We start from the raw sequence: 55,883 nt of genomic DNA on the forward strand, positions 1-55,883 counted from the left end.
TACTGGCGACCAGGGTCCGCAACGCCGTGATGCTGGTGCGGGGCCGCGCCGGGGACACCTTCCCGTCCGAGGCCCGCGAACTGGCGGCGGTGGGCCGCTACCTCGGTTACGCCGAAGGCACGGTCGGCGAGCTGCTCGACGACTACCGCCGCATCACGCGCCGCGCCCGCGCGGTGGTCGAGGAACTGTTCTACGGAGGCTGACCGGCCCCGGCCCCCGGCCCCCGGCGCTGGGGTGCCGGGAGCCGGGGGCCGGGGTGGGGCGGCGGGTGTCAGCGGGCCGTGCCGAAGTTCTGGGTCCAGTAGTGGTTCGGCTGGGCGAGGCCGATGCCGATCTCCTTGAAGGAGCAGTTCAGGATGTTCTCGCGGTGGCCGGGGCTGTTCATCCAGCCCTCCATGACCTTCTCGGGCGTGCTGTAGCCGTAGGCGACGTTCTCGCCGTACGTGCTCCACGCGTAGCCGGCGCGGGTGATGCGCGCGCCCGGGTCGGAGCCGTCGGAGCCCGTGTGGGACATGTTGCTGTGGGCGGCCATGTCCGCGCTGTGGTCCTGCGCGGCCTTGGTGAGCTTCGCGTTCAGGGTGACGGCCTGGCATCCGGCGGCGGCGCGCTCCTGGTTGACCAGGGCGAGGACGGCGGCGACGGAGCCGGAGGCGGCGGTCGGAGCCGGTGCGGGCGCGGTCTGCGGAGGCTGGGGCGCCTGCGGCTTCCTGGTGACCGGCGGCTTCGCGGGCTGCGGCTTGGCCTGCGGCGGCTGCGCCTGCGAGGGCTGGGCGGCGGGCTGGGAGGCTTCCGGGGCCGGCTGCTCGGGCGCCGGGGTGCTGCTCGGCGTCGTCGGGACCTCCACCGGGACCGCCGTGTTCGGATCGGCCGTGGGGACGTACTGCCACGGGCGCTGCGCCTGGTGGCTCACGGTGCGGGTCCGGCCGGAGTCGTCGCCGCCCGTGTCGAAGCAGGCCATGGCGGCCGTGGGAACGCCCACGATTCCCAGCGTGCTGAGGCCGATGATTATCTTCCGGTGCTGCTTCTTCTTCCGATGCTTCTGCATGCGTAACCTCATTCGGTGATCGCGAAGCTTCCGGCGCCGGAACTGCGGGACGCCGGAATGGTCGACATTCTTAGAAGCCCGCCATTGGCCTGGCAAGTTTCCGTTTCGCGCTCACACAGGGGATTCGGCACGCGGCTTGAAACGGGCCGGTGATCGTGCATGGTCACGATCTGGTCACCGGCACAACCATGTGATGTGTCTTCAGGAGCGGCCGTGACCAGGGAAGTAGGGGGAAGGTAAGGCGGTAGCTGCGATTCCGTTCCCGTAGGAGAGGGGAATGTCGAATCCAAAACGGACAAATATCGAAATGTCGATGGGGTGGCACGCCCGGGAGGCCCTCCGGCGCCGAGGTTCCCGCCGTGACGCATGTCACGCAACCGGGTCCCGGATCGCGGCGTCGAGACTCGCGCCGCGACGGATGTGGCCGCTGGTGCGGCGATAGGGCACGGAGCGAGGGCCGGCGAGAACCTGCCCGCATTCTCGGCGGCCCATTCGGAGGAATTGCCGAGGGAGGAAAGAGATCGGGACGGCGGGCGGTCGTGATCGTCCGCGCAATTCCTTCCTGGCAGCCCCGATGCGTTCGTGTTCGTGCCTACAGGTGGTTGCAGGTGCCGGGCCGTTCCGGCCGCGGTACGGGTACCGCGTGACGGAGACGGATAAGAAGGACAAGGCCGGCGACGACGGTGCGGGCGGGCGTCCGAGGCGGGGGAGCGCCGCGACCGCCGCGCTCGTGGGAGCGCTGATCGGCGCCCTGGCCGGTCTGACGGGAAGCACGCTCGCCTACTTCGAGGCGAAGGACACCCGCCGGGGGGAAGCCCATGCCCGCCGTTCGGACATCCGCCGGGCCGCCTACGTGATACTCGCGGGGGCCGTCAACAAGTACGTGCAGCAGTCCACCCGGCTGCTGAGCGTCAGCCTCGATCTTCGAGGCGTCCTCGGCGAAGGTGGTGTCACGGACGAAGTGGAGCCGGTTATCGATGGTCCACTGTGACCTGGCGAGTTGGCCGAGCTGCTGGGGCGAGGCCTGTTGCGAGGTCAGGTCCGTGATCGCGTACACGGTCTGGCGGCTGACGTTGCCGGTCTTGAGGTCCGTGCGGTGGCGCAGGATGCGTACGGCCTGGGCGGCGTGGGGGAAGTCGAGGCCGAGACCGGTGACGGTGAGGGCTCTGGTCGCGCGGGTCTCCCGGCGGCCGTGGCCGATCTCGCGGTCGTAGCGGCGGCGGTGACGTCCTGCCACGGCAGTGACCGCAGTCGGCGGTGCAGTTCGGGCTGGTTGGCTTTGACCACCAGCAGGTAGCCTCGCCGTTTCACTTGGGTACGGCTGACTGTGGAGTCGGAAACGCGAAAGTGCCTTCCTGACCTGGGACGATGAACCTTGCTGAGGGGTCGGTCCAGGCGGAAGGCACTTTCTACGTGCAGGGTATCGGGTTGCGTCCCAGGGTCCATGTCAGTCCCGATGGTTCGGGGGTGGTCGGTCATTCCGGGGCACGGTTGCTGGCGGATCTCGCCGATGCCACCGGACTGACCGCCGCGCTCAGGCCGCTCCGGCCTCGCGGGACCGGCCATGATCCGGGCCGGGTCGCCACCGACCTGGCGGTGATGCTCGCCGATGGCGGCGAGGCGATCGCGGATCTGGCCGTGCTGCGGGACCAGGCAGGGGTGTTCGGCCCGGTCGCCTCCACGCCCACGGCTTGGCGGCTGCTCGCCGACATCGACGAGGCTGCACTCGCTTCGCTGCGAGCGGCCCGCGCTTCAGTCCGGGAAGTCGCCTGGATGCAGGCCGCCGAGACCGGCGAGGGCATACCTGCTGCTCGGGCTGGCGGACGAGAACTTCCGGCCTGGTTCTGGACCTCGACGCCACGCTGGTGGCCTGCCACTCCGAGAAAGAGCAGGCCGCACCCACCTATAAGAGGCCATCTCATTTGGGTGGTTGGGTAGGCTGTCGGTCGTGGCGGGGATTGTTGAGCGGCTTGTGCCGGATGAGTTGTGGGCGCTGTTCCAGCGGGTGGTGCCGGAGGCGCCGTCGCGGCCGCAGGGCGGTGGCCGACGCCGGCACGGCGACCGGGAGGTACTGGCGGCGATCGTGTTCGTCGCGACCTCGGGTTGTACCTGGCAGCAGCTGCCCGCGGCCTCGTTCGGACCGTCGGGAGCGACAGCTCACCGACGGTTTACCGAGTGGAGCAAGGCTCGAGTGTGGGCCAAGCTCCACCGCCTGGTCCTCGATGAGCTCGGCGCCCGCGGCGAGCTGGACTGGTCCCGCTGCGCTATCGACTCCGTCAACATGAGGGCCCTGAAAAGGGGGACCTGACAGGTCCGAATCCTGTCGACAGGGGCAAGTACGGGTCGAAGATCCACTTGATCACGGAGCGGACCGGTCTACCCCTGTCCGTCGGAATCTCAGGGGCGAACCTGCACGACAGTCAGGCCCTCGAGCCCCTCGTCCGCGGCATACCGCCCATCCGTTCACGCCGCGGACGCCGACGGCGCAAGCCCGGCAAGCTCCACGCCGACAAGGGATACGACTACACCCACCTGCGAAAATGGTTACGTCAGCGCGGCATCAAGCACCGCATAGCCCGCAGAGGCATCGAGTCCTCGCAGCGACTGGGACGTCACCGCTGGACCATCGAACGCACCATGGCCTGGCTTGCCGGCTGCCGCCGACTCCACCGCCGCTACGAACGCAAAGCCGAACACTTCCTCGCCTTCACCAGCATCGCCTGCACCCTCATCTGGTACCGAAGACTCACCAAATGAGATGACGTCTAAGGGCGGCTTCGGCTTCCACCCGCTTGCTGTGTTTCCTCGCGAACACCGGCGAGGCCGTGTCGGGACGGCTGCGGCCCGGGAACTCCGGAGCCAACACTGCCGCCGATCACATCACGGTGCTCGACCAGGCGCTCGCGCAGATCCCCGACGCCCACCGGCACGGCACCGATATCCTGGTCCGCGCCGACAGCGCCGGATCCGCGAAAGCCTTCCTCGTCCACATCCGGGACGTGCGGAAACGAGGAATCCGTACCTTCTTCTCCGTCGGATACGCGGTCACCGAGCCTGTCCGCCACGCGATCCGAGCCATGCCCGACCGCCTCTGGCATCCCGCCTTGGACCAGGACGGATCGCTCCGTGCCGGCGCCGAGGTCGCCGAGCTGACCGGGATGGTCGAGCTGACCGGCTATCCGGCCGGCACGCGCATCATCGTGCGCCGCGAGCGACCACACCCCGGCGCCCAACTCTCCCTGTTCGACCAGGACGAGGGCCTGCGGCACCAGGTGTTCCTCACCGACAGTCCCTACTCCAATGGTTGTTCCGCCCAGTTCCTGGAGGTCCGCCACCGCGGGCACGCCACCGTCGAGGACCACATCCGGTGCGGCAAGACCACCGGCTTCGGCCGCTTCCCCTCCCGCCACTTCGACATCAACGCCGTCTGGTTCGAACTCAGCCTCACGGCGATCGATCTGCTGGCCTGGACGCGCGTCCTGCTGCTGGACGGGGAGCTGGCCGCTGCCGAGCCGAAGAAGCTCCGATACCGGCTGCTGCACGTCGCCGCCCGGCTCACCAGGGGCGGTCGACGACTGCGCTTGCGGATATCGCAGACCTGGCCCTGGAGAAACGAACTGGCCACGGCCTTCCACCGCCTCGCCGCACTGCCCCGGCCCGCCAGCTGACCAGCAAACCCCTGACCGCCCACGACCCGAAGGACCCTGGAGAACCCGACCACCGCGCCGGAACTCCGCCATGCCCAGGCAACAAAGTCACCTCGCCCACCTGGCAGCAGACGATCAGCGACGTCTCATCACCCCAACCGAAACGGCGAGGGTAGTGCGCCTTCTTCTCCTCCACCAGGAAGCGCACGTGGGCGCGCTGGGTGTGCAGGGCGTCGGCCGTGACCGTGACCCCCATCAGGTCGAAGGGCGCCAGCAGCGCGGCGAAGCAGGTGATCTCATTGGTCTTGTCGGGGACCCGCAGCTGGGTGACGGTTCGGCCGTCGCCGGTCATCGCGGCCAGCAGGTGGGCGGCGGGCGTCTGGCCGTGCCGGGAGCCGCGGGCGGCCTTGCCATCGATTGCCCCCGAGTCCGAGCCGGCAGGATCAGCGCTCAGATCGGCCAGGCCGCCGGGGCAGGCCAGGCCGACGATGCGCCGAATCGTGGCGGCACTCGGTGCGACCCGCACGCTCAACGCCCCCACCACCCGGGCACCCAGCCGGGCCAGGGCGTGCTGCGGTGCGCTGGCGGACCACTGGCCCATGGCCGCATACGAGCGTGCGCCGGCCACCACCGCCGAGGCGGCAACCAGCAGCACCGCCACGAACGGGTGACGCACCCCTCGACGCCGACGCGGATCGGGGAACAGCCGCAACCGCTCCACCAGCGACAATTCCGCCACGCCGTCCAGAGCAGGCGACTTGACCAGGCAGACGGTGGCAGACTGACGACACATCGAAGCTCCGGTGGAACGAGGCGACTTGGGAAGGTCACCCGTTCAACTGGAGCTTCGTTGCGTTCGTGACGGCCCGGCCCGGCCCTGACTCTGCATCGCCGCGACCTGCGGACTCACGTGATCACCGGGACTCTGAAACGCCCCTGACCGCACACCAGCCGAGTTCGAACAACAACTGATCACGTCACGTACGCTGTCACTCGTCGCACGAAACCCGATGTCCACTCCCAGGGATCAACCTCAGTCGCCCACGGCGCTGTTCGGGCCGTCGGGTGCGACAGCCCACCGTCGGTCCGAGTGGAGGAAGGCCCGGGTGTGGGCCAAGCTCCACCGCTTGGCCGCCCTCGACGAACTCCGCGCCCGAGGCGAGCTGGACTGGTCCCGCTGCGCGTCGACTCGGTGAACATGCGGGGCCCGGAAGAGGTGATCTGACGGGTCCGAATCCTGTCCACAAGGGAAAATTCGGGTCGAATGAAGACGAACGTCAAACCGTCTCCACGGCTACTGCAGAATGGCTCAAGTGAGCGAATCGACTGAGCAGGTGCGGACCACGGATCGTCTCTGGCAGGAATTCTGCCAAGAGCCATTCCCGGACAGCCTGCGACGTGCCACCTTCGGGGGCACAGACGTGTGGCTCATCGACCTGGACATCGCTGGCTGTGTTCTTCGCTGGCTCGACAACAACGGCACTCTCGACCCGAAGAACAGCATCCTCCTGCAGAGCCGCATCGCGGACCTGGACCGAGTCATCTCCGAGATCAAAGACGTTGCAGCAGTCCAGTACTGCCAGCGGTTGCACCAGTTCGCTCTGCTCGTGTCAAGGAACCTACCCGGCACCAAATGAGATGAGCGCTCAGCCCGCGCCGCGGGCCGAGCGGCTCAGGCGGCGGCGGTGGCCGTCGCTGGTGGGGCGCAGGTGCGGCAGAGGCCGGGGGCGGGGGAGCGGAAGGCGAGATCGCAGCCGTCGCAGGTGCGGAGGGGGTGGACGGTGCGGTCCGGGCCTGCCGGCGGGGGTGCCTGCGCGTCCGGCAGGCGGGGCGGCAGGAGTTCCCGCAGGCGGTGGGCGAGCAGCGCGGCGGGCGAGTGGATCGGCACCGAGGGAAGCGAGCGCGTAAGGGCCGCTACGACGGCGCTCGGGGTCAGCCCGCGCCCCAGCCACTCGGCCGCGGCGGGCGCCAGCCGTACGGTGTCGCGCTCGGACAGCAGCAGCCGCGGATCGCGCAGCCGCAGCCGGGCCAGGAGTTCTCGCGCCTCCAACTCGACGCCCGGCACGACCGGTTCGGTCTCGGGCGCGGACCCCGCTCCGGGGCCGGTCTCCGTTTCGGCCTCCGGGCGGGCCGCCGCTCCGGCTTCCGGGTCGGGCGCGGATTCCAGGGATGGATCCGGTTCCGGATGCGGCTCGGGCTCCGGTTCCGGGCCCGGTTCCGGTTCGCGCTCCGGGGCCCGGTCCGGGACCGGCCGAGGGTCGGGTTGCGGCTCGGACCGCCGGGGCGTGAGCAGCCGCGCCCGGGTCGCGTCGGCCATCGCGGCCGGGTTGTTGTACGAGATCGTGCTGGTCACGACGTGCCCCGACGGGAGGCGCTCCCGGACGCGGGCCAGGTAGCCGTGCCGCTCCAGTTCGCGCAGGGCGGCGGCGATCCGGACCTCGCCCTCGGGGAAGCGTCCGGCAAGGGCCTTGATGGTCACCTTGGCGCCGGTCGGGAGAGACTGGATGTGCGTGGCCAGGCCGATCGCCGCCATGCTCAGCTCGCGGTGCTGCGCGAGGTGATTGCCGATCTTCACGTAGCCGTGGCGGTGGTCGTGGTTGACGTGTCGGATTCCCGACGGGACGCGCGCAAGCGCGCTAAGCTGCTGGTCAGCCATGGGGAAGGTACTGCTTCCGCTGTGGTCAGGCCCTCGCCCGGGATTGCCGTCCCGGCCGGGGGCCGAATGCGTTATGGGGTTGTCGGGAGTCAGAATGCCCGGCGAATTGCCTTGCACGCCAGCCCGGTTGAGGTGATTCACCCGACCGGGTGAGAGGGGAGGGGGAGGTTTGGAAGGTCATATCCTCCGGTTCTCTAGTCTTTATGCTTCGTGCTCCACCGAATATTGATCCACCGGGTCGTGGAAACCTCGATCCGGTGAAATCGGACCCGCCACATCAATTTCCGCCCACACCGTCTTCAGCGGCGCAGGCCCGTGATCCGTCCCCCACCGCGCGGCGAGCGCGGACACCAGCACCAGCCCCCGCCCCGACTCCGCCTCGGTGTCCGGCGCCCCGGGGATCGTGGGCGGGGTGAACTCCCGCCGTGTGTCCGACACTTCGACACGGAGCGTAGGCCCGGGAGCGAGTCGCAGCGCGAGCCGGAAGTCCCGCCCGCGCACCCGGCCGTGGGTCACGGCATTGGCGGCGAGCTCGGCGACGACCTGCGCCGCGTCCTCGAACGGAAGCTTTCGCTGCATGAGTTGGGCCACCGTGAGCGCGCGTGCGGCGCGGGCGCCGCGCGGGGTGGAGGGGAGTGTGGCGACGAGGGAGATTTCCTGATTCACGTGACTCAGCGTGGCCATCCGTGCGTACGCTGAACAGAGTTGAGGATGCTGTGTACGACGGCTGTCCAGAGCTGTCCCGTGGTGTCCTCGCGGTCCAAGGGGAGGCGGATGTGAACACGGACGGCGCCGACGAGTCGAGCTGGGAACTCGACCCGGAGGACGAATCCGGGGCGGTCATCGCCACGGTGGGACGCCAGTTGAAGATGTGGCGGGAGGCGGCAGGCCTTGACCGGGCCAAGTTCGGTGAGCGGATGGGCTACGGGGCGAACCTGATCTACAAGATCGAACGCGGAGCCCGTATTCCGCGCCCGGAGTTCCTGGACAAGGCGGACGAGGTCCTTGGGGCGGGCGGGAAAATCGCCGCCATGAAGGCGGACATCGAAAGGGCCCGCTATCCCAAGAAGGTTCGAGATCTGGCCAAGTTGGAGTCCCAGGCGGTGGAGATCGGAGCGTACGCCAACATCGTCGCGCATGGGCTCCTACAGACGGAGGAGTATGCCTGTGCCCTGTACGGGCTGCGGCGTCCCGCCTTTCCGGAGGAGGAGGTGGCACGCCTCGTCGCCGCTCGTATGCACCGGCAGAAGGTTCTCGGTCAAAGCTCAGGCCCTCTGCTGACCGTTGTGCAGGAAGAGGCAGTGCTTCGACGGCCCATCGGGGGCAGGATGGTGTTGCGCCGCCAACTGGAGCACCTGCTTGAGGTGGGCAGACTGCGGCACGTCGAGATCCAAGTGATGCCCACGGCCGTCGAGGAGCACGCCGGTCTCGCCGGATCGCTCCAGTTGATGCGTCTGAGGGATGGAACGACGCTCGGGCACAACGAAGTTCAGTTGGTCAGTCGGCTGATCACTGACCCCAAAGAGGTCCAGATCCTGGACATGCGCTATGGCATGATCCGAGCACAGGCTCTGACGCCTCGCGAATCGCTGACGTTCATCGAGAAGGTTCTGGGGGAGACATGAGCATCAAGCCGTCGGGCGAGGGCCCCTCCGCGCTGACGTGGGTGAAGAGCAGCTACAGCACCAATGATGGGCCGGAGTGCGTCGAGGTCGCCTGGACCAAGAGCAGCTACAGCACCAACGACGGGCCCGACTGCATCGAGGTCGCCCACACCCCGGGCACCGTCCTGATCCGGGATTCCAGGCGTCCCGCGGGCGCCCGCCTCGTCGTCACCCCGGACGCCTGGACCGGTTTCGTCGCTCACGCCGTCGCGTGATCCGACTCGGATTCGCCACCAGGGCCGTCTTCCGCTACCGGCGGCCCGAGCTGTGGTGCTGGGCCGTCGTGGGCAAGGCCGCCTGCGACGGCACGCACACCAGCTGGACATCGACCACGCGGTCTTGCAGGCCGGGGGAGCCGTCGCCCCGCACACCGACCTGATCGCCGAAGCCCTCGGCCGGACCTCCCCTCATGCCTCGAAGGGACGGCTGGTGCTGTGACCGCGTAGGTTCACCGGGCCGATCGGTCGGGCTGGGCGGTACTCGGAGCGTTCACGCTTGATCATTTCAGGACACTGGCCCGCCCGGGTGTCCATCTCGAACCACTCTGCGACACTGCGCCCGGCGGCGCGCCGCTACATTGCCGCGATGGACGTGAACGAATTCTTGGCCCGCCCCCTTGTCGCCCGTGTGGCAACCGGGTGCCCCTCCGTCCGCCCGGTGTGGTTCATCTGGGAGGAGGGGGCATTCTGGTGGCTTACGGGCGCATACTCCAGGCTGGAGCGGGTCATCGCCGAAGATCCGCGCATGGCACTGGTCGTGGATACATGTGAGCCGACCACGGGGGAGGTGTTCTCCGTGACGTGCCGGGGGAGCGCCGAAACAGTGGCGCTTGACCGGGCACGGGCGGTAAGGAAGTTGGGTAAGTACCTCGGGCCGGTGGATCTCTGGCCGGCACGATTCTCCGAGCCGTTGGAGGATCCGGCTACGAAGATGGTGCGGTTTGTGCCCGACCGTCCTCCTAGGCTGCAGGATCGGTCTTGGTAGGTTCGGATACCGATTTCGAAGCTCACGAGTGCGCGCCAGCCCCAGCGGATGCCTTCTTGTTGCGCCAGCGCAGGTAGGCGTGCAGGGACCGGGTCTGAACCGTGTGGTCGGGATGGTTCGAGTTGGCCAGGGTGAACTCCGTCGCCGGGAGCGTGGACACGCGGCCTACGCCGCGTACGCGACTGGCGGATCACCGGCGACCCGGAGCATGCCTACCGGTGCTGCTTGCCGAGATGGACGCGGCCTGGGCGGGCCGGCCGGGCCTGTCGGTGCAGGAGGCGGTCCGCCGCCGCGGGGAGGTCGGCGCCCCGTCCCGCTCGGCGGCGCCGCTGGTGCGCCGGATCCTGGCGCAGCGGGAACGGCTCAGCCGCCCGTCGCCGGGGTACGGATCCTCACGGACCAGGCTTACGTCCGTAAGCTCACCGAGGCCCTGGAACGGATCAACAGGCGGTGGAAATGACGTTCACGGTTCGTCGCGCAGGCCCCTACGACGGGGACGTCCTCGGCGAGATCCATGCCGCCGCCTGGGAGGCGGCGTACGCGCCCTTCTTCGATCCCGGGTTCGCCGCGGACGGGATCGCCGGCAGGCGTACTCGCTGGCACGCACGGCTCGCGGAGCAGGACTCCACGATCCTGCTGGTCGAAAGGGAGGGCGGCCGGCCGGTGGCCCTGTCCGTCCACCGCCCGTCCTCGACCCGGCCGGGCTTCGCCGAGATCCTCTCCTTCTACAGCCACCCCGACAGCTGGGGCAGCGGCGCCGCCGCCGTGCTCATGACGGGAACGCTGGAGGACCTGCGCGGCGCCGGGTTCGCCCGTGCTCACCTGTGGACGCTGCGCGACACCCCCCAGTCACGGCGCTTCTACACCAAGGCCGGTTTCACCGAGAGCGGCGCCACCCGCACCTACGACTTCGGCGACGGGCAGCCGCTGGCCCAGGTCGAGTACGGGCGCACGAGCCCCGTGCCGTCCTAGCGGGTGCGGAAGCGGTTCAGTATCTGCGACGCCGGGTGCGGGCCCGTGTGCTCGGGGTGGCGGGGCAGGCGGTGCGGCATCGCGCCGTACCAGGTGCGCGAGACGGTGTAGCCGAAGGCCAGGCAGATCATGCCGCCGACGGCGTCGAGCCAGAAGTGGTTGGCGGTGGCCACGATGACGACGAGGGTCGCCGTCGGGTAGAGCAGGCCCAGGATCCGGGCCCAGGGGGCCGAGGCGACCGCGAAGATCGTCAGCCCGCACCACAGCGACCACCCTATGTGCATGGACGGCATCGCAGCGTACTGGTTCGACATGTGCTTGAGGTTCCCCGAGGCCATGGAGCCCCAGGTCTGGTGGACCAGCACGGTGTCGATGAAGTTCTGCCCGTTCATCAGCCGGGGCGGCGCGAGCGGATAGAAGTAGTAGCCGACCAGGGCGACGCCGGTGGTCGCGAAGAGGACCAGGCGCGTGGCGGCGTAACGGCCCGGATGGAAGCGGTAGATCCACACCAGCACGCCGATGGTCACGACGAAGTGGAGCGTGGCGTAGTAGTAGTTCATGCCCACGATCAGCCACGTCACGGAATTGACGGCGTGGTTGACCGACTGCTCGACGGCGATGCCGAGGGTCCGCTCGACACTCCAGATCCAGTCGGCGTTCGCGAGGGCGATCGACTTCTGCTCGGGCACCGCGTTGCGGATCAGCGAGTAGGTCCAGTAGCTGACCGCGATCAGCAGGATCTCGAACCAGATCCGCGGCCGGCGCGGGGCGCGCAGCCGCGAGATCAGGGCGCGGTCCGACTCCGGGCGGGTCTCGGTCTCGACCGCTGCGGGTGAGGAGACGTCCGTCCGGGTTTCCAGTGTCTTCACGCTCGATTCACCCATGGGGAGAGAGTCTGCCAGATGAGCCCTCCCCTCCGATCATCCCTCGGGACGGTCTTCGGCGCAGCCGGTCCCTCTCAGGTAGCAGACGGAGCGCGCCGCTGCCCGGGGCCCGAGGCCGTGGAGCCGCGCACCACCAGTTCCGGCAGGAACACGAACTCACTGTGCGGGGCCGGCGTACCGCCGATCTCCTCCAGCAGGGTCCGCACCGCCGCCTGCCCCATCGCCTGCACGGGCTGCCGGATGGTGGTCAGCGGCGGGTCGGTGAACGCTATGAGAGGGGAGTCGTCGAAACCGACGACGGAGACGTCCTGGGGCACCCGCAGTCCCCGCTGGCGGGCCGCGCGGATCGCGCCGAGCGCCATCATGTCGCTGGCGCACACCACCGCCGTGCAGCCGCGCGCGATCAGCGCGGACGCGGCGGCCTGGCCGCCTTCGAGAGAGTAGAGGCTGTGCTGGATCAGTTCCTCGGTCTCGGCCTCGTCGAGTCCGAGGCGCTCCTTCATCCCGGCACGGAAGCCCTCGATCTTGCGCAGGACCGGTACGAACCGCTTCGGTCCGACCGCGAGGCCGATCCGGGTGTGGCCGAGCGCGGCGAGGTGGGTGACGGCGAGGTGCATCGCGGCACGGTCGTCGGGGGAGACGAAGGGAGCCTGCACCTTGTCGGAGAAGCCGTTGATCAGGACGTACGGGACACCTTGCCCGCGAAGTTGGTCATAGCGGCCCATATCGGCCGTGGTGTCGGCGTGCAGGCCGGAGACGAAGATGATCCCGGAGACCCCGCGGTCGACGAGCATCTCGGTCAGCTCGTCCTCGGTGGACCCGCCGGGCGTCTGCGTGGCCAGCACGGGGGTGTACCCCTGGCGCGTCAGCGCCTGGCCGATGACCTGGGCGAGCGCCGGGAAGATGGGGTTGTCCAGCTCGGGCGTGATCAGTCCGACGAGGCCGGCGCTGCGCTGGCGCAGCCGTACGGGGCGTTCGTAGCCGAGGACGTCGAGCGCGGCCAGCACGGACTCGCGGGTGCCCGCGGCCACACCGGGCTTGCCGTTGAGCACGCGGCTGACTGTGGCTTCGCTGACCCCCGCCTGGGCTGCGATGTCGGCTAGCCGTGCGGTCACGGGATTGGACTGTACCGGCCGCCACGTCAAAATGCCCACCACGTGCACGAATCCGGGGGAAGACGGACGGTGCGGCCGTCGGTGTCGACGGGGGCGCTGGAGAGTACGGGGCGACCGGGCGCGGGGAGTTCGACGGGCTCGGGGCGGGTGTTGAGGGTGCAGGCGAAGCCGGGGCGGGTGAAGAGGAGGACTCCGTCGGGGGAGGGGAGCCAGCGCACTCCGCGGGGTTCGGGGGACGGGCCGGCCTCGGCGGCGCCCAGTCCGGGCATGGCCCGGCGCAGTTCCAGGGCGGCGCGGTAGAGCTCCAGCGTGGAGTGGGGGTCGCCGGTCTGGGCGGCGACGCTGAGGCCGGCCCACTCGGGGGGTTGCGGCAGCCAGCTGCCGGCGGGCCCGAACCCGTACGGGGGCTCGGCCCCCGCCCACGGGATGGGCACGCGACAGCCGTCACGCAACCCGTCCTGTCCCTCCGCCTCCGCCTCTGCCTCTGCCTCCGGTGCGGTCTGCGGATCGGGCGCGGGCCCGCAGCCGGTCGCGGGCTGCGGCCCGGAGCACGCGTGGGCCTGCGGCCCGGTGCGGGTTTCGGCCTGCGGCCGTGCGGGGCCGTTCCCCTGCGGGTCGGGCGCGGGCTCGGTGCCGGTCGCGGGCTGCGGCCCGGAGCGCGCGTGGGCTTGCGGCCCGGTGCGGGTTTCGGCCTGCGGCCGTGCGGGGCCGTTCCCCTGCGGGTCGGGCGCGGGCCCGGTGTCGGTTTCGGCCTGCGGCCGAGTGCGGTCGTTCGCCTCCGGGGTGATGTGCAGTGCGGCTTGCGGTCGGCTGCTTGCCGCGGCCTTCGGCCAGGTCCGCCCGTTCGCGGCGCCCGTCCCGGTCTCCGGCCGCCCCCCGCCCTGCTCGGCCGGTTCCCGAGTGGTGGGTTCGCCGGGGCGGGGGGCGATGATCCCGGGGGCCGTGGGCCCCGATCCGGGGGCGGGTTCGCCCGCGGGGACGGGGATCTGCGGGCGGCGTCCGCGGCGGAAGGCCGGGTCCTGGCGGGATTCCGGGGGGAGGGCGGTGACCTCCGGGAGGCCCAGTTCCTCGCCCTGGTAGAGGTAGGCCGAGCCGGGGAGGGCCAGCATCAGCATGGCCGCCGCGCGGGCGCGGGCCAGGCCCTGCGCCCCGCCGCCGTAGCGGGTGACATGGCGGACGACGTCGTGATTGGACAGCACCCACGTGGTCGGGGCGCCGACCGAGGTGGTGGCGGCCAGGGACTCGTCGATCACGGTCCGCATCGCCGCCGGGTCCCACGGGCAGTTCAGGAAGCGGAAGTTGAAGGCCTGGTGGAGCTCGTCCGGTCGCACGTACAGGGCGAGCCGCTCCGAGGACGGGGCCCACGCCTCGGCGACCCCGATGCGCGATCCCTCGTAGGAGTCGAGCAGCCGCCGCCACGAGCGGTGGATCTCGTGGACCCCGTCCTGGTCGAAGAACGGCAGCGGCTCGGTGCCGATCAGCGTGGCCTGGGCGCCGCGCCCGATGTCCGGCAGCCCGTCGGCCTTGACCATGCCGTGGGCGACGTCGATGCGGAAGCCGTCGACGCCCAGGTCGAGCCAGAAGCGGAGGACCGAGTCGAATTCCGCCGTGACCTCGGGGTGGGTCCAGTCGAGGTCCGGCTGCTCCGGGGCGAAGAGGTGCAGGTACCACTCGCCGTCCGCGACGCGGGTCCAGGCCGGGCCGCCGAAGACCGACTCCCAGTCGTTCGGCGGGAGGCTCCCGTCCGCGCCCCGCCCGGGGCGGAAGAGGTAGCGCTCCCGGGCCCCCGGCTCCCCGGCGAGCGCGGCCCGGAACCACGGGTGCTGCTCGGAGGTGTGGTTCGGCACCACGTCCACGATGACCCGCAGCCCCAGCTCATGGGCGGCGCGGACGAGCTCGTCGGCGTCGGCGAGGTCGCCGAAGAGCGGGTCGACGGCCCGGTAGTCGGCGACGTCGTAGCCGCCGTCCGCCTGCGGCGAGACGTAGAACGGGGTGAGCCACACGGCGTCGACCCCGAGGCGGGCGAGGTGGGGCAGGCGGGAGCGGACGCCGCGCAGGTCGCCGATCCCGTCGCCGTCGCTGTCGGCGAAGGAGCGTACGTACACCTGGTAAATGACGGCATCGCGCCACCAGTCACCGCTCGCAGTCGTCGCGTTGCTGTAAGCGCTTGCAAGGCCGACGGCCGTCGACTCGTGGGTCATATCGGTGTCAACGCGGCGACATGCCCCCTGGTTGCGGGCCCGGGCAGTCGAAGACGACTCGAACTAACAGCAAGCTGCGGCAACCGTACGGACACACGGGTGTAACGATCGCCTCCGCTTGCAGAAAGTTTGCGCAAGCCCTTTCGGTCCTCTTTCAGTCTTGTTACGTTCCTGGCAACTCGGGACCGCGAGGGCGCGGCCGGGATCATCGAAGGAGTTCATATGCGGCGTGGCATAGCGGCCACCGCGCTGGTCGCGGCCCTGGCGCTCGCGGCGACGGCTTGCGGCGGTGAAGACAAGGGCGACGGCGGGACCGACGCCGGCGGCGAGCTTTCCGGCACGGTCACGTGGTGGGACACCGCGAACGACGCCGAGAAGGCGAGCTTCCAGAAGATCGCCGAGGCGTTCACGGCGAAGCACCCGAAGGTGACCGTCAAGTACGTCAACGTCCCGTACGGCGACGCGCAGAACAAGGTCAAGAACGCCTTCAGCAGCGGCTCCGACGCGCCTGACGTGATCCGCGCCGATGTCGGCTGGGTCGCGGACTTCGCCTCCCTCGGCTACCTCGACGAGGTCCCGGCGGACATGGCGAAGAAGGTAGACAGCGAGTTCCTGCCGCAGGCCGCGGCCAGCGGCAAGTACGAGGGCAAGACCTACGCCGTGCCGCAGGTCATCGACACCCTCGGCCTCTTCTACAACAAGAAGATGCTCGCCGACGCCGGCGTCGAGCCCCCCAAGACGCTGGCGGAGCTGAAGACGGCCGCCGAGGCCATCAAGGCGAAGACCGGCAAGGCCGCTCTCTACCTGCGCGGCGACGACTCCTACTGGTTCCTCCCGCTGATCTACGGCGAGGGCGGCGACCTCGTCGACGCGAAGAACAAGACCGTCACCGTCGACAACGAGGCGGGCGTCAAGGCCTTCAAGACGGCCCGCGACCTGGTCACCTCGGGTGCGGCGGTCACCAACGCCACCGACGGCTACGCCAACATGCAGACGGCCTTCAAGACGGGCGAGGCCGCCATGATGATCAACGGTCCGTGGGCCGTCGCCGACACCTACGCCGGTGACCAGTTCAAGGACAAGGCCAACCTCGGCATCGCCGCCGTCCCGGCCGGCTCGGCCAAGGCCGGCGCCCCCCAGGGCGGCCACGACCTCGGCGTCTACGCCGGCTCGAAGAACCGCGCCGCCGCCCACGCCTTCGTCGAGTACATGACCTCCCAGGAGGTCCAGGTCCAGTCCGCCAAGGAACTGAGCCTGCTGCCGACCCGTACGGCCGCCTACGAGCAGCCGGACGTCAAGAGCAGCGAGATGGTCCAGTTCTTCAAGCCGGCCGTGGACAAGGCCGTCGAGCGCGCCTGGATCCCGGAGAACGGCTCCCTCTTCGAGCCGCTGAAGGTCGAATACACCAAGGCGATCACCGGGGCGTCGAGCCCGGAGGACGCGGCCAAGGCGGCCGGCATCGAGTTCCGCAAGATCCTCAAGGGCTGGAAGTAACGAAACGATGGCTGCTGACACCAGCCAGTCGGTGGTGAAGGCCGCGGACGGCGGAGTCGGGAACGACTCCGCCGGCCGCGGCCGGAGCCGCTGGACTGACAGCGGGAACACAGGGAACACCCGTAACACCGGTGGCCTGAGGCGCGCCCTCGCCACCCACTGGTACGCCTGGGCCATGGTCGCCCCGGTCGTGCTCGTCCTCGGCGTGATCATCGGCTGGCCGCTCGTCCGCGGCGTCTACCTGTCGCTGACCGACGCCAACGAGCGCAACGTCGCCCGTGACATCGGCGCCCGCCACATCGACGCCACGTACGAGTTCATCGGACTCGACAACTACACGGCGGTGCTCGGCGACCCGGTGTTCCTGCAGCGGCTGGTGTGGACGGTGGTCTGGACCGTCGCGTGCGTGTCCATCACGTTCGTGCTCGGACTGACCCTCGCCAACATGCTGAACCGGCAGTTCCGGGGCCGCGCCGCCTACCGCATGGCGCTCATCCTGCCCTGGGCCGTGCCCGGCTTCGTCTCCGTCTTCGCCTGGCGGTTCCTCTTCAACCGCGACAACGGCATCCTCAACAAGGTCCTCGACGGCGGCGGCATCGCCGCCGTGCCGTGGCTCGACGACCCGACCTGGGCCAAGTTCTCGGTCATCGCCGTCAACGTCTGGCTGGGCATCCCCTTCATGATGGTCGCCCTCCTCGGCGGCCTGCAGTCGATACCCGGCGAGCTGTACGAGGCCGCCGAGATGGACGGCGCCACCGCCTGGCAGCGCTTCCGGCACATCACCCTGCCCGGACTGCGCACGGTGAGCATGACCGTCATCCTGCTCTCCACCATCTGGACCTTCAACATGTTCCCGGTGATCTTCCTGCTCACCCGGGGCGGACCGGGAGACTCCACCGAGATCCTGGTGACCCAGGCCTTCCGGGAGGCCTTCATCACGAGCCCGCGCGACTTCGCCGTCTCCGCGACGTGGGGCGTACTGATCCTCCTGCTGCTCATGATCTTCGCGCTGGTCTACCGGCGCTCGCTGCGCAAGCAGGGAGAGGTGTGGTGACCATGACCAGCACGCGTACCCGGGGCAGCCGCTCCCCGCTCGCCTCCGTCGGCCTGCACGCGACACTCGTCGTCGCGTCCGTCATCGCCGTCTTCCCGGTCCTGTGGATCCTGCTGACCTCGCTCAAGCCCGCGCAGCACGCGATCACCACGGACTTCGTCAAGGAACCCACGCTCAGCAACTACACGTACCTGCTGGAGTCGAGCCACTTCCTCGACTGGTTCCTCAACTCCGTCCTGGTCGCCGGCGTCACCACCGTCCTCGGTGTCTTCATCGCCGCCACCACCGGATACGCGGTCAGCCGCTTCAAGTTCCCCGGCATGAGGCCGCTCATGTGGACCCTGCTCATCACGCAGATGTTCCCCATGGCCATCCTGATCGTCCCGCTCTACAACCTGATGGGACAGCTCGGGCTGCTCAACCAGCCCGTCGGCCTGATCATCACCTACCTCACCATCGCCGTGCCGTTCTGCGCATGGATGATGAAGGGCTTCTTCGACACCATCCCCGTCGAGATCGACGAATCCGGCCGCGTCGACGGACTCAACCCCTTCGGCACCTTCTGGCGGCTGATCCTCCCGCTCGCCAAGCCCGGCCTCGCCGTCACCGGCTTCTACGCCTTCATCACCGCCTGGGGCGAGGTCGCGTACGCCTCCGCCTTCATGGTCGGCGAGGAGAACCTCACCCTGGCCGGCGGCCTGCAGACCTTCGTCACCCAGTACACCTCCAACTGGGGTGCCATGAGCGCCGCCTCGGTCCTCATCGCCATCCCCGCGGCGATCTTCTTCGTATTCGCCCAGCGTCACCTCGTCGCCGGGATGACGGCAGGCGCCACCAAGGGCTGACCACCCGAGCCTGCCCGTTCCACCTCCCGGCCCGATCTCTCCAAGGACGACATGACCCAGCACCTCGCCGACGCACTTCCCACCACCACCGGCACCACGCCCGGCTGGTGGAGAGACGCGGTGATCTACCAGGTCTATCCGCGCAGCTTCGCCGACTCCAACGGGGACGGCATGGGGGACCTCGAAGGCATCCGCAGCCGCCTGCCCTACCTCAAGGAGCTGGGCGTCGACGCCGTCTGGCTCAGCCCCTTCTACGCCTCCCCGCAGGCCGACGCCGGCTACGACGTCGCCGACTACCGGGCCATCGACCCCATGTTCGGCACCCTGCACGACGCCGACGCCGTGATCCGCGAGGCCCATGGCCTGGGCCTGCGCATCATCGTCGACCTCGTCCCGAACCACTGCTCCGACCAGCACGAATGGTTCAAGCAGGCACTGCGCGAAGGTTCCGGTTCCCGGCTGCGGGAGCGCTTCCACTTCCGTCCCGGCAAGGGCGAGGACGGCGAACTGCCGCCCAACGACTGGGAGTCGATCTTCGGCGGGCCCGCGTGGACCCGGGTCGCGGACGGCGAGTGGTACCTGCACCTCTTCGCACCCGAGCAGCCCGACTTCAACTGGGAGCACCCGGCCGTCAGGGACGAGTTCCGCTCCATCCTGCGCTTCTGGCTCGACCTCGGCGCCGACGGCTTCCGCGTCGACGTCGCCCACGGCCTGGTCAAGGCGCCCGGCCTGCCCGACCTCGGCGCCAGGGACCAGCTCAAGCTGCTCGGCAACGACGTCATGCCCTTCTTCGACCAGGACGGCGTCCACGAGATATACCGCTCCTGGCGCCGCATCCTCGACGAGTACGAGGGCGACCGCGTCCTGGTCGCCGAGGCCTGGACCCCGACCGTCGAGCGCACCGCCCGCTACGTGCGCCCCGACGAGATGCACCAGGCCTTCAACTTCCAGTACCTGACGGCCGACTGGGACGCGGACGCACTGCGCGAGGTCATCGACGGCTCACTGGCCGCGATGCGCCCGGTCGGCGCCCCCACCACCTGGGTGCTGTCCAACCACGACGTCACCCGCCACGCCACCCGCTACGCCAATCCCGCCGGCCTCGGCACCCAGCTGCGCGAGCCCGGCGACCGCGAGCTCGGTCTGCGGCGGGCCCGCGCGGCGACCCTGCTGATGCTGGCGCTGCCCGGTTCGGCGTACGTCTACCAGGGCGAGGAGCTCGGCCTGCCCGACGTCACCGACCTGCCGGACGAGGTGCGCCAGGACCCGTCGTTCTTCCGCGCGGCGGGACAGGACGGCTTCCGCGACGGCTGCCGGGTGCCCATCCCGTGGTCGGGTACCGAGGCCCCGTACGGCTTCGGTACCGGCGGCAGCTGGCTCCCGCAGCCCGACTCCTGGGCGGAGCTGAGCGTGGAGGCGCAGACCGGCGACCCCTCCTCCACCCTGGAGCTGTACCGGACGGCCCTGCGGCTGCGCCGCGAGCACCCGGAACTGGGCGCGGGCGACTCGGTGGACTGGCAGGAGGCTCCCGAAGGCGTCCTGGTCTTCCGCCGCGGGGACTTCCTGTGCACCGCCAACACCACCGGCACGGCGGTACGGTTCCCCGTCGCCGGCGAGGCCCTGCTGTCCAGCGGCGCGACGGTCGAGGGCGGCGTGCTGCCGGCCGACACCACGGTGTGGTGGCAGGTGACGTCGGGGTGACCTCCCCTCTCCGGCTGACGGACATCGCCGCGCAGGCCCAGGTCAGCGAGGCGACGGTCAGCCGTGTGCTCAACGGCAAGGCGGGCGTCGCGGCCGGCACCCGGCACAAGGTGCTGGCCGCGATGGACCTGCTCGGCTACGAGCGGCCCGTCCGGCTCAAGCGCCGCAGCAACGGCCTGGTCGGACTGCTCATCCCCGAGCTGACCAACCCGATCTTCCCGGCGTTCGCCCAGGTCATCGAACAGGCCCTGGCCGGGCACGGCTACACGCCGGTGCTGTGCACCCAGACACCGGGCGGGGCCACCGAGGACGAACTGGTGGAGCAGCTGGAGGAGCGGGGTGTCACCGGCATCGTCTTCCTGTCGGGGCTGCACGCGGACACCCACGCCGACCCGGCCCGCTACCAGCGCCTCGCCTCCCGGGGGCTGCCGTTCGTGATGATCAACGGCTTCAACGAGCACGTGACCGCCCCCTTCATCTCCCCGGACGACCGCGCGGCCGCCGAGATGGCCGTACGGCACCTGCAGGACCTCGGGCACGAACGGATCGGACTGGCCATCGGGCCGACCCGCTACGTGCCCTCGGCCCGCAAGGAGCAGGGCTTCCGGTCCGTCGTACCGGACGCGGAGGACAAGGGGCGGATCCAGCGCACCCTCTTCACGGTCGAGGGCGGGCACGCCGCAGGCGGCGCCCTCCTCGACCGCGGTTGCACGGGCATCGTGTGCGGCAGCGACCCGATGGCGCTCGGGGTGATAAGAGCCGTGCGCGAGCGGGGCCTGCGGGTGCCGCAGGACGTGTCGGTGGTCGGCTTCGACGACTCGCCGCTGATCGCCTTCACCGACCCGCCGCTCACGACGGTCCGCCAGCCGGTACGGGCGATGGCGACGGCCGCGGTGGGCGCCCTCCTGGAGGCGGTCTCCGGGACCCCGGTCCAGCGCACGGAGTACGTCTTCCAGCCGGAACTGGTGGTGCGAGGCTCGACGGGCCAGGTGCCGGGTTAGGGGCGGGGCGGTCGGGGGCTTCGGGAGCGGGTCCGCGCTGGGCGGGATCAGGGATGGTCTGGGGGTTTCCCGTCTGTCCCATCGGATGTCCGTGTCGGGCCGGTCCCTCAAGGGCGCTCGTTCCTCGCGTCGCTTCGCGATGTCGCTGCGCTCCACCCTTGACCGACCGTTCCGCCCCGGACATCCGAAAGACTGCCGGGAAGCCCCCAGAGGAACGGGCCGGGCTGTCACGAGACCGAGACGGGGCGGCCAGCGATGCGCGGGCGGAGCCCGGGGACGCGTCACATCGCTACGCGCTCCTGCCGGACGGCGTCCGCGAACCCCTGTGGCTGGGCATCGCTACGCGCTCCTCGACGACCGCGTCTGCAAGCCTGTTGGGTTGGGCATAGGCCGCCCCAGATCGCTACGCGCTTCTCGATGACCGCGTCTGCGATCCGTCGGTGGCTGGCCATCAGTCGCAGAAAGCTTTCCGCGTTCCTCGCGGACGGGGTCCGGCCTTCACGTGGGGAGGAAAAGCGCTAGACGACGGCTGAAGCGATGCCAATCCATGTCTGCGCGGGTGCGCGCCCCGAAGAGCCTGAAATTCGACCTAATTGCCCCAGTCTGTACCGGTGAGTGGGATCTCGCCGTGGTCTTGATGGGGGTTGGCATCGGCTGAGCCGATGGATCGCCCTCCCGCCTCTCGATGGCGCCTCTCCCAGCCCCGAACAAGGGTCGGACGCGGTCGTCGGGGAGCGCGTAGCGATGAGTGGCGGCCTATGTCCAGTCACAGAGGCCCGCGGGCGCGTGATGGAGAAGCGCGTAGCGATCTGAGGCGGCTTATGCCCAGCCCAAGGGGCTCGCAGGCGCCGTCCGGCAGGAGCGCGTAGCGATGTGAGGCGCCCTGGGCTCCGCCCGCGCAGCGCTGGCCGCCCCGTCCCTGAAAAGGAGCACCTGGCCCGTTCTTCTGGGGGCTTCCCGGCAGTCTTTCGGATGTCCGTGGCGGGACGGTCGGTCAAGGGTGGAGCGCAGCGACATCGCGAAGCGACGCGAGGAACGAGCGCCCTTGAGGGACCGGCCCGACACGGACAGACGATGGGACAGACGGGAAACCCCCAGGACGTCTCTGATACCGCCCAGCACGGACACCGCTCCCGAAGCCACCCCGCGCCCCCGTCCACCCCCCCGTCCGCCCCCACCAGCTACCGCCGTGTGCGGCCGCGCCGCGCCTGGGGGCGGGTGGGCGGCCGCCGACCAGGAGCGGGGGAGCTGTGGGGGTGGAGGAGCTGTAGCTGTATCCAACTATCGGCGAAGGGCCGGCCCGGTCGTTCGCTGAGCGGTGAACTCGCCCTTCAGGGGCCCCAGTCGAGGCGACTGCCCGGCGGGACACGCCTCGGAAACAATTCTGCAATCTCTTGCGCAAACTCTTGCAGGCCTCCTACCTGGCACCTACGGTCGCTCCAATCCCCACCTCTCCCGCCAGGAGGACCCCGCATGCCTGTCAGAGCTGCCAGAGCTGCAACTCTTTTCACCGCCACCGCACTTGCCGCCGCCACCCTCACCGCCGTCGCCCCACAGGCCGCCGCCGCGCCCCCCGGCGAGAAGGACGTGACCGCCGTCCTTTTCGAGTGGCGCTTCGACTCCGTCGCCAAGGCCTGCACCGATTCCCTCGGACCCGCCGGGTACGGGTACGTGCAGGTCTCGCCCCCGCAGGAGCACGTCCAGGGCAGTCAGTGGTGGACCTCGTACCAGCCCGTCAGCTACAAGATCGCAGGGCGGCTGGGCGACCGTACGGCCTTCAAGGCCATGGTCGACACCTGTCACGCCGCGGGCGTCAAGGTCGTCGTCGACTCCGTCGTCAACCACATGGCGGGCCCGGCGGACCCGGGCGCCACCCTCACCGGGACGGGCGGCAGTTCGTACACGAAGTACAACTACCCGGGGATCTACTCGGGCGCCGACATGGACGACTGCCGGGCGACGATCTCCACCTACCAGGACCGCGGCAACGTCCAGAACTGCGAGCTCGTGCAGCTCGCGGACCTGGACACGGGCGAGGACTACGTGCGGGGCCGGATCGCCGGCTACCTCAACGACCTGCTCTCGCTGGGCGTCGACGGCTTCCGCATCGACGCCGCCAAGCACATGCCCGCCGCCGACCTCGCCAACATCAAGTCCCGGCTGACGAACCCCTCGGTCTACTGGAAGCAGGAGGCCATCTTCGGAGCCGGGGAAGCCGTCCTGCCGAGCGAGTACCTCGGCAACGGCGACGTGCAGGAGTTCCGGTACGCCCGGGACCTCAAGCGCGTCTTCCACAGCGAGAACCTCGCCTACCTGAAGAACTTCGGCGAGGCGTGGGGGTACATGCCCTCCGCCCAGAGCGGCGTCTTCGTCGACAACCACGACACCGAGCGCGTCGGCGACACGCTCACCTACAAGGACGGCTCCGCCTACACCCTCGCCAGCGTGTTCGCCCTGGCCTGGCCGTACGGATCCCCGGACGTGCACTCCGGCTACGAGTGGACCGACAAGGACGCCGGCCCGCCGAACGGCGGCACGGTCAACGCCTGCTACTCCGACGGGTGGAAGTGCCAGCACGCCTGGCGGGAGATCTCCTCCATGGTCGGCTTCCGCAACGCGGCCCGCGGACAGGCCGTCGGCAACTGGTGGGACAACGGCGGCGACCAGATCGCCTTCGGACGCGGCTCCAAGGCCTACGTCGCGATCAACCACGAGGGCTCGGCCCTGACCCGGACCTTCCAGACCTCGCTCCCCGCCGGCGACTACTGCGACGTGCAGAGCGGGCGCACCGTCACCGTCGGCTCCGGCGGCCAGTTCACCGCCACGCTCGGCGCCGGGACCGCCCTCGCCCTGCACGTCGACGCCCGTACCTGCACGGGCACCCCCGCCGGCCCCGGCGGCGCCGCCTTCGCCGTCAACGCCACCACCGTGCCGGGCCAGAACATCTACGTCACCGGCGACCGCGCCGAACTCGGCGGCTGGAACACCGGCGCCGCGCTCAAGCTGGACCCGGCCGCCTACCCCGTGTGGAAGCTCGACGTCACGCTCCCGGCCGGCACGTCCTTCGCGTACAAGTACATCCGCAAGGACGCCTCCGGGAACGTCACCTGGGAGAGCGGCGCCAACCGTACGGCCACCGTTCCCGCGAGCGGCAAGGTCACTCTGACCGACACCTGGCGCAACTGAGCCGCCCGCCCCACAGACCAGGGCCGCCCGGCACCACCTGCCCCATCCACCGGACTCCGTCCGGGGGGACCCCCAGGCCGGGCGGCCCTCAACCCTGCGACACGTACACAAGGAGACCCGCCTTGATACGCCCTGCCGCAGGAGTGCTCGCCGCCGCCCTGGCCGTGACACTCCTGCCCGCCCTCCCCGCCGCGGCCGCCGAGGCCAAGGCGCCCGCCCCGCCCTCGGACGCGAAACTCGCCGCCGCACCGGCCCGCCACGACCTGACCCGCGAGCAGTTCTACTTCGTGCTCCCGGACCGGTTCGCGAACGGTGACCCGCGCAACGACCGTGGCGGACTGACCGGCTCCCGTCTGGAGACCGGCCTGGACCCCACCGACAAGGGCTTCTACCAGGGCGGCGACCTCAAGGGGCTCACCGACCGGCTCGACTACATCAAGGGGCTCGGCACCACGGCCATCTGGATGGCGCCGATCTTCAAGAACCAGCCGGTGCAGGGCAAGGGGGACGACGTCTCCGCCGGCTACCACGGCTACTGGATCACCGACTTCACGCAGGTCGACCCGCACTTCGGCACCAACGCGGACCTGGAGCGGCTGATCGACAAGGCGCACGCCAAGGGGATGAAGGTCTTCTTCGACGTCATCACCAACCACACCGCCGACGTCGTGGACTACCGGCAGGCCTCCTACTCGTACCTGTCGAAGGGGGCGTTCCCCTACCTGACGAAGGACGGCGTGCCGTTCGACGACAAGGACTATGCCGACGGGAAGAAGAAGTTCCCGAAGGTCGACGGGGAGTCCTTCCCGAGGACTCCGTTCGTGCCGGACGCGAAGAAGAACCTCAAGGTGCCGGGCTGGCTCAACGACCCGACGATGTACCACAACCGGGGTGACTCCACCTTCGCCGGCGAGTCCTCCGAGCAGGGCGACTTCTTCGGCCTCGACGACCTGTGGACCGAGCGCCCCGAGGTCGTCAGCGGAATGGAGAAGATCTACCAGAAGTGGGTCAAGGACTTCGACATCGACGGCTTCCGCATCGACACGGTCAAGCACGTCAACACGGAGTTCTGGACCCAGTGGGCGACCGCCCTCGACGAGTACGCGGCCAGGCGCGGACGCGACGACTTCTTCATGTTCGGTGAGGTCTACTCCGCCGACACCGCCGTCACCTCCCCGTACGTGACGCGCGGCCGCCTGGACGCCACCTTGGACTTCCCGCTCCAGGACGCGATCCGCGCGTACGCCTCCCAGGGCGCGGCGGCCTCCCGGCTGGGCTCCGTCCTCGCCGACGACTACCGCTACACCTCGGGCAAGGCCAACGCCTACGAGCAGGTGACCTTCCTCGGCAACCACGACATGGGCCGCTTCGGCTCCTTCCTGAAGCAGGACCGGCCGGGCGCCGCCGAGCAGGAGCTGCTGGGCCGCTACCGGCTCGCCAACGAGCTGATGTTCTTCTCCCGGGGCAACCCGGTGATCTACTCCGGTGACGAGCAGGGCTACACCGGCGCGGGCGGCGACAAGGACTCGCGCCAGCCGCTGTTCGCCTCGCGGGTCGCCGACTACCTGGACGACGACCAGCTCGGAACGGCGCGCACACACGCGAGCGACGCCTACGATCCGGAGCACCCTCTCTACAAGGAGATCAGTGCTCTCTCGAAGCTGACCAAAGCCCACCCGGCCCTGCGCGACGGCATCCAGAGCGAGCGCCTCGCCGACGGCAGCGTGTACGCCTTCGCCCGCACCGACGCCCGCACCCGTACCGAGTACCTGGTCGCCGCCAACAACGGCGCCGAGTCCCGCACCGTCGAGATCGACGCCCCGGCCGGCTCCCAGTACCGCACCCTGTACGGCGGTACCGCGCTGATCCGCGCCTCGGCCGCGGGCAAGCTCACCGTCGTCGTCCCCGCCCTCGGCTCGGTGGTCCTCCATGCCGTCGCCCCCCTCGCCGCCCCCGCTGCCAAGCCCGCCCTGACCCTCAAGGTCCCGGCCCCCGGCGCCTCCGGCACCGTCGAGCTGTCCGCCGACGTCAGCGGCGGCGGCCTGAACCGGGTCGTCTTCGCCGCGCAGACCGGCAACGACAAGTGGCAGGTCCTCGGCTCCGCCGACCACGCCCCCTACAAGGTCACCCAGCACGTCACCGCGCCCGCCGGGACCCCGCTGCGCTACAAGGCCGTCGTCGTCGACTCCGTCGGCCGCACCGCGAGCGCCCTCGCCCAGTCCGTCGCAGGCCAGGCCCCGCCCGTGGAAGCGCCCACCGCAACCCAGCGCGACTACGCGGTCGTCCACTACAACCGGCCTGACGGCGACTACACCGACTGGCGGCTGTACGCCTGGGGCGACATCGCGGACGGCGAGTCCACACCGTGGCCGGCCGGCCACGCCTTCACCGGCCGCGACGCCTACGGCGCCTTCGCGCACGTCAAGCTCAAGCCCGGCGCCTCCTCGGTCGGCTACCTCGTCATCGACAAGGACGGCAACAAGGACGTCGCCGCCGACCGCACCATCGACGTGACGAAGACCGGCGAGATCTGGCTGGAGCAGGGCAAGGAGCCCGCCCGCACCGACCGCCCGGCCTACCCGCCGCAGGACCAGGGCAAGGCCGTACTGCACTACCAGCGCCCCGACGGCGCCTACGACGGCTGGGGCCTGCACGTGTGGACCGGGGCGGCGACCCCGACCGACTGGTCCAAGCCGCTGCTCCCCACCCGTACCGACTCCTACGGCGCGGTCTACGAGGTCCCCCTCGCCGCCGGCGCCACCAGCCTCAGCTACATCCTGCACAAGGGCGACGAGAAGGACCTGCCCACCGACCAGTCCCTGGACCTGAAGGCCACCGGCCACGAGGTGTGGATGCTGGGCGGCCAGGAGAAGTACCTCCTGCCGCAGCCCGCCGGCTCCTCCGCCGCCCTCGACCTCACCAAGTCCCAGGCGGTGTGGATCGACCGCGACACCGTCGCCTGGAACGCCCCCGCGGCCGCCGCCTCCGTCCAGCTCCTCGCCTCCCGCGACGGCGCCGTCAAGGCGGAGAACAGCGCGCTGACCGGCCTGGCCCAGTGGCTGCGGCTGAACCGGACCGAGCTCACCGCCGCCCAGAAGCAGAAGTTCCCGCACCTGGCCGCGTACGCCGCGTTCAGCGTGGACCCGCGTGACCGCGACCGTGTACGGACGGCCCTGCGCGGGCAGCTCGTCGCCTCCGCCCGCGCCGCGAACGGCGCCGTCCTCGCCGCCACCGGCGTCCAGCTCGCCGGCGTCCTCGACGACCTGTACGCGACGACCGCCGCGCTCGGCCCGGTCTTCAAGGACGGCCGCCCCACCCTCTCCGTCTGGGCGCCCACCGCCCAGCAGGTGTCCCTCGAACTCGACGGGCGCAGCGTCGCGATGCGCCGCGACGACGCCACCGGCGTCTGGTCGGTGCGCGGCGAGCGCTCCTGGACCGGGAAGCCCTACCGCTACGCGGTGACCGTGTGGGCCCCCAGCACCCGCCAGGTGGTCCGCAACCTCGTCACCGACCCCTACTCCACCGCCCTGACCGCCGACTCCACCCACAGCCTGGCCGTCGACCTCGCCGACCCCAAGCTGGCGCCGCACGGCTGGAAGACCCTGCGCAAGCCCGCGGCCGTGCCCTTCACCTCCGCGCAGATCCAGGAGCTGCACATCCGCGACTTCTCCGTCGCGGACCGCACCAGCGGCCACCCCGGCCAGTACCTGGCCTTCACCGACACCTCCTCGGCGGGCATGCGCCACCTGCGCGGCCTCGCCACCGCCGGCACCTCCTACGTCCACCTCCTGCCCGCCTTCGACATCGGCACCATCCCGGAGAAGGCCGCGGACCGCACCGAGCCGGCATGCGACCTCACGGTGTACGCGCCGGACTCGCAGGAGCAGCAGGCGTGCGTGGCGGCAGCCGCCGCGAAGGACTCCTACAACTGGGGCTACGACCCGCTGCACTACACCGTTCCCGAGGGCAGCTACGCCAGCGACCCGAACGGCACCGCCCGCACCGTCGAGTTCCGCAGGATGGTCCAGTCCCTGAACGGCGCCGGGCTGCGCACGGTGATGGACGTCGTCTACAACCACACCGTCGCCGCAGGGCAGTCGGACAAGTCGGTCCTCGACCGCATCGTCCCCGGCTACTACCAGCGCCTGCTGGCCGACGGCAGCGTCGCCACCTCCACCTGCTGCGCCAACACCGCCCCCGAGAACGCCATGATGGGCCGGCTCGTCGTGGACTCCGTCGTCACCTGGGCGAAGGAGTACAAGGTCGACGGCTTCCGCTTCGACCTGATGGGCCACCACCCGAAGGCCAACATCCTGGCGGTCCGCGCCGCCCTGGACGCCCTGACACCCGCCAAGGACGGCGTCGACGGGAAGAAGATCGTCCTTTACGGGGAGGGCTGGAACTTCGGCGAGATCGCCGACGACGCCCGCTTCGTGCAGGCCACGCAGAAGAACATGGCCGGGACCGGCATCGCCACCTTCTCCGACCGGGCGCGCGACGCGGTCCGCGGCGGCGGCCCCTTCGACGAGGACCCGCGCGTCCAGGGCTTCGCGTCGGGCCTGTTCACCGAGCCCAACGGCTCGCCCGCCAACGGCACCCCGGCCGAGCAGAAGGCCCGCCTCCTGCACGCCCAGGACCTGATCAAGGTCGGCCTCTCCGGCAACCTCTCCTCCTACGCCTTCACCGACACCTCCGGGCGCCGCGTCAAGGGCTCCGACGTGGACTACAACGGCGCCCCGGCCGGATACGCCGCCGCCCCCGGCGACGCCCTCGCCTACGCGGACGCCCACGACAACGAGACCCTCGCCGACGCCCTGACCTACAAGCTCCCGCCCGCCACCGGCAACGCCGACAAGGCCCGCATGCAGGTCCTGGCCATGGCGACGGCCACCCTCTCCCAGGGGCCGGCCCTCTCCCAGGCCGGCACGGACCTGCTGCGCTCCAAGTCCCTGGACCGCAACTCCTACGACAGCGGCGACTGGTTCAACGCCATCCAGTGGGACTGCCGCGCCGGCAACGGCTTCGGCCGCGGCCTGCCCCCGGCCGCCGACAACGCCCCGAAGTGGCCCTACGCGAAGCCGCTCCTGACGGGACCGGCGCCCACCTGCACCGACATCGACGCCACCGCGGCGGCCCACCGCGACCTGCTGAAGATCCGCACCACCGAGCCGGACTTCGCCCTCGCCACGGCCCAGGCCGTCCAGTCGCGGCTGGCCTTCCCGCTCTCGGGCCGGGAGGAGACCCCGGGCGTGATCACCATGACCCTGGGCGACCTGGTGGTCGTCTTCAACGCCACCCCCACCGCCCAGCCCCAGCGCGTCACCGCCCTCGCGGGCACCGCCTACCGCCTGCACCCGGTGCAGGCGGTCGGATCCGACGCCACCGTCAAGCAGTCCGCCTACGACGTGACGACAGGAGAGTTCACCGTCCCGGCACGCACCGTCTCCGTCTTCACACGACGGTGAGCCGGTCGAGCCGCTTCTCCAGCAGGATCACCCCGTAGGTCCTGCCGTCCATCCCCCGCTTGTCGGGGAGCTCCCCGACCACCCGGTAGCCCGCACCCACGTAGTACGCGAGCAGCCGGGGGTTGGTGGAGACGCAGTCCAGTCGCGCCCGCTCCCGCCCGGTCCTGGCCGTCCGCCGCTCGGCATGTTCGAGCAGCCGGCGCCCCGCTCCGGCGGGAGCGGTCTCGCGCGACACCATCAGCCGGTGCACGTAGCCCGCGACGGGCGGCTGGATCCCCCAGGCCTCCTCGTCGGACCACCACAACTCGTAGGCCCCGCACACCCGCCCGTCGGCGTCGCCGGCGAGCCACACCTCTCCGTCGTGCATCTTCGACCGGAAGTGCGCGGCGTCCTTGTCGCCGGGCTTCCACTGCTCGATCCCGTGCTTCACCATCCAGCGGGCGGCCTCGTCGTACAGCCGCACCAGGGTGCCGGCGTCCTTCTCCACGGCCGGCCGGAACAAGATCCCGTCGTCAATGATCACGCGGGCATTATCGGTGATCACCATGGGTCGTGATCAAGAGAGGGCGCGGTATGCGCGCCCTTTCACACAGCCGGGACCGCTCCACCCGGAACAAGCCCCACCAGGCGCCCCACCAGCTCCCCGAAGGGCCCGTCGGCGGGCTCGCCGGCCAGGATCCGTACGAGGATCCCCGCCATCTCCGCGTCGTACGCGGCACTCACCGCGGCCAGCGCCGCGAAGTCGTGCACCAGCTGGAGCTCCAGCTCGCCGCGCGGGATCCGGCGGCCGTCCAGCCAGATCAGCGCCGTGGACTCGGCGAGCGACACCCAGGAGCGCACCACGAGTTCGAGCCGGGCCGGCACCTCGTCGAGTCCGAGCCCCAGGTGCGTGAGGATCTGCTCGTACGCCGCCTGCCGGACCTCGTCGATCATCGCGTTGGCGCGGCTGCTGCCGACCGCGGGGCCGCCCCGCATCAGGGCGGAGAAGCCCGGCCCGTGGTCCTCGACGAAAGCGAAGAACCGCCCCATCACCCGCAGCAGGCGCGCCCCGAGCGGCCCCTCGCGCGGCTCCACGAACCGCTGCGCCAGCTCGTCGGCGGCCCGCCGCAGTGCCGCCTCGTACAGGCTGAGCTTGCCGGGGAAGTAGTGGTAGACCAGCGGCCGGGATATCCCCGCGGCCGCCGCGATCTCGTCGATCGACACATCGTCGGGCGACCGGTGGCTGAACAGCTCCAGGGCAACCCCGATCAGCTGTTGCCGCCGCTCCTCGACACCCATCCTGCGCCGCACTCCGGTCGTCATGCGGACACCCTACTGGGGAGCGTTCACAGGTCCAGGGTGAGGCGGTCCCCCTTCGCGCGTGAGACGCACAGCAGCATCGACTCCCCGCGCTCCTGGTCGGTGAGCAGGTCGTCTCGGTGGTCCACCTCGCCCGCGAGGACCCGGTGTTGGCAGGTCCCGCAGAACCCCTGCTCGCACGAGTACGGGGTGTCCGGCAGCTCCCTGCGCACCGCGGCGAGCGTGCTCTCCCCGGCGCCGACCTCGACGACCCGTCCCGAGCGGCGCAGTTCGACCGTGAACGCGCGCGCCGCAGGAGGCGTGGCCGACGGCGCGAAGCGCTCCAGGTGCACGGCCGCCGGGTCCCGGACCGCCGCCGTGACGGCCCGCATCAGGGGTTCCGGGCCGCAGCAGTAGACCAGGGTGCCGGGCGCGGTCTGCGCGAGCGGGGTCAGGTCGGGCAGGCCCGCCTCGTCCTCGGGGTGGACCGTGACCCGGTCGCCGTAGGCAGCGAGGTCGTCCAGGAAGGGCATCGAGTCGAGGGAGCGGCCCCCGTACAGCAGGGTCCAGTCGGCGCCCGCCGCGGTGGCCGCGCGGAGCATCGGCAGGATCGGTGTGATGCCGATGCCGCCCGCGACGAACGCGTACGACGGCGCCGGATGCAGCTCGAAGCGGTTGCGCGGGGGGCGCAGTTCCAGCTCTGCGCCCTCGACGAGCCGGGCGTGCGCCTCGCGGGAGCCGCCGCGGCCGTCCTCGACCAGCCGGATCGCGATCCGGTAGCGGCCCGCGTCCGCCGGGTCGCCGCACAGCGAGTACTGGCGGACCCGTCCCGAGGGCAGGGTGACGTCCACATGCGCGCCGGGCGTCCACGCGGGCAGCTCCGGGGATTCCAGGGTCAGTTCCAGCACGTCCTGCGCCGGCTGGACACGGGAGACGACCAGCGCGCGCAGCGCGCGGCGCGGGGAGTGGCCCGAGACCGGTACCTCCAGGGCCGGCAGCGGCCACAACGGGGAGTTCCCGATACGGCGGTTCAGGGCCCGCCTCGCCGCCCAGGCCGCACCGGCGACCGCTGTGGCCGTCGTGACCGCGAGGGCGCGCCTCATGCCCGCACCCCGCCGTTCGCGCCGGGGGAGGAGGCCAAGTAGGCCACCGCCCGGGCCGTCGAGCCCTCCTGCGAGGGGTGGTACGTACGGGAGAGGTACTTCGGGACGGACTTCAGCATGGAGCCGGTCGACGGGAGCACGCCCTGCTGCCCGGCCAGGAAGAACTGCCTGAAGGAGGCCTTGCCGTCGACGAGGTGGGGATCGTTCTCCATGAAGAAGCGGACCCCGCGCTGCCACAGGAAGACCAGGGAGGCGAAGGCCGTCGCCCAGGTCCGGGCCCGGCGGCGGTAGCCCCCGTCGAGGTGCATGAAGAGGTCGAAGGCCACCGAGCGGTGCTCGACCTCCTCCGCCCCGTGCCAGCGCAGCAGGTCCAGCATGGTGGGGTCGGCGCCCCGCCGGTCGAGTTCCTCGGCGCCCAGCACCCAGTCGCCGAGGAACGCCGTGTAGTGCTCGATCGCCGCGATCATCGCGACCCGCTCCATCAGCCACCAGTGCCGGGCCCGGCCCGGCGGGAGGGTCCGGTCGCCGAGCAGTTTCTCGAACAGCCAGTCCACCTGGGCGGTGTAGGGGGTCGGGTCGAGACCCAGCCGCTTCAGGTGCGGGAGGACGTCGTCGTGGGCGGCGGCGTGCATGGCCTCCTGGCCGATGAAGCCGACGACGTCCTCCCGCAGCCGCTCGTCCTCGATGTACGGGAGCGCCTGCTTGTAGACGTGCACGAACCACCGCTCGCCGGCGGGCAGCAGCAGGTGCAGCACGTTGATCATGTGCCCGGCGAAGGGTTCGCCGGGCAGCCAGTGCAGCGGGGTGTTCTCCCAGCCGAAGGACACGTTGCGGGGCCTGAGGTCCACGTGTTCCGACGCCACGGGGGCGGGCGCGAGCGGCGTATTAGACATGGCGTCAATGTACTGATGGGTACAGGGGGTGAGAAGACCCCTGCGCCGACTTGTCCGCCCGCCGGCCTCCGGCGGGCGGACAAGTCCGGCTACCGCCCGGTGCCGCCGCTCGCCAGCGCCCACTCGCGGTTCAGCGAGCCCAGCGGGATCCGGCGCTCGAAGGCGGGCGTGCCGAACAGGGAGAGCTGCAGCTGGAGCTGCCCGCTCAGGTCGAAGCCGCCGTACAGCGCCCAGGCTCCGCTGACGGAGGCCTTGCCGTCGCTGGACGCGGTCGCCTTGACGTCGGCCTCGCCGCGCAGGTACGGGGCGAAGTCGCCGGTGACGCCGACGGCGCCGTAGAGGCCGACGGACGCCTCGGCGCCGAGCGCGCCCTTGACCCGCCCGGCGGCGGTGACGGTCGCCTGGACCGGCGTGCTCTTCACGTTCGAGGAGCTGACCGGGGTCCAGCCCTTGCCGAAGGCGTAGCTGCCGCCGACCTTGAAGTCGCCCTTGACGTCCTGCTGGACGTCGAGGGTCACCTTGCCGTCGGCCTCCACCTGGATGTAGCAGGTCAGGCCGAGGTTGACGACGACCGGCACCGGGCCGACCTGGATGACCGGCGAGGTGTGCAGCTTGGCGAAGGGGATTCGCTTGGGCGCACCGGTGCTCGCGGCGGCGCGGCCCTGGAGCTTCCACTGCGAGGACCAGTCGCCGCTCATCCCGAGGAAGGCGCCGCGCGGGCCGGAGCCGCCGCCCTGGCTGCCGTCGTAGGAGAACTCGACCTGCGGGGCGAGCTGGACGAAGCCGGAGACCGAGGCGCCGGCCGAGGCGGGGGCTTCCGGGGCGGTGTCGACGGAGGCGTTCACGTCGAGCCGCAGGTTCCCGAGGGGCAGCTTGGCGCCCTCGGGGCCGAACTTCAGGCCCTCGCTCTTGGCCCAGGAGAAGGTGACTCCCTTCATCAGGGGCTCGACGACGACCGCCGACGGGTCGACGGGGACCTTGCCGTCGGCCTTGTCGTCGTTGAGGACGGCGGCCAGTGTCGTCGAGGCGGTCTTGACCTCGGTGCCGCGGTCGGTCTTGCCGACGACCTCGGTGACCTTGGCGAGCAGGCCGTTCGGGGCGCCGGGCGCCGGGGCGCTGGCGATGACATCGCCCGCGGCGACGGGCTTGTCGGCCTCGGGCGACTTCTCCGTCGACGGTGCCTGGGAGGGCCCCTTCGGCGGGGCCTTGGCTATGACGGCCCGACCGGTCGCGGCGTCGTACGAGGCGACCTTGAGCGTGGACTTCTCGGTCCGGCCCTTCGAGCCGCTGCGGGCGACGGCCGCGGGCGTGGGCTCGCCCTGGGGGGCGGCGGCCACGTCCAGCTGCTGCGACGTGCCGTCGGCGGACGGGGTGAGGGGGGCGGGCGCGGCCGGTTCGGCGCCGGTGTGGGAGGTCGATGCGCAGCCGGTGGCGGTGAGCGCGAGGGCGGTCAGACCGGGGAGGAGGAGGCTGCGGGCAAGCGTGCGCACGTGGTGAACCTTCAAAAGGGGCAGGGGTGTGGGGGATTACCGATCGGTAACCGGAATCCGATCATGCCACGTGTGCGCAGCGACCGTCATGTCCGGATCCCGCCAACTCCCTTCAGCCGCCTGGTCGTTGAATCTTCACACGACCTCGCGGCTGTCCCGGGTCCGCTGCCTGCCCCGCCTCGGCCGTCAGCGCAGCACGCCCGCCTTCGTGCCGTCCGTGAGCTTCCCGGACAGGTCGACCTGCGCGCCGGCGGGCGCCTGGACCGCCAGCCGGTTGCCGTTCGCCGAACCGTTCACGCCGCCGCCCGACACCGACAGCGACGCGAACTGTGCGCTGCCCGCCGCCAGGACGTACCACTGGCCCGCCCGCGACTTCCACAGCACGCCCGCCAGCACCCTCGGCTCCCGGGGCCCGCACGCCGCGGCGCCTTCCGCGGCCGCCGCCTGCGCCGCCGCGGCCGAGCCCGGCGCCAGGAACTGGGCCTGCACGCGGTCCGCCGCGCCCTGCCAGGTCTCGGCCCGCGTACAGAGCCAGGTCGCCGTCCCGTCGCCCTCCGGCAGCGGCTGCTTCGCGTACGTCCAGGCGTTGACCGTACGGACCCCGTGCGAGCGGACCGACGGAAGCAGGCAGGCGATCCTCGACCAGTCCGCGAGCTCCGCGGCCTCCGTCACGTTCCGCTCGGCCCCCGGCGCCCCCGAGGTCAGCCGGGCCGGGGTCAGCTCACCCAGGTCGGTGATCAGCCGGGTGGCTCCGTCCCCGGTCAGGGACAGGGCGGTCCAGCTCGTGCAGTCGCCTGTCGGCGCCGGACCCGGCACCGGCGGGGTGACCCCGTCCTGCGTCGTCTTCAGCACCGCCGGCGGGCCGCCGGGCCCCAGCAGGTCCCGCAGGGCCACCCCCGTCACCCAGGGCGCGGTCAGGTAGCGGACGTTGCCGTCGACCCGGCTGACGACCAGCGCGGTCGCGGTGTCCGCCGAGGCGCCGTCGGTCCGGGCGAAGTCCAGGGCCGCGCCCGCCGGTCCCGAGCGCGGCTCGGCGTAGCGGACCACGCGCAGACCGTCGTACAGCAGGACCACCACGGCCTGGTCGACGGCGCCCGCGAACAGCAGCTGCGCCGGCCCCATCGGCGGCCCCGACGGCGTCCCCGGGGTGGCCGACACGACCACGGAGGAGCCGGGCCGCGCCCAGACCGCCAGCGCCCGCCGCAGCAGCGCCGTGTCGTCCGCGCGGTCCCCGCGGGCCGGCCAGGTCGAGAAGTCCGTACGGGAGGACGTGTGCCAGAGCGCGGGCGCGGCCCGGACCAGCTTCCCCGGATCCAGGGCCAGTTCGGCCGCGGCGTTGCGCGCGTACGGCGGGGCGGCGGCCCCGTCCGCACCCCAGCCCCCGACGGGCAGCGCGAGGAGCGCCCCGCACACGGCGAGGGCGGCCGCGGCGGCCAGCGCGGCCCGCGTCAGGCGGCGGCGCCGCAGCAGGTCGGTGGGCCGGGCCTGGAGCACGCACGGGTCGAACTCGGGGGAGGCGAACAGCCCGTCGTTCGCCGGATCCCCGGACTCCCGGGCCGCGGCGGCCGGGTCCGGGACGCCGGCCTCGTCGAGCACCCGGAGCACCTCCGGCTCGGGCAGCCGCTCCAGCGCCCGCAGCACGCAGGCGGCCCGGCCCGGGCCGTCGAGGGTGGCCAGCCACTGGTCGAGGGCGAGCTCCTCGGCCCCGCCCGAGCGGGGGAACAGCCGCAGGCCCCACACCTGGGGCAGCGCCGGCGGGAGCTGCGCACGCCGCGGCAGCGCCCGGAACGTCAGCGGGAGTCCCGCCTCCAGGGCCGCACGGAGCACCCGCAGCCGGACGTACGCGTACCCGGAGTCCTCCGGGCCGCCCCGCTGCCCCGGGACCCCGCCCTGCACGGCCGCGGCGCCGGCCGCCGCCCCCCGCCGCCCGCGCGGCAGCGCCCGCTGGACCAGCGAGTGCGCGGTGAGCACCCGCCGCTTGCGGCCGAGGGCGGGGGGCAGCACCAGATAGGCGAGCCGCACCAGCCGCGGGTAGTGCTCGACGATGGCGGCCTCGGCCTGCTCGACGTCCGGCGGCACGGGGCCCACGGGGGGCAGGGAGCGGGTGGCGGTATCCGGCGCAGTCACGTTCAGCAGAACGAGCGAATCGTCGGATGGTCACCCCCTGCCCCGCCTGCGGGGGGCTCAGCCCACCAGGCGGTTCAGCCCGTCAGGCGGGACCGGAGCGCCTCGACCGTCTCGTCCGGGACGCCGAGCCCCTCGCGCACGTACTTCTCCATGGAGCCGTAGCGCGTCTCGACCTCGTCGAGGGCGGCCTCCAGGTAGGAGGGGAAGACCCCGATCAGCGCGAGCGCGATGTCCGGGTTGCCGCCGGCCGCCGTGAAGCCCTCGATCATCGGGGCGAAGGCCTGCTTGACCGCCGGGTTCACGGAGAGGTATTCGGCCATCAGGGTGTCGTCGTCCGCGCCGAGCAGCGACAGGATGACGGTCGCGCCCCAGCCGGTGCGGTCCTTGCCGGCCGTGCAGTGGAACAGCAGTGGGCCCGCCTGGGGGTCGGCGGCCTCGGTGAGCAGCATGCGATAGGCGGCCTGCGCGGAGCCGGAGCGCACGAAGGCCCGGTAGGTGTCGGCGAAGAGGGCCTGCGTCCTGCCGCCGCCCAGCCGCTCCTCCGCCACGACCGGGTCGGCGAGAAGGTCCTTGAGCTGCACAGCGGCGGGCTTCCTGCCCGCGCCCCGCAGCTGGTCGGCGAGGACGTCGCCGACCAGGAGGCGGGCCCCGGCCGGTATGCGGTCGGGGTGGTCGGCGCGTTCCGCGTCGGTGCGGAAGTCGATGACGGTACGCACATCCAGAGCCGCCACCACCGGGTCGGCGTCGAGGTCGAGCCGGTCGAGCTGGCCGGAGCGCAGCACCAGGCCGGGGCGGACGGTGCGGGCGCCGGAGAGCGGGGTGCCGCCGAGGTCGCGGAGGTTGGCGACGGTGGTGGACGGGGTGGCGGTCATCGTGGCGGCTCCAGCGGTGTTCGAGTGACGCATGTCGTTCGGTGGTGCGGTCGCCCGGTTGGTGGCGCGAGGCGGGTGGCGGGTGGCGCGGCGGTGGAGCGATTCAGGCTATTTTCTGACGCTTCGCACCGGAGAGGCAATCGAGGGTCAGTGAGACCCCTATGCCGATGGCGAGCGCCGCGAGGTGCCCCGCGTCCGTGAAGGTCCGGCCCCGCTTGAGGACCGGTGCCGCCGCGAGCGCCAGCAGTCCGGCCCGGGCGGCCGCGCGGACGGCCCCGCGGGGCAGGGCGGAGGTCAGCGCGCCGAGGACGGCGTTGAACCCGTAGCTCGTCCCCACGTCCAGGGCGCGCCGGGTCGCGGAATCCGCGGTCCTGCGCAGCCCCCCGTAGACGAGGAGGGTCGCCGAGGCGTGCCCGAACAGGAACACCGCGGCCGTCCACCAGGCCCCGTACGCGTACTCCGCGTAGCCCAGCACCGCGACCAGCAGCAGCGCGTACGGCAGGGGCATCGGCTCTTCGACGACGAGAGCGCTGCTCAGCAGCGTCTCCCAGCGCCCGGCGGCGAGGTTGTCGACGTTGGTCGAGCAGTCCCGGAGCAGCCGCTCCCGGTCGGCCGGTCCGGTGCGCTCCAGGGCGTACGCCCCGAGCTGGACTCCGCCGGCGTACACCGCGCCCCATCCCTGATCTTGCGTGGGTATCCCCGGCTTCGGCCGGGGAGGGAAACGCATCTTAAGGCCGCTGTGACCCGCAGGTCACAGCGGATGCTTCTGCTGCTCGATGTACTGACGGATCACCGTGAGCGGTGCGCCTCCGCACGATGAGGCGAAGTAGGAGCGGGACCAGAAGACGGAGCCTATCCCGGTCCGGTTGATTCGGCCGGTGTACTCGGCTCGTAGGTAGCGGGAGCTGACGCCCTTGAGGCTGTTGATCAGCTTGGACAGGGCGATCTTCGGCGGGTAGTGCACGAGCAGGTGGACATGGTCGGCTTCGCCGTTGAACTCGCGTAGTTCCACGTCGAAGCCGGCGCACACCTCGCGCATGATCTCTTCGCACCGCTTGAGCATGGCGTCATCGAAGACGCCACGCCGGTACTTGGTGACGAACACCAAATGTGCATGCAGGTTGTAGGAGACGTGACGGCCAGTGCGAATGTCGGGATCCGGGTTCCAGCGTGGTGACATACGCCAAGGGTAGTATGATCTCGCGAGCCGGCCAGGAAGGGGGTGGGCCGGATGATCCGTGCGTATAAGTTCCTCATACGGCCCACGGTGGGCCAGCAAGCCGCACTCGGCGAGATGCTGCGTGACCACTGCGCGCTCTACAACGCGGCCTTGCAGGAACGCCGCGACGCCTACCGGCACGCTTCGAAGACGAGCATCACGTACGGAATGCAGTCGGCGCAGCTCAAGGAGATCCGGGCGTTCGACCAGGAGCGTCAGGGCCGTTGGTCGTTCTCGTCGCAGCAGGCGACGCTTCGCCGTCTCGACAAGGCGTTCGCCGCGTTCTTCCGCCGGATCAAGTCCGGGGAAACGCCCGGATACCCGCGTTTCCGTGGGGTGAACTGGTTCGACACGGTGGACTTCCCCAAGGACGGCGACGGCTGCCGCTGGGACTCCACGCCGCACGACCCCGTCACCCGTGTCCGCTTCCAAGGTGTCGGCCACGTCAAGGTCAACCAGCACCGGCCGGTGGTCGGCAAGGTCAAGACCGTCTCGGTCAAGCGTGAGGGCAAGCGCTGGTACGTCATCCTCACCGCCGAGCAGCCCCGGCCCGAGCCGCTTCCCGCGACCGGCTCTGTGGTCGGCATCGACATGGGCATCGCCTCGTTCCTCACCACCTCCAACGGTGAGCACATCGAGAACCCACGGCACGGCCGGAAGGCCGCCGCGAAGCTCGAAGCCGCACAGCAGAAGCTCAGCCGGTTCGGACGCATCCGCCGGGGCAAGCGGACCGCGAATCATCAGCGGGCCGTCCAGCGGGTTGCCGATCTTTGTCGAAAGGTGCGCCGCCAGCGCCTCGACCACGCACATAAGACCGCGCTCGGGCTGGTCCGTGACCAGGACCTGATAGCGCACGAGGATCTCAGGATCCGCAACATGGTCAAGACGGCCGCGCCGAAGCCGGACCCGGAACAGCCGGGCGTCTTTCTGCCCAACGGTGCCGCCGCCAAGACCGGACTCAACCGTTCGATCTCGGATGCCGGATGGGGGGTGTTCCTGACGATCCTGCACGCCAAGGCTGAAAGCGCCGGACGGGAAGTGATCGCCGTGGACCCCTGCAACACTTCCCGGAGCTGCCCCGAATGCGGGCACGTCAGCGCGGAGAACCGGCCCACCCAGGAAAGGTTCCACTGCGTTAGCTGCGGCCACCAGGCGCACGCTGACACGGTGGGTGCGATCAACGTTCTACGGGCCGGGCTGGTCCGTCGCGATGCCACCCCGGCATAGCGAGAAGCCTCCTCATTTACGAGGGGGAGGAGTCACGGAAGTGGATTCACATGCTCATGATCGGATAAGCCTCTGGCGGAAGCCAAGGGGCGTCGTGCGAACATGTCCCGGCCATGTTCGAATCCTTCGCGCCGCTGCGCGCCACCCGAGCCGCGATGTTCGCGGCGATGTGCGTGGCCCTGGGCGCGGTGGGGCATTCGTACATGTCCGGCACGGACATCCCCTTCTTCGGCCTTATCGGTGCTTTCGCGGTGACCTTCGGCCTCGCCTGGCTCGCCGCCGGACGGCGGCGGGGACCCGTGGGGATCGCCGTGGCCGTACTCGCCGTACAGGGCGTGCTGCACCTCGTCTTCTCCGGCAGTCAGGCGGCGGAGACCACCGACGGGCCCGCCGCGATGCGGCAACACCTCCACCACGTGTCCGCGGCCGACGCGAGCCTGGGGGACGTGGCGGGTACGGCTGACCTGGCTGGGACGGCCGGTCACGGCGGCGCCGGGATGATCGCCGCGCACCTGCTCGCCGGGCTGCTCTGCGCCGCCTGGCTCGCCCGGGGCGAAGCCGCCGTCTTCCGGCTGGCCCGCGTCCTGGGCGCCGCCGCGCTGCACGCCGCCCGGCCGCTCGCCCGCGCGCTCGACCTGGTGCGGGCCCGGGTGGCGGCCGTACCGGCCCCGCCCGCCTTCCCCGCCCCGTACCCGGATCGGGAGCCGCGCCGGCTGCGCGGAGCGGTACACGCCCACGCCGTGGTGCGCCGCGGGCCGCCGCGGGGCGGCAGCGCACACCGTTTCACGGCCCCCGGCCGTCCTGCCCGCGCCTGATCCGGCGCACCCCCACGGCGCATCCGCGCGAGGGAGGCGAGGCCCGGGGCCGCAGTCCCCATGCCTTCGCCAACCCCTAGGACCACCATGTCCCTTGACGAGTTCCAGGACGTCCGCACCCCGGACTCCGACCCGCCCGCCACCTCCACACGCCGCGGCGGCAACTGGGCGGCCGTACGCCCGCTGCTCCTGCGCATGCACTTCTACGCGGGCCTGCTCATCGCCCCGCTGCTGTTCCTCGCCGCCGCCACCGGGCTGCTGTACGCCGCCTCCTGGCAGGCCGAGAAGATCGTCTACGCCGACGAGCTGACCGTCGCCCGCGTCGGCGACGGCGCCCTGCCGCTCAGCGCCCAGGTCGAAGCGGCCAAGGGATCCGCACCGCAGGGCGAGGTCGTGTCCGTGTGGCCCGGCCCCGACGCCGAGGCCACCACCCGCGTGATCATGGAGAGTTCAGGCCTCGCCGAGGGCGAGACCCTCACCGTGTTCGTGGACCCGTACACCGCCGAGGTGCGCGGGCAGCTCACCACCGTCGGCGACGCGCTGCCGCTGCGGGCCTGGCTGAGCACGTTCCACTCCAACCTCCAGCTCGGGGAGTTCGGCCGCAACTACAGCGAGATGGCCGCCAGCTGGATGTGGGTGGTCGCCCTCGGCGGCCTCGCCCTGTGGATCGGCCGCCGCCGCAAGCGCAGGGCGCAGCTCGTCCTGCCGGACCGCACGGCCACCGGGCGCCGCCGGACCCTGTCCTGGCACGGGGCCGTCGGCCTCTGGTCCGTCGCCGGACTCGTCGTCCTCTCCGCCACCGGCCTGACCTGGTCGAAGTACGCCGGTGAGAACATCGGGCAGCTCCAGGACAGCCTCGGCGGGGCCACTCCCGCCGTCTCCGCCAAGCTGAACCCGGGTGCGGAGGCCGGCGGCGCCGACGAGCACGCGGGCCACCACATGCCCGAGGGTGCGGAGATGCCCCCGCCCGCCCCCACCGCCGACGTGGGCATCGACCGGGCCGTGGCCGCCGCCCGGGACGCCGGCGTCACCGAGGCGATCCGCGTGACCCTGCCGGCCGAGGGCAAGGGGTACGTCATCAAGGAGCAGGACAAGCAGGTGCCGGTGCACTTCGACACCGTCGCCGTCGATCCGGCCGACGCCCGGGTCATGGACGAACTGCGCTTCGCCGACTACCCCCTCCTCGCCAAGCTGACCCGCTTCGGCATCGACCTGCACATGGGCCAGACCTTCGGCCTCGCCAACCAGGTCGTGCTCGCCGCGCTGGCCGTCGCCCTGATGCTGCTCATCTTCTGGGGCTACCGCATGTGGTGGCTGCGCCGGCCGACGAAGGACCGCGCGCTGTCGGTGGGCCGCGCGCAGCCGCGCGGCGCCTGGCGCAAGCTGCCCGTGACCGTGGTGCTGCCGCTGGCCGCGGTGACGGCGCTGGTGGGCTGGTTCATCCCGCTGCTCGGGATCAGCCTGGCCGCCTTCCTGGTGGTGGACCTGCTGCTCGGTCTCGTGACACGCCGTCGGGCGGCGGCGGCCGCGGCCGCGTAGCGCGGGGCGTACTTGTAGCCCACCCGGCGCCTCCCGTCACCCGTTCGCCTCGCGGACGCGCCCACCGCCCTCAGGCGGGCGGCGGCGCGTCGGCGGTGGGCTCCCGGTCCGGTGGGAAGGTGAGGCGGCTCCAGGTCGGACCGGTGGACCAGTCCTTTTCGTCGCGGGCCCAGCGGGTCATGACCGCCGCGACCTCGGCCGCCGTGGGCAGGTACGTCTGGAAGTGCCGGTCGGCGGAGCCGGCGCGGTGCTCCAGCTGGTAGTCGTCGCCCTCGTCGTGCCACACCTGTATGTACTCGTCCGGATCCGCCGTCAGCCGCTCGACGACGACGAAGTGGTCCCCGTCCGCGCCGATGCGCGCCACGAGTTCGGACAGAAAGCCGAGCGCGGGCCGTTCGTAGGACTCGCCGCGCTCCGTGTGGATCCTGATCGCCAACATGGGTCCACCGTGCCACCCGGCACTGACAACGCCCGCCGGGCCTCGGGAGGCTCGGCGGGCGTCGGTGTCCGGGGGAGGAGGCGGCCGTCAGGCCAGGCCGTCAGGCCAGGCCGTCCTTCTCCAGGCCGGTGCAGCAGGTGTCCGTGATCAGGCGGGTCACCACGTACGGGTCCACGTTCGCGTTCGGGCGGCGGTCCTCGATGTAGCCCTTGCCGTCCTGCTCCACCTGCCACGGGATGCGGACCGAGGCGCCGCGGTCCGAGACGCCGTAGCTGAACTCGTTCCAGGGGGCGGTCTCGTGCAGACCCGTCAGGCGCTCGTCGATGCCGGCGCCGTAGTTCTTCACGTGGTCGAGCGGCTTGCTGCCCTCGCCCAGGGCCTCGCAAGCCGAGATGATCGCGCGGTAGTCCTCGCGCATCGCCTTCGTGGAGAAGTTGGTGTGGGCACCCGCGCCGTTCCAGTCGCCCTTGACCGGCTTCGGGTTCAGCGTCGCGGAGACGTTGAAGTCCTCGGCGGTGCGGTAGAGCAGCCAGCGCGCGATCCACAGCTGGTCGGAGACCTCCAGCGGGCCCACCGGGCCGACCTGGAACTCCCACTGGCCGGGCATGACCTCGGCGTTGATGCCCGAGATGCTCAGGCCCGCCGCGAGGCAGTGGTCCAGGTGCTTCTCGACGATCTCGCGGCCGAAGATCTCGTCCGAGCCGACACCGCAGTAGTAGCCGCCCTGCGCGGCAGGGAAGCCGCCCACCGGGAAGCCCAGCGGACGGGCGCCGTCGAAGAAGGTGTACTCCTGCTCGATGCCGAAGATCGGCTCCTGGCCGGCGAACTTCTCGGCGACCGGACGCAGCAGCGCGCGGGCGTTCGACTCGTGCGGGGTCATGTCGATGTTCAGGACCTCGCACAGCACCAGGACGTCGTCCCCGCCGCGGATGGGGTCGGGGCAGGAGAACACCGGCTGCAGGACCCTGTCGGACGCGTGGCCCTCGGCCTGGTTGGTGCTCGATCCGTCGAAGCCCCAGATCGGCAGCTCGGCGCCGTCGGCCAGGATCTTCGTCTTGGAGCGAAGCTTCGCCGTCGGCTCGGTGCCGTCGATCCAGATGTATTCAGCCTTGTAGCTCACGGGCCCCATCCTCAGACTCTGCGGGTGCTGCTGGACGCTGCTTCATCGCTGCGGTGTTGACCGCAGCGTGCCCGCCCGCGATTTCTCCTCCGTTGCCCGTGTGTGAACCCCGTGTTACCGAGGTTCATGCCACTGCTCGGGCGGCGTGTGCGGGTTGGCGGTCGAGCACCCGTCCGGGTGGGGCACACTGGCCGCGTGAGCATTTCGTCTGATGTGAGCCCTGCCGGAGACCGTGCCGGAGATCCCGCCGCGACCACCGCCGCGACCGCCGCGACCACCGCCGCGACCACCGCCGCGACCGCCGAGAGCGCCGCCGCGACCGCCGAGAGCGCCGCCGCGACCGCCGAGAGCGCCGCCGCGACCGCCGCCGGTCAGGCCCCCGCAGCCCCCCGCCCCCGGGTCGGGCTGCTGGGCACCGGCCCCTGGGCGCACCGCACGCACGCCCCCGCCCTCGCCGCACACGCAGGCTCCGACTTCGCCGGTGTGTGGGGCCGGCGGCCCGAAGCCGCGGCGGAGCTGGCGGACGAGTACGGCGTGAAGGTGTACGAAGACCCCGACGCGCTGTTCGCCGACTGCGACGTCGCCGCCTTCGCCCTGCCGCCCGACGTCCAGGCCCCGCTCGCCGTGCGCGCGGCCGCCGCGGGATGCCACCTGCTGCTCGACAAGCCCGTTGCGACGACACCGCAGGACGCCGAGGCCGTCGCCGACGCGGTCGCCCGCCACGGGGTCGCCTCCGTCGTCTTCCTCACGCTGCGCTTCGCCGAGCCCACCGCGGGCTGGGTCGCCGAGCAGGCCGCCCGCACCGGCTGGTTCACCGCGGCCGCGCACTGGCTGGGCGCCGTCTTCCCGCCCGACGGCACGCCCGGCGCCTACGCCGACTCGCCCTGGCGCAAGGCCAAGGGCGGGCTGTGGGACGTCGGTCCGCACGCCCTGTCCGTCCTGATCCCGGTCCTCGGGGACGTCACCGGGGTCAGCGCCACCCGCGGCCCCTCCGACGTCGTCCAGCTGGCGCTGCGGCACGCCTCCGGCGCGGCCAGTACCGCCGTGCTCAGCCTGGGCGCGCCGCGCGCGGCCGCCGGGGTCGGGCTGGAACTGCGCGGCACCGAGGGCGTGCACGAACTGCCCGGCTGGAGCGACGTACCGGGCGCCTACGGGCGGGCACTCGACGCGCTGCTCACCGCCGCCCGGACGGGCGTACCGGATCCGCGCGGAGCGGAGTTCGGGGCCCGGCTGACGGAGATCCTGGCGCAGGCGGAGGCGCAGCTCCCCGAGTAGAGGCGCAGCTGCCTATTTGATGAGGGCGTTGGCGACGATGATGGCGAGGCCGATGGTGGCGTCGGCCAAGCCGATCAACAGGGCCGAACCGGCCCGGTAGCCCACGCGGAGTGCCACGACCGAACCCCAGGTGAACAGCAGGGCGGTGTTCAGGCCGAGCCCGACGGCCGTCACCCCGTACGAGTCCCAGTCGAAGATCCCGGAGACGATCAGCAGCAGGACGGTGGGCAGGGCGGCCGCGATCAGCGGCCACTCGTTCCACAGCGCCAGGGCCAGGAGCCGCCACCGGTGCCCGGCCGAGCCCTGTTCGTGGGACGCCATGTGGTGGGCGTAGCCGTGCGCGAGTCCGGCCGTGGCCGCCGTCACGAGCACCCAGCTGGCGTCGTAGTACGGGGTGAAGTCGCCGCCCTTCTGATCGAGCGCGGCCAGCAGCCCGCTGGCCAGGACCGTCCCGTACACCCCGCCGAACATCCAGTCGACCCCTCGCCGGGACGGGGGGAACGGGTGTGCGCTGGGGGCGGGTTGTTGCGGCTGCTGCTCGGTCACGGCGAGTCCTTTGGTGCGGTACGTCCCATTTTGGTGCTCCGGTCACCCTACGAGGTGCGGGGTGGGGACGAGTGAAGGAGAGTGGCCGGGCCGACCCGCCGTGCGTGCCCGCGCCCGGCTACCGGTCCGCCGCCGTCCGGCGGGCCACCTCCGCAAGGGCGTCCACGGCGCGACCGAACGCCGAGTCCGGGGGTGCCGTCGGCGGCCAGGGCCCGGTACGGCGGCAGCCGCGTCCCGCGGGCCGTCGGCCGCTGCGCACGGCGGTGCGCAGGGCCGGGGCGAGGGCGGTGGGCCGGGCACCCTCGGCGGGCCGCTCCAGGTGCAGGTCGGACCCGGAGGCGGTGGCGGAGTCGGAGTGGGTGCCGGAGCCGGAGCCGGAGCCAGAGCCAGAGCCGGATCCGGAGCCGGAGTCACCGGCGCGGCTCCGAGGCGAAGACGGCATGGGTGTCCGTCAGGAAACGGCGGACGGTGTCGCGTTCGGCGGGGCCGAAGGAGTCCAGCACCCTCAGCACCCCGTCGATCAGCGGCCCGAAGAACTCCCGGCCCAGGCGGATCGCCGCCGGCTCCACCCGCAGCAGGATCCGGCGCCGGTCCTGGTCGTCGCGGATCCGGGCCACGTGGCCGAGCCGCTCCAACCGGTCGATCACGGCGGTGGTGCCCGCGGAGTTGAGGCCGAGCCGGGCGCCGAGCAGGCCCGCCGTGGCGGGCTCGGCCGCGCGGTCCGCGTCCAGCAGGCAGATCAGGGCCCGTACGTCGGTGGGGTGCATGCCGTTGCGGGCGGCGAACTCCCCCTGGCGCAGGCCGAAGTCGACGGTCACCGCCCGCAGCAGGTGCACCAGCTGGAGGTTGTCCGGCTCGCGGCCGTCCGGCTCGCCGAGTTCGCCCGGCTCGTGGTTGTCGTGCACATCGCCTCCCGCCTAACATCTCGTTCAGCGAGATTATCGCCTGGCGAGACATTGGAGCAGCCCGTGTCCTCTCCCACCTCCTACTCCTCCTTCCGCGCCGCCTACGACGAGGTGCTCGGCGGATGGCCCGGCCCTGTAGAGGCCGTCGACCTGCCGACCCCCTACGGGGTCACCCGCATCAACAGCTGCGGCCCGCTCGACGCCCCGCCGCTGGTCCTGCTTCCGGGCGGCGGGGCCACCTCCGCGGTGTGGGGTGCCTGCGCCGCCGCCGGGGCGGCCCGCACCCACCGCGTGCACGCCGTGGACCTGGTGGGCGAACCAGGACTCAGCGTCCCGGAGCCCGGGCGGCCCCTGCGGACCGCCGGGGATCTGGCCGACTGGCTCGACGCGGTGCTCGACGGGCTCGGCCCGCGCGGACCGGTGACCCTCGGCGGGCACTCGTACGGGGCCTGGATCGCCGCCCATCACGCAGCCAGGCGGCCCGCCCGGACCGGCCGCCTCGTCCTGCTCGACCCGACCCAGGTCTTCGCGGGACTGCGCCCCGGCTATGTCCTGCGCGCCCTGCCCATGCTGCTGCGGCCCACCCCGCGGCGGATCCGCTCCTTCCTCGCCTGGGAGACCGTCGGGGCGGCCCTCGACCCGGCCTGGCTCCGGCTCCAGGACGAGACCGCCCGCTTCCCGGCCGCCCGGCCCGTCACCGGCCCGCGCCCGGACCTCGGCCGGCTCGCGCAGCCGCCCGGCGGGCGGGCGGGGATCCGGGTGGACGTCCTCTTCGCCGGGCGGGCCCGCTGCCACGACTCCGTCCGGGCCGCCCGCGCCGCGCGCGAGGCGCTGCCGGGTGCGCGCGTCGACGTACTGCCCGGGGTCTCGCACCACGCGCTGCCCCTGACGGCCGCCGCCGAGATCGCCCGCCTGCTCGCGGGCTGAGACCCGCGCGTCTGTGCCGAAGCGACCCGAAGAGTCGCCGTTCTCCTGACCTGTCCGCCGGTCCGGCCTTCGCGGCCACTTCCCCCCACCGTCCCGCTCGCGTCCCCCAGTCTCGCCCGCTGTACGGCGCCTGCCCGCGCTGCTCCGACGCCGAGATCTGGCGTCCTGAGGACCGGCGGAGTGGGGCTGCGAGCCCCTCCACCACGCGGTCAGCGAGCGCTACCGCGCCTGCACGGCGGTCACGCCCGCCGCGTCCGGACGGTACGGGACAGGGCGTCGCGGACGGCCTCTTCGGAGCGGGCGACCACGGCCGTGCCGTCCTCGGCGGTGATGATCGGGCGCTGGATGAGCTTCGGGTGCGCGGCCAGGTGGGCGATCCACCGGGCCCGCGCCGCGTCCGTCTCCTCGCGCGGCAGGTCCCCTACGCCGGTCTCCTCGGCCAGCGGGTCCGACGTGCGGGTGATGTCCCACGGCTCCAGCCCGAGACGGCCCAGCACCTCGCGGATCTCGTCCTGCGACGGCACGTCCTCCAGGTAGCGGCGGACGGTGTACTCGGCGCCCTCCGCGTCCAGGAGGGTGAGCGCGCCACGGCACTTGGAACAGGCGGGATTGATCCAGATCTCCATGCCCCCAACCCTATCCAGGGCCCGTCTGGCCAGGGGCTTCTGTCAGTGGTCCCCGGTAAAATCGAGGAAGAACGACAGGAAGCCAACTACCGTTTGGGAGGCTGTAGATGGCCACTGCCAGCACCGTCCGGCCCGTCCAGAAGAAGCCGCTGCCGGCGGGCCTGCCCCGCGAGTGGTACGAGAGCCACAACCGCCGTCTGAAGGCGATGCGGCTGGCGATATCCCTGCTCGACTCGGGGACGTATGACGCCAGGCGCGCCACCAACCGGAAGATCCGGACGATGGCCGTCAGGACGGGGATCCACCGGCCGTCCAACGTCACCTGCAAGATGGTGCGCGCCTTCATCAAGGAGTCGTGACGGCTCATCACCGCATGCCCGGCTCCGGCCCCGGCTCCGGCCCCTGACCATGGGCCGGAGCCGGGCCTCCGGGCCCATCACGGGCGGCCGTCCGGGGAGAGCAGCAGCAGGGCCACGTCGTCGCCCGGTCCGCCCTTGGTGAAGGCCGACAGGTCCCGCCACACCGCCCCGACCAGCCCCACCGGGTCCCGCGCCAGGACGGGCACCCGGGTCGCCAGGGGGTAGAAATGCCCCGCCGCGTCCCGGGCCTCGGTCGCGCCGTCGGTGTGCAGCAGAAACTGGTCCCCGGGCAGCACCGGCAGCTCCACCGCCTTGGGCGGGGCCGGTCCGGCGAGCCCCAGGCCCAGCGGAGGGCCCGGTTCCACCGTCACCTCGTCCACCGCCGCCCCGCGCAGCCTCAGCGCCGGAGGATGCCCGCACGACACGAACCGTACGAGGTCCAGCCCCGGCGGGAACTCCACCAGCACTGCCGTCGCGAACAGCTCCGGATGGTCCGCATGGGCGTCCGCCGCGTCCGCCAGCAGCCGCCGGTCCAGCCGCGCCGCCACCGCCGCCAGCTCCGTGTCGTCGAGCACGGCCTCGCGGAAGGCCCCGAGCAGCGCCGCCACCGTGGCCACCGCCGCCAGGCCGTGCCCCTGCACGTCCGCGACCAGCGCCCGTACCCCGAACGGCCCGACCCGTACGTCGTACAGGTCGCCCCCCACCAGCGTGCCGCGCTGCGCCGCCTGGTAGAGGGCCGAGCAGCGCACCGCGCCCACCCGGTCCGGCACCGGGGGCAGCACCGCCAACTGGGCGGCCTCCGCGACGGTCCGTACGCTGACCAGCTGTTCGTCCCGGCGCTGGCGGACCCAGGCGATGACCACGCTCAGCAGCCCGACGACGGCCACCGTCGCCAGGTCCGTGCCCCGGGCTTGGGCGACGCCGATGTCGTGCACCCCCAGCAGCAGCAGGACGATGGCTGCGAAGGCCGCGGTCCCGGCCGCCCCGTACGCGAAGGCCGCCACCGGCGGCAGACCCGCCAGGAAGAACCCCAGCTCCACGTCGGTGGTGAGCGCCTGCGCCAGGACGAGCGCCACCAGGGCCGCCGCGGGCGCGATCCGGGCCCAGCGCGGCGGTGGCTCGCCGCGCAGCCTGCCCGGCTCATCGCGTCCGCGTCTCACCCCTCCACCCTGGTACGGGGGCCGGGCCCGCGCACCCCGGACCGGTCCGCCGGGTGGCTCCGCGCGCCCCGGGCCGCGACAGTGGTGGCGTGAGGGGAAACGAAGGCCCGGGACGGAAGCCGGGCCGTGCCCACGTCGAGGCGCACGGCAGCGGTGACGGCGCGGTGAGCGCGGGCATGAGCACGCGGCTCAACTGGCTGCGCGCGGGGGTGCTCGGCGCCAACGACGGGATCATCTCCACCGCGGGTCTGGTGGTGGGTGTGGCCGGGTCCACCACCTCGCGCGCGACGATTCTGGCGGCGGGCGTCGCCGGGCTGCTGGCGGGCTCGCTGTCCATGGCGGCGGGGGAGTACGTCTCCGTCAGCTCCCAGCGGGACTCCGAACGGGCCGCCCTCGACATGGAACGCCGTGAGCTGGCCGAGGAGCCGGAAGCGGAGCTCGACGAGCTCACCGACCTGCTGGCGCAGCGGGGCCTGAGCCGGGACGTCGCCCGGGAGGCCGCCGAGCAGCTCACGCAGCGGGACGCGCTGCGGGCCCATGCCCGGCTGGAGCTGGGGATCAACCCGGAGGAGCTGGCCAACCCGTGGCACGCGGCCTTCGCGAGCCTCGTCGCCTTCACGGTGGGGGCGCTGCTGCCGCTGCTGGCGATCATCCTGCCGGGGCCGTCGGCGCGGGTGCCGGTGACGGTGGTGGCGGTGCTGGCGGCGCTCACGCTGTGCGGGGTGCTCAGCGCACGGCTGGGCGGGGCCCCTGTGCCGCGGGCGGTCGCCCGCAACGTCATGGGCGGCGCCCTCGCGATGGCCGTCACCTACACGGTCGGTACCTGGCTCGGCACCGCGACCACCTGACCCGGCGCTCCGCCCCGGCCCACACGGCGCCCCACACCCCGCGCCTCAAACGCCGGCGGGGGCTTGATTCTGCCCCCGCCGGTCCTCAGGTGCGGCCGTGAGCACCAGCCCCGCCGGCATTCGAGGCGCGGGCGCGCGGCGCCGTGTCGGGACGCCCGCCAGGGCCGGGGCGGCGCGCGCCGGGGCCGACGGCCGGGCCCGGGCCCGTATCCGACCGCGGCGCGGCGCCACCCCCAATCCGCCGACGCCGGCGCAGCGGCCCGGCAGGATGGGGGCATGCGCATCGCAGTCACCGGGTCGACCGGGCTCATCGGCAGTGCACTCGTGCGGTCCCTGCGGGCCGGCGGACACGAGGTGGTGCGGTTCGTGCGGCGGGAGCCGGCCGGCGCCGACGAGGCGCGGTGGGATCCGGAGCGCGGGCACGTCGACCGGGCCGCCCTGGCCGGCTGCGGCGCCGTCGTGCACCTGGCCGGGGCGGGGATCGGCGACCACCGGTGGACCGCCGCGTACAAGCGGAAGATCCGCGACAGCCGGGTGCTGGGCACGACTGCGCTCGCGCACGCGCTCGCCGGCCTCGACGAACCGCCCGGCGTCCTGGTCAGCGGCTCCGCCGTCGGCTACTACGGGGACACCGGCGACCGCGTCGTGGACGAGGACGCCCCCGCCGGACACGGATTCCTGCCTTCCGTCTGCCTGGAGTGGGAGGCCGCCGCCGCCCCGGCCCAGGAGGCCGGGATCCGCACCGCGTTCGCCCGTACCGGACTGGTCGTCGCCAAGGAGGGCGGGGCCTGGGGGCGGATGTTCCCCCTCTTCCGAGCCGGCGTCGGCGGCCGGCTCGGCGACGGCCGCCAGTACTGGCCGTTCATCTCCCTCCACGACGAGGTCGCGGCCCTGCGCCACATCATCGACACCCCGGACCTCCGCGGCCCCGTCAACCTCACCGCCCCCGAACCGCCGACCAACCGCGAGGTCACCGCTGCCATGGCCCGGGTGCTGCGCCGGCCGGCGGTGCTGCCCGTACCGGCCGTGGCGCTGCGCCTCGTGCTCGGGGAGTTCTCCGAGGACGTGCTGGGCGGTCAGCGGGCCCGTCCCACCCGGCTGCTGGAGTCCGGTTTCGTCTTCCGCGACCCCGATATCGAGCAGGCCATCCGCGCCGCACTCCGATAGTCGGTGTGCGACCGTGTGCGACCGTTCGTGACCCGGATGCGACCGTTGTGCGACCGGAGTTGTTCGTAATACCCGGCCGAACTCGGGTTCCCCCGCGACCGGTTGGGGGAAGGAGGATCCCCACACAGCCGCGCCGACCTCGGGGAGGGGCACGTGCTCAGCAGCGCACCCAATGCCGCACACCATGCGGACGTCGTCATCGTAGGAGCCGGAGTCTCAGGACTCGCGGCCGCGCACCACCTGATCGCAGCGGGGGTCACGGTCACCGTCCTGGAGGCCGCGGACGGCCCCGGCGGGCGGATGGCCACCGAAACGGCCGACGGGTTCCGCCTCGACCGGACAGCCCAGTGGCTCAACACCGCGTACAGCGAACTCGAACGCACCCACGCACTGCGCGCCCTGGTCCTGCGCCCCTTCACGCCAGGGGTCCTCGTCCACACCGACGGCAGGCAGCTGCGGGCCGGGTCCCTCACCCCCGCCCGCGCCCTGGCCAGCGGATCCCTCGACCAGGCCCGGCTCAGCGCCGCCCTCGGCAGGCTCGCCGTGCTGCCCGTGGACAAGCTGCTCGCCCGGCCCGAACGCTCCGCCGCCGCCGCCCTGCGCACCCGCGGCCTGCCGCAGCGCACCCTGGGCGGCGTGCTCAGGCCCCTGCTCGCCGCCCTGCTCCGGGACCCGGACCTCACCACCTCCAGCCGGGTCGCCGACCTGGCCCTGCGCACCTTCGCCCGCGGCCGCCTCGCCGTGCCCGAGGGCGGCGCCGCGGCCCTGCCCGACCTGCTCGCCTCCGGACTGCCGCCCGGCACCGTACGGACCGGCATCAGAGTCCGGTCGGTCGCCACCAACCTGGTCACCACCGAGGAGCACGGCGACTTCCGCTGCCGCTCCGTCCTGCTCGCCACCGGCGCCCGCGCCGCCGCCGAGCTCCTGCCCGGCCTGCGCGTGCCCGCGTTCCACGAGGTCACCGTCCTGCACCACGCCACCGCCGCCCCCCTGCCCCGGGACGGTTCGCTGATCCTGGACGGGGACCCCCACTGGCCCGTCTCCCACACCGCCGTCATGAGCGCGGTCGACCCGACGCGCGCCCCGGCCGGCCGGAGCCTGGTCACCACGACCGTGCTCGGCCCGCCGCCCCCCGCGCGCACCGTCGCCTCGCGCCTCGCCCGCCTCTACGACACCCCCACCCGCGAATGGGAGCTGCTGGCCGTCCACCACACCCCGGAGGCCGTCCCCGCCATGCCTCCGCCGCACGACCGGCGCCGCTCCGTCCGGGTCCTGGCCGGGCTCTACGTGTGCGGTGACCACCGCGACGCCAACACCGTCCAGGGGGCCCTGCACTCAGCCCGCCGCGCCTCCTGCGCGATCCTGCGCGACTTCGGCATCCCGCTGCCGGTCTCCCCGGAGCCCGCACTCCCGGTGGCGGCCTGAGAACCACAGAAGCCACAGGGGCCCGGTCCACCGCCTCGGGACCGGGCCCCTGCCACGTCCGGATCAGGACAGCGCCGCCACCCGGTCCCGGTACGTCCGCACGGCCGCCGCGTCCCGGTACGGCTCCAGCCGCCGCTCGAAGTCCCGCACGTACTCCACCGCCCGCACCGACCGCATCTCCATCGCCTGCTGCGCCGCCTCCGCACCCAGCGCGCACGCCTGGTCCAGCTCACCCAGCCCCAGCCGGGCCGTGGCCAGCACCACCCGGCAGAACAGCCGCGACCGCGCGAACCCCGGCGCCCTCAGCTGCAGGGACCGCTCCGCGTGCTGCGCCGAGGCCCGGTACTGCTGGAGGTCCCGGTGGCAGTGCCCGAACTCGTCCGCCAGCTGAGCCTCGTCGTACAGCCGCGCCCAGTGCGGTACGTCGTCCCCCGGCCGGGCGGCGCCCAGCGCGCGCTCGGCCCGCACCAGGCAGGCCGTCGCCGCCCGGACCTCGCCGAGGACCGCGTGCCCCCGCGCCTCCGCCGCGTGCAGCATCGCCTGCACCACCGGCGGCGGGCCGGATCCGACGCCCTGCTGGGCCACCCGGGCCAGCTGCACCGCCTCCCGGCCGTGCCCGAGGTAGACCGCCTGCCGGCTCATGGTGATCAGCACGTACGAGCCGTAGGGGCGGTCCCCGGCCGCCTGCGCCAGCCGCAGGGCCTGTACGAAGTACCGCTGGGCGAGACCGTGCGCGGCGATGTCGTAGGAGGTCCAGCCCGCGAGCCGGGTCAGGTCCGCGGCGGCGGCGAACAGCCGCCGCCCCGTGGTCTCGCCGTAGGTGCCCCGGAGCATGGGCTCGGCCTCGTGCTCCAGGTACCGCACGAGCGCCTGGCGGGCGTGCCCGCCGCCGTAGGCCTGGTCCAGGGTCCGGAAGAGCTCGCCCACCGACCGCAGCGCGGCGATGTCGCCGGCCGTCACGCGCTGACCGGGGCCGCGGTCGATCTGCCGCTGCCGCGGCACCGTGGCCCGGCCCTGGAGCGGGATGCGGGCGGGCGCCGGTTCCGCGCCCCGGGCCACACGCTCGTCGGGCCGCCCGATCAGCCAGTCCCGGCTGGGCACGACCAGGCCGGCCGGAGTGAAGGCGATCTTCCGGAGTTCGGCGTGGGAGCCGGAGTCCTTGCGCCACAGGCCGCTCGCGATGTCCACGGCCTCCTCGGGGGTGGCCGCGAACTCCAGCCCCGCGTAGACCGGGGCGCAGGCGTCGAGACCCAGGTCCTGCGCGGAGAGCCGGCGGCCCAGGCGCCGGGTGAAGACCTCGGCGATCAGCGCCGGCGTGGTTCCGCGGGGTTGCTGGCCGCGCAGCCAGCGGGTCACGGACGTCTTGTCGTACCGCAGGTCGAGACCGTGTTCCAGACCGAGCTGGTCGACGCGGCGGGCTAGCCCGGCGTTGGAGAACCCGGCTTCGGCGATCAGCGCCGCGAGCTGCCGGTTGGGGACACGCTGGGCAGGTCGTTCCGTCATCGGCTCCACGGTTTCCTGACGCGACGGACCGGAGTCCCGGCCCTTGAACGGCGTGAATGTAGCGGCGAACGTCGCCCAGGCCGCCCTCTCTGCCCCACATTCATCCGATCGTGTGCAGAATCGGTAGGGCTCTTTACGGACTCGCCCCCTCCACCCGCGTACGCTGCGGGCCATGACCCGCCGGCCCCACCGGCCGCGCCTCCCCGAGGAGCGGCCCGACTCCACCGCTCCGCTGCCTCCGCCCGAGCTCACCGAGGCCGAGTGCCGGCGCTGCGGTACCTATATCGCGGGGCTCGACGGGCGCTACGCGTGCGGCGTGTGCGGCTGGGTGAACGACCACTCGGAGGGCCACCGGCGGCTGCCGCGCGCGGACGAGGACCCGGACCGCCCGCCGAAGGGCCGCCGACGGCCCAAGCAGCTGCCGTGGCGCATGCCGGAGCCCGGGCCGGAGCCGCGCCCGGAAGCCGGGTCGGCCGGGTCGGAGTCGCGCCCGGAGCCGCGCCCGGAGCCCCGGACGAGGCCGGCCGCGGGGCCCTGAAGGGGCCCGCACGGTCAGTCGTACCCTTGCTCAGGGAAGTACGTGCACACAGCAGGTTCAATGAGGAGGCGCTGCGGTGGCTGAGCTTGGGTTTGTCCGTCTGGGCTTCGGAGCGGAATCCGTGGAGTACACCCGGGCCTGGGAAGAGCAGCGCAGGGTGCACGCGGCCCGCTTCGCGGACGAGATCGAGGACACCTGCCTGCTGGTGGAGCACCTGCCGGTCTACACGGCCGGGCGGCGCACCGACCCCAGCGAGCGCCCGCTCGACGGCACCCCCGTCGTGGACGTCGACCGCGGCGGCAAGATCACCTGGCACGGCCCCGGCCAGCTGGTCGGCTACCCGATCATGAAGCTGCCCCGCCCGGTGGACGTCGTGGCCCACGTCCGCCGCCTGGAGGAGGCGCTGATCCGCACCGCCGCCGAGTTCGGCCTGGAGACCACCCGGGTCGAGGGCCGGTCCGGCGTCTGGGTCCTGGGCGACCCCGTCGAGGAGCGTCCGAAGATCGGCGGGCTGTCGCTGGAGTTCGACCCCCGGCTGCACGACGAGGAGTTCGACGCGCGCCTGAAC

General features: G+C 72.0%; 52 protein-coding genes and 3 pseudogenes (2 of these 55 running past the window's edge). 29 read left to right on the plus strand and 26 right to left on the minus strand.

What is annotated here, in order from left to right:
* Nucleotides 1-203 carry the end of a bifunctional [glutamine synthetase] adenylyltransferase/[glutamine synthetase]-adenylyl-L-tyrosine phosphorylase gene (locus ACFWFZ_RS23920; protein ID WP_387124845.1) on the plus strand. Its footprint begins 2,812 nt before the window's first position, so 203 of the gene's 3,015 nt are visible here — the last part of the coding sequence; its start codon lies off the left edge, out of view; its stop codon occupies nt 201-203.
* A 68-nt stretch (nt 204-271) separates the two neighbouring features.
* On the opposite strand, the gene ACFWFZ_RS23925 is transcribed toward ACFWFZ_RS23920, so the two are convergent.
* Complete coding sequence (locus ACFWFZ_RS23925; protein ID WP_387124846.1) at nt 272-1,045, minus strand: CAP domain-containing protein; 774 nt, start codon at nt 1,043-1,045, stop codon at nt 272-274.
* 643 nt (nt 1,046-1,688) lie between these two features.
* Between ACFWFZ_RS23925 and ACFWFZ_RS23930 the strand changes: the two genes are divergently transcribed.
* The 4 genes and pseudogenes from ACFWFZ_RS23930 to ACFWFZ_RS23945 all read left to right on the plus strand — a co-directional run.
* Nucleotides 1,689-2,036, plus strand: a complete 348-nt coding sequence (locus tag ACFWFZ_RS23930) for a hypothetical protein (protein ID WP_387124848.1) — start codon at nt 1,689-1,691, stop codon at nt 2,034-2,036.
* Between the two features lie 377 nt (nt 2,037-2,413).
* Entirely contained in the window at nt 2,414-2,983 is a 570-nt protein-coding gene (locus tag ACFWFZ_RS23935) for a hypothetical protein (protein WP_387124849.1), read from the plus strand.
* Nucleotides 2,984-3,002: 19 nt separating this feature from the next.
* Nucleotides 3,003-3,802 (plus strand): IS5 family transposase gene (locus ACFWFZ_RS23940; RefSeq protein ID WP_387124920.1). Its coding sequence is split into 2 segments (ribosomal slippage): nt 3,003-3,351 and nt 3,351-3,802, totalling 801 coding nucleotides; the frame shifts between segments, so codons are not numbered across the junction.
* A 4-nt stretch (nt 3,803-3,806) separates the two neighbouring features.
* Nucleotides 3,807-4,713, plus strand: a pseudogene (locus ACFWFZ_RS23945) (IS1380 family transposase); the annotation flags it as partial.
* Here ACFWFZ_RS23945 and ACFWFZ_RS23950 read toward each other — a convergent pair.
* Nucleotides 4,601-5,485 (minus strand): transposase family protein, encoded by an 885-nt coding sequence (locus ACFWFZ_RS23950; RefSeq protein ID WP_387124850.1) that lies wholly within the window; start codon nt 5,483-5,485, stop codon nt 4,601-4,603. The pseudogene ACFWFZ_RS23945 and the gene ACFWFZ_RS23950 sit on opposite strands and share 113 nt — an antisense overlap.
* A 259-nt stretch (nt 5,486-5,744) precedes the next feature.
* On the opposite strand from ACFWFZ_RS23950, the pseudogene ACFWFZ_RS23955 reads away from it, so the two are divergent.
* Both ACFWFZ_RS23955 and ACFWFZ_RS23960 read left to right on the plus strand, forming a co-directional pair.
* A pseudogene (locus tag ACFWFZ_RS23955) lies at nt 5,745-5,955 on the plus strand (IS5/IS1182 family transposase); the annotation flags it as partial.
* A gap of 50 nt (nt 5,956-6,005) precedes the next feature.
* Nucleotides 6,006-6,329 (plus strand): hypothetical protein, encoded by a 324-nt coding sequence (locus ACFWFZ_RS23960; RefSeq protein WP_387124852.1) that lies wholly within the window; start codon nt 6,006-6,008, stop codon nt 6,327-6,329.
* A gap of 35 nt (nt 6,330-6,364) precedes the next feature.
* Here ACFWFZ_RS23960 and ACFWFZ_RS23965 read toward each other — a convergent pair whose 3' ends face one another.
* Entirely contained in the window at nt 6,365-7,348 is a 984-nt protein-coding gene (locus ACFWFZ_RS23965; RefSeq protein ID WP_387124853.1) for a helix-turn-helix domain-containing protein, read from the minus strand.
* Between the two features lie 201 nt (nt 7,349-7,549).
* Entirely contained in the window at nt 7,550-8,032 is a 483-nt protein-coding gene (locus ACFWFZ_RS23970) for an ATP-binding protein (protein ID WP_387124855.1), read from the minus strand.
* Nucleotides 8,033-8,124: 92 nt separating this feature from the next.
* Here ACFWFZ_RS23970 and ACFWFZ_RS23975 point away from each other — a divergent pair, with 92 nt between their 5' ends.
* Together ACFWFZ_RS23975 and ACFWFZ_RS23980 are read left to right on the plus strand one after the other, a co-directional pair.
* Nucleotides 8,125-8,973 (plus strand): helix-turn-helix domain-containing protein, encoded by an 849-nt coding sequence (locus ACFWFZ_RS23975; protein ID WP_387124921.1) that lies wholly within the window; start codon nt 8,125-8,127, stop codon nt 8,971-8,973.
* Nucleotides 8,970-9,227 (plus strand): DUF397 domain-containing protein, encoded by a 258-nt coding sequence (locus tag ACFWFZ_RS23980; RefSeq protein WP_387124857.1) that lies wholly within the window; start codon nt 8,970-8,972, stop codon nt 9,225-9,227. The genes ACFWFZ_RS23975 and ACFWFZ_RS23980 overlap by 4 nt, the downstream gene beginning before the upstream one ends.
* Before the next feature lie 34 nt (nt 9,228-9,261).
* Here ACFWFZ_RS23980 and ACFWFZ_RS23985 read toward each other — a convergent pair whose 3' ends face one another.
* Entirely contained in the window at nt 9,262-9,423 is a 162-nt protein-coding gene (locus ACFWFZ_RS23985) for a hypothetical protein (RefSeq protein ID WP_387124858.1), read from the minus strand.
* Nucleotides 9,424-9,597: 174 nt separating this feature from the next.
* On the opposite strand from ACFWFZ_RS23985, the gene ACFWFZ_RS23990 reads away from it, so the two are divergent.
* Nucleotides 9,598-9,996, plus strand: a complete 399-nt coding sequence (locus ACFWFZ_RS23990; protein ID WP_387124859.1) for a pyridoxamine 5'-phosphate oxidase family protein — start codon at nt 9,598-9,600, stop codon at nt 9,994-9,996.
* A 49-nt stretch (nt 9,997-10,045) separates the two neighbouring features.
* Here the strand turns inward: ACFWFZ_RS23990 and ACFWFZ_RS23995 are convergent.
* A pseudogene (locus ACFWFZ_RS23995) lies at nt 10,046-10,144 on the minus strand (IS630 family transposase); the annotation flags it as partial.
* 308 nt (nt 10,145-10,452) lie between these two features.
* Between ACFWFZ_RS23995 and ACFWFZ_RS24000 the strand changes: the two are divergent.
* Complete coding sequence (locus tag ACFWFZ_RS24000) at nt 10,453-10,968, plus strand: GNAT family N-acetyltransferase (protein ID WP_387124861.1); 516 nt, start codon at nt 10,453-10,455, stop codon at nt 10,966-10,968.
* On the opposite strand, the gene ACFWFZ_RS24005 is transcribed toward ACFWFZ_RS24000, so the two are convergent.
* The 3 genes from ACFWFZ_RS24005 to ACFWFZ_RS24015 form a co-directional block, all read right to left on the minus strand.
* The gene (locus tag ACFWFZ_RS24005) at nt 10,965-11,852 is read right to left on the minus strand and encodes a phosphatase PAP2 family protein (RefSeq protein WP_387124862.1); all 888 of its coding nucleotides are present in this window, start codon (nt 11,850-11,852) and stop codon (nt 10,965-10,967) included. The genes ACFWFZ_RS24000 and ACFWFZ_RS24005 overlap by 4 nt on opposite strands.
* A 74-nt stretch (nt 11,853-11,926) precedes the next feature.
* Nucleotides 11,927-12,967: a LacI family DNA-binding transcriptional regulator gene (locus ACFWFZ_RS24010; protein WP_387124863.1), complete on the minus strand. Its 1,041-nt coding sequence runs from the start codon at nt 12,965-12,967 to the stop codon at nt 11,927-11,929.
* A 26-nt stretch (nt 12,968-12,993) separates the two neighbouring features.
* Nucleotides 12,994-15,168: an alpha-amylase family glycosyl hydrolase gene (locus tag ACFWFZ_RS24015; RefSeq protein WP_387124864.1), complete on the minus strand. Its 2,175-nt coding sequence runs from the start codon at nt 15,166-15,168 to the stop codon at nt 12,994-12,996.
* A 222-nt stretch (nt 15,169-15,390) separates the two neighbouring features.
* On the opposite strand from ACFWFZ_RS24015, the gene ACFWFZ_RS24020 reads away from it, so the two are divergent.
* The 7 genes from ACFWFZ_RS24020 (at nt 15,391) to pulA (ending at nt 29,914) form a co-directional block, all read left to right on the plus strand.
* Complete coding sequence (locus ACFWFZ_RS24020; protein ID WP_387124865.1) at nt 15,391-16,662, plus strand: extracellular solute-binding protein; 1,272 nt, start codon at nt 15,391-15,393, stop codon at nt 16,660-16,662.
* A gap of 7 nt (nt 16,663-16,669) precedes the next feature.
* Nucleotides 16,670-17,716: a carbohydrate ABC transporter permease gene (locus ACFWFZ_RS24025; RefSeq protein WP_387124866.1), complete on the plus strand. Its 1,047-nt coding sequence runs from the start codon at nt 16,670-16,672 to the stop codon at nt 17,714-17,716.
* 2 nt (nt 17,717-17,718) lie between these two features.
* Nucleotides 17,719-18,561 (plus strand): sugar ABC transporter permease, encoded by an 843-nt coding sequence (locus tag ACFWFZ_RS24030; RefSeq protein ID WP_387124867.1) that lies wholly within the window; start codon nt 17,719-17,721, stop codon nt 18,559-18,561.
* A gap of 51 nt (nt 18,562-18,612) precedes the next feature.
* On the plus strand, nt 18,613-20,262 hold the full coding sequence (locus tag ACFWFZ_RS24035) for a glycoside hydrolase family 13 protein (RefSeq protein WP_387124868.1): 1,650 nt from the start codon (nt 18,613-18,615) through the stop codon (nt 20,260-20,262).
* On the plus strand, nt 20,259-21,263 hold the full coding sequence (locus tag ACFWFZ_RS24040) for a LacI family DNA-binding transcriptional regulator (protein WP_387124869.1): 1,005 nt from the start codon (nt 20,259-20,261) through the stop codon (nt 21,261-21,263). The genes ACFWFZ_RS24035 and ACFWFZ_RS24040 overlap by 4 nt, the downstream gene beginning before the upstream one ends.
* A 1,473-nt stretch (nt 21,264-22,736) precedes the next feature.
* The gene (locus ACFWFZ_RS24045) at nt 22,737-24,449 is read left to right on the plus strand and encodes a carbohydrate-binding module family 20 domain-containing protein (RefSeq protein ID WP_387124870.1); all 1,713 of its coding nucleotides are present in this window, start codon (nt 22,737-22,739) and stop codon (nt 24,447-24,449) included.
* 122 nt (nt 24,450-24,571) lie between these two features.
* Nucleotides 24,572-29,914 carry a pullulanase-type alpha-1,6-glucosidase gene (gene pulA / locus ACFWFZ_RS24050; RefSeq protein ID WP_387124871.1) on the plus strand — a complete coding sequence of 1,781 codons (5,343 nt, stop codon included), beginning with the start codon at nt 24,572-24,574 and terminating at the stop codon, nt 29,912-29,914.
* Here the strand turns inward: pulA and ACFWFZ_RS24055 are convergent.
* From ACFWFZ_RS24055 to tnpA, 9 genes are all read right to left on the minus strand, one after another.
* Nucleotides 29,901-30,437: a GNAT family N-acetyltransferase gene (locus ACFWFZ_RS24055; RefSeq protein ID WP_387124873.1), complete on the minus strand. Its 537-nt coding sequence runs from the start codon at nt 30,435-30,437 to the stop codon at nt 29,901-29,903. The genes pulA and ACFWFZ_RS24055 overlap by 14 nt on opposite strands.
* Nucleotides 30,438-30,499: 62 nt before the next feature.
* Entirely contained in the window at nt 30,500-31,216 is a 717-nt protein-coding gene (locus ACFWFZ_RS24060; protein WP_387124874.1) for a TetR/AcrR family transcriptional regulator, read from the minus strand.
* A gap of 23 nt (nt 31,217-31,239) precedes the next feature.
* Nucleotides 31,240-32,295, minus strand: a complete 1,056-nt coding sequence (locus tag ACFWFZ_RS24065; RefSeq protein ID WP_387124875.1) for a PDR/VanB family oxidoreductase — start codon at nt 32,293-32,295, stop codon at nt 31,240-31,242.
* Nucleotides 32,292-33,188 carry a metal-dependent hydrolase gene (locus tag ACFWFZ_RS24070; protein ID WP_387124876.1) on the minus strand — a complete coding sequence of 299 codons (897 nt, stop codon included), beginning with the start codon at nt 33,186-33,188 and terminating at the stop codon, nt 32,292-32,294. The genes ACFWFZ_RS24065 and ACFWFZ_RS24070 overlap by 4 nt, the downstream gene beginning before the upstream one ends.
* A gap of 89 nt (nt 33,189-33,277) precedes the next feature.
* Nucleotides 33,278-34,678 carry a hypothetical protein gene (locus ACFWFZ_RS24075; protein ID WP_387124877.1) on the minus strand — a complete coding sequence of 467 codons (1,401 nt, stop codon included), beginning with the start codon at nt 34,676-34,678 and terminating at the stop codon, nt 33,278-33,280.
* A 186-nt stretch (nt 34,679-34,864) separates the two neighbouring features.
* Entirely contained in the window at nt 34,865-36,805 is a 1,941-nt protein-coding gene (locus tag ACFWFZ_RS24080) for a hypothetical protein (RefSeq protein ID WP_387124879.1), read from the minus strand.
* A gap of 74 nt (nt 36,806-36,879) precedes the next feature.
* A complete protein-coding gene (locus tag ACFWFZ_RS24085) occupies nt 36,880-37,677 on the minus strand; it encodes a tyrosine-protein phosphatase (RefSeq protein ID WP_387124880.1) in 798 nt (265 codons plus the stop codon).
* Between the two features lie 103 nt (nt 37,678-37,780).
* The gene (locus tag ACFWFZ_RS24090) at nt 37,781-38,344 is read right to left on the minus strand and encodes a rhomboid-like protein (RefSeq protein ID WP_387124881.1); all 564 of its coding nucleotides are present in this window, start codon (nt 38,342-38,344) and stop codon (nt 37,781-37,783) included.
* An 84-nt stretch (nt 38,345-38,428) separates the two neighbouring features.
* Nucleotides 38,429-38,857 carry an IS200/IS605 family transposase gene (gene tnpA / locus ACFWFZ_RS24095; RefSeq protein WP_387124882.1) on the minus strand — a complete coding sequence of 143 codons (429 nt, stop codon included), beginning with the start codon at nt 38,855-38,857 and terminating at the stop codon, nt 38,429-38,431.
* Nucleotides 38,858-38,908: 51 nt separating this feature from the next.
* Here tnpA and ACFWFZ_RS24100 point away from each other — a divergent pair, with 51 nt between their 5' ends.
* The 3 genes from ACFWFZ_RS24100 (at nt 38,909) to ACFWFZ_RS24110 (ending at nt 42,477) form a co-directional block, all read left to right on the plus strand.
* Nucleotides 38,909-40,123 (plus strand): RNA-guided endonuclease InsQ/TnpB family protein, encoded by a 1,215-nt coding sequence (locus ACFWFZ_RS24100; protein WP_387124884.1) that lies wholly within the window; start codon nt 38,909-38,911, stop codon nt 40,121-40,123.
* A 113-nt stretch (nt 40,124-40,236) separates the two neighbouring features.
* On the plus strand, nt 40,237-40,938 hold the full coding sequence (locus ACFWFZ_RS24105) for a hypothetical protein (RefSeq protein ID WP_387124885.1): 702 nt from the start codon (nt 40,237-40,239) through the stop codon (nt 40,936-40,938).
* Between the two features lie 87 nt (nt 40,939-41,025).
* The gene (locus ACFWFZ_RS24110; protein WP_387124886.1) at nt 41,026-42,477 is read left to right on the plus strand and encodes a PepSY-associated TM helix domain-containing protein; all 1,452 of its coding nucleotides are present in this window, start codon (nt 41,026-41,028) and stop codon (nt 42,475-42,477) included.
* Between the two features lie 70 nt (nt 42,478-42,547).
* On the opposite strand, the gene ACFWFZ_RS24115 is transcribed toward ACFWFZ_RS24110, so the two are convergent.
* Together ACFWFZ_RS24115 and glnII are read right to left on the minus strand one after the other, a co-directional pair.
* Entirely contained in the window at nt 42,548-42,916 is a 369-nt protein-coding gene (locus tag ACFWFZ_RS24115) for a hypothetical protein (RefSeq protein WP_387124887.1), read from the minus strand.
* Nucleotides 42,917-43,016: 100 nt separating this feature from the next.
* A complete protein-coding gene (gene glnII, locus ACFWFZ_RS24120; protein ID WP_387124889.1) occupies nt 43,017-44,036 on the minus strand; it encodes a glutamine synthetase in 1,020 nt (339 codons plus the stop codon).
* A 405-nt stretch (nt 44,037-44,441) separates the two neighbouring features.
* On the opposite strand from glnII, the gene ACFWFZ_RS24125 reads away from it, so the two are divergent.
* Complete coding sequence (locus tag ACFWFZ_RS24125) at nt 44,442-45,311, plus strand: Gfo/Idh/MocA family protein (RefSeq protein WP_387124922.1); 870 nt, start codon at nt 44,442-44,444, stop codon at nt 45,309-45,311.
* A gap of 12 nt (nt 45,312-45,323) precedes the next feature.
* Here the strand turns inward: ACFWFZ_RS24125 and ACFWFZ_RS24130 are convergent, their stop codons facing one another.
* The 3 genes from ACFWFZ_RS24130 to ACFWFZ_RS24140 all read right to left on the minus strand — a co-directional run bounded on the left by ACFWFZ_RS24130 (nt 45,324) and on the right by ACFWFZ_RS24140 (nt 46,762).
* Nucleotides 45,324-45,857 (minus strand): hypothetical protein, encoded by a 534-nt coding sequence (locus tag ACFWFZ_RS24130; RefSeq protein WP_387124890.1) that lies wholly within the window; start codon nt 45,855-45,857, stop codon nt 45,324-45,326.
* A gap of 118 nt (nt 45,858-45,975) precedes the next feature.
* The gene (locus ACFWFZ_RS24135) at nt 45,976-46,299 is read right to left on the minus strand and encodes a hypothetical protein (protein ID WP_387124892.1); all 324 of its coding nucleotides are present in this window, start codon (nt 46,297-46,299) and stop codon (nt 45,976-45,978) included.
* The gene (locus tag ACFWFZ_RS24140) at nt 46,268-46,762 is read right to left on the minus strand and encodes a MarR family winged helix-turn-helix transcriptional regulator (RefSeq protein ID WP_387124893.1); all 495 of its coding nucleotides are present in this window, start codon (nt 46,760-46,762) and stop codon (nt 46,268-46,270) included. Before ACFWFZ_RS24140 ends, ACFWFZ_RS24135 begins: the two co-directional genes overlap by 32 nt.
* A 63-nt stretch (nt 46,763-46,825) precedes the next feature.
* Between ACFWFZ_RS24140 and ACFWFZ_RS24145 the strand changes: the two genes are divergently transcribed.
* Nucleotides 46,826-47,689 (plus strand): alpha/beta fold hydrolase, encoded by an 864-nt coding sequence (locus tag ACFWFZ_RS24145; protein WP_387124895.1) that lies wholly within the window; start codon nt 46,826-46,828, stop codon nt 47,687-47,689.
* Between the two features lie 239 nt (nt 47,690-47,928).
* Here ACFWFZ_RS24145 and ACFWFZ_RS24150 read toward each other — a convergent pair whose 3' ends face one another.
* Nucleotides 47,929-48,315, minus strand: a complete 387-nt coding sequence (locus ACFWFZ_RS24150; protein WP_387124898.1) for an ArsC/Spx/MgsR family protein — start codon at nt 48,313-48,315, stop codon at nt 47,929-47,931.
* Nucleotides 48,316-48,422: 107 nt separating this feature from the next.
* On the opposite strand from ACFWFZ_RS24150, the gene ACFWFZ_RS24155 reads away from it, so the two are divergent.
* Nucleotides 48,423-48,674, plus strand: coding sequence for a hypothetical protein (locus ACFWFZ_RS24155; protein ID WP_030828613.1), 252 nt, complete (start codon nt 48,423-48,425; stop codon nt 48,672-48,674).
* Between the two features lie 77 nt (nt 48,675-48,751).
* Here the strand turns inward: ACFWFZ_RS24155 and ACFWFZ_RS24160 are convergent, their stop codons facing one another.
* Nucleotides 48,752-49,834: a PP2C family protein-serine/threonine phosphatase gene (locus tag ACFWFZ_RS24160; protein ID WP_387124899.1), complete on the minus strand. Its 1,083-nt coding sequence runs from the start codon at nt 49,832-49,834 to the stop codon at nt 48,752-48,754.
* A gap of 176 nt (nt 49,835-50,010) precedes the next feature.
* Between ACFWFZ_RS24160 and ACFWFZ_RS24165 the strand changes: the two genes are divergently transcribed.
* The 3 genes from ACFWFZ_RS24165 (at nt 50,011) to ACFWFZ_RS24175 (ending at nt 53,274) form a co-directional block, all read left to right on the plus strand.
* Nucleotides 50,011-50,682, plus strand: coding sequence for a VIT family protein (locus tag ACFWFZ_RS24165; protein ID WP_387124923.1), 672 nt, complete (start codon nt 50,011-50,013; stop codon nt 50,680-50,682).
* A gap of 276 nt (nt 50,683-50,958) precedes the next feature.
* Nucleotides 50,959-51,849, plus strand: coding sequence for a TIGR01777 family oxidoreductase (locus ACFWFZ_RS24170; RefSeq protein WP_387124900.1), 891 nt, complete (start codon nt 50,959-50,961; stop codon nt 51,847-51,849).
* A gap of 153 nt (nt 51,850-52,002) precedes the next feature.
* Nucleotides 52,003-53,274, plus strand: coding sequence for an FAD-dependent oxidoreductase (locus ACFWFZ_RS24175; protein ID WP_387124902.1), 1,272 nt, complete (start codon nt 52,003-52,005; stop codon nt 53,272-53,274).
* A 63-nt stretch (nt 53,275-53,337) separates the two neighbouring features.
* Here the strand turns inward: ACFWFZ_RS24175 and ACFWFZ_RS24180 are convergent, their stop codons facing one another.
* Nucleotides 53,338-54,777, minus strand: a complete 1,440-nt coding sequence (locus ACFWFZ_RS24180; protein WP_387124903.1) for a regulator — start codon at nt 54,775-54,777, stop codon at nt 53,338-53,340.
* A 172-nt stretch (nt 54,778-54,949) separates the two neighbouring features.
* Between ACFWFZ_RS24180 and ACFWFZ_RS24185 the strand changes: the two genes are divergently transcribed.
* Together ACFWFZ_RS24185 and lipB are read left to right on the plus strand one after the other, a co-directional pair.
* Nucleotides 54,950-55,315, plus strand: coding sequence for a hypothetical protein (locus ACFWFZ_RS24185; RefSeq protein WP_387124905.1), 366 nt, complete (start codon nt 54,950-54,952; stop codon nt 55,313-55,315).
* Nucleotides 55,316-55,391: 76 nt separating this feature from the next.
* Nucleotides 55,392-55,883: the 5' portion of a lipoyl(octanoyl) transferase LipB gene (gene lipB, locus ACFWFZ_RS24190; RefSeq protein ID WP_387124906.1), read on the plus strand. 300 nt of this gene lie beyond the right edge of the window; 492 of the gene's 792 nt are visible here — the first part of the coding sequence; its start codon is at nt 55,392-55,394; its stop codon lies beyond the right edge, outside the window.

This window comes from Streptomyces sp. NPDC060232 (genome assembly GCF_042726555.1).
In the GTDB taxonomy this organism is placed as follows: Bacteria; Actinomycetota; Actinomycetes; order Streptomycetales; family Streptomycetaceae; genus Streptomyces.

Bases quoted from the DNA above. Each gene is read 5' to 3' on its own strand.
- ACFWFZ_RS24170 (WP_387124900.1), top strand. From the start codon at position 50,959: ATGCGCATCGCAGTCACCGGGTCGACCGGGCTCATCGGCAGTGCACTC.
- ACFWFZ_RS24085 (WP_387124880.1), bottom strand. From the start codon at position 37,677: ATGACCGCCACCCCGTCCACCACCGTCGCCAACCTCCGCGACCTCGGC.
- ACFWFZ_RS24185 (WP_387124905.1), top strand. From the start codon at position 54,950: ATGACCCGCCGGCCCCACCGGCCGCGCCTCCCCGAGGAGCGGCCCGAC.
- ACFWFZ_RS24115 (WP_387124887.1), bottom strand. From the start codon at position 42,916: ATGTTGGCGATCAGGATCCACACGGAGCGCGGCGAGTCCTACGAACGG.
- ACFWFZ_RS24000 (WP_387124861.1), top strand. From the start codon at position 10,453: ATGACGTTCACGGTTCGTCGCGCAGGCCCCTACGACGGGGACGTCCTC.
- ACFWFZ_RS24165 (WP_387124923.1), top strand. From the start codon at position 50,011: ATGAGCACGCGGCTCAACTGGCTGCGCGCGGGGGTGCTCGGCGCCAAC.
- ACFWFZ_RS24155 (WP_030828613.1), top strand. From the start codon at position 48,423: ATGGCCACTGCCAGCACCGTCCGGCCCGTCCAGAAGAAGCCGCTGCCG.
- ACFWFZ_RS24030 (WP_387124867.1), top strand. From the start codon at position 17,719: ATGACCAGCACGCGTACCCGGGGCAGCCGCTCCCCGCTCGCCTCCGTC.
- ACFWFZ_RS24060 (WP_387124874.1), bottom strand. From the start codon at position 31,216: ATGACGACCGGAGTGCGGCGCAGGATGGGTGTCGAGGAGCGGCGGCAA.
- ACFWFZ_RS24045 (WP_387124870.1), top strand. From the start codon at position 22,737: ATGCCTGTCAGAGCTGCCAGAGCTGCAACTCTTTTCACCGCCACCGCA.
- ACFWFZ_RS23935 (WP_387124849.1), top strand. From the start codon at position 2,414: ATGAACCTTGCTGAGGGGTCGGTCCAGGCGGAAGGCACTTTCTACGTG.
- ACFWFZ_RS23985 (WP_387124858.1), bottom strand. From the start codon at position 9,423: ATGAGGGGAGGTCCGGCCGAGGGCTTCGGCGATCAGGTCGGTGTGCGG.
- ACFWFZ_RS24025 (WP_387124866.1), top strand. From the start codon at position 16,670: ATGGCTGCTGACACCAGCCAGTCGGTGGTGAAGGCCGCGGACGGCGGA.
- ACFWFZ_RS23990 (WP_387124859.1), top strand. From the start codon at position 9,598: ATGGACGTGAACGAATTCTTGGCCCGCCCCCTTGTCGCCCGTGTGGCA.
- tnpA (WP_387124882.1), bottom strand. From the start codon at position 38,857: ATGTCACCACGCTGGAACCCGGATCCCGACATTCGCACTGGCCGTCAC.
- ACFWFZ_RS23950 (WP_387124850.1), bottom strand. From the start codon at position 5,485: ATGTGTCGTCAGTCTGCCACCGTCTGCCTGGTCAAGTCGCCTGCTCTG.
- ACFWFZ_RS24135 (WP_387124892.1), bottom strand. From the start codon at position 46,299: ATGCCGTCTTCGCCTCGGAGCCGCGCCGGTGACTCCGGCTCCGGATCC.
- ACFWFZ_RS24180 (WP_387124903.1), bottom strand. From the start codon at position 54,777: ATGACGGAACGACCTGCCCAGCGTGTCCCCAACCGGCAGCTCGCGGCG.
- ACFWFZ_RS23925 (WP_387124846.1), bottom strand. From the start codon at position 1,045: ATGCAGAAGCATCGGAAGAAGAAGCAGCACCGGAAGATAATCATCGGC.
- ACFWFZ_RS24105 (WP_387124885.1), top strand. From the start codon at position 40,237: ATGTTCGAATCCTTCGCGCCGCTGCGCGCCACCCGAGCCGCGATGTTC.
- ACFWFZ_RS24020 (WP_387124865.1), top strand. From the start codon at position 15,391: ATGCGGCGTGGCATAGCGGCCACCGCGCTGGTCGCGGCCCTGGCGCTC.
- ACFWFZ_RS24015 (WP_387124864.1), bottom strand. From the start codon at position 15,168: ATGACCCACGAGTCGACGGCCGTCGGCCTTGCAAGCGCTTACAGCAAC.
- ACFWFZ_RS23980 (WP_387124857.1), top strand. From the start codon at position 8,970: ATGAGCATCAAGCCGTCGGGCGAGGGCCCCTCCGCGCTGACGTGGGTG.
- ACFWFZ_RS24005 (WP_387124862.1), bottom strand. From the start codon at position 11,852: ATGGGTGAATCGAGCGTGAAGACACTGGAAACCCGGACGGACGTCTCC.
- ACFWFZ_RS24110 (WP_387124886.1), top strand. From the start codon at position 41,026: ATGTCCCTTGACGAGTTCCAGGACGTCCGCACCCCGGACTCCGACCCG.
- ACFWFZ_RS24035 (WP_387124868.1), top strand. From the start codon at position 18,613: ATGACCCAGCACCTCGCCGACGCACTTCCCACCACCACCGGCACCACG.
- ACFWFZ_RS23965 (WP_387124853.1), bottom strand. From the start codon at position 7,348: ATGGCTGACCAGCAGCTTAGCGCGCTTGCGCGCGTCCCGTCGGGAATC.
- ACFWFZ_RS24150 (WP_387124898.1), bottom strand. From the start codon at position 48,315: ATGGAGATCTGGATCAATCCCGCCTGTTCCAAGTGCCGTGGCGCGCTC.
- ACFWFZ_RS24065 (WP_387124875.1), bottom strand. From the start codon at position 32,295: ATGAGGCGCGCCCTCGCGGTCACGACGGCCACAGCGGTCGCCGGTGCG.
- ACFWFZ_RS23970 (WP_387124855.1), bottom strand. From the start codon at position 8,032: ATGGCCACGCTGAGTCACGTGAATCAGGAAATCTCCCTCGTCGCCACA.
- ACFWFZ_RS24070 (WP_387124876.1), bottom strand. From the start codon at position 33,188: ATGTCTAATACGCCGCTCGCGCCCGCCCCCGTGGCGTCGGAACACGTG.
- ACFWFZ_RS24100 (WP_387124884.1), top strand. From the start codon at position 38,909: ATGATCCGTGCGTATAAGTTCCTCATACGGCCCACGGTGGGCCAGCAA.